Annotated in this window: 51 protein-coding genes, 1 tRNA gene and 1 pseudogene (2 of these 53 cut by a window edge); 36 read left to right on the top strand and 17 right to left on the bottom strand. The window is 72.4% G+C overall.

Annotated features, from left to right (window positions below):
* Positions 1 to 150, bottom strand: the start of a protein-coding gene (locus LUZ64_RS09670) for a DUF1844 domain-containing protein (RefSeq protein WP_087928876.1). 213 nt of this gene lie to the left of the window's left edge; only the first 150 of its 363 coding nucleotides appear in the window; its start codon is at positions 148 to 150; its stop codon lies beyond the left edge, outside the window.
* Between the two features lie 324 nt (positions 151 to 474).
* On the opposite strand from LUZ64_RS09670, the gene infC reads away from it, so the two are divergent.
* The 10 genes from infC (at position 475) to LUZ64_RS09620 (ending at position 11,422) form a co-directional block, all read left to right on the top strand.
* Positions 475 to 1,155 (top strand): translation initiation factor IF-3, encoded by a 681-nt coding sequence (infC, locus tag LUZ64_RS09665; protein WP_087928877.1) that lies wholly within the window; start codon positions 475 to 477, stop codon positions 1,153 to 1,155.
* 123 nt (positions 1,156 to 1,278) lie between these two features.
* Positions 1,279 to 1,473 (top strand): 50S ribosomal protein L35, encoded by a 195-nt coding sequence (rpmI, locus tag LUZ64_RS09660; RefSeq protein ID WP_071964711.1) that lies wholly within the window; start codon positions 1,279 to 1,281, stop codon positions 1,471 to 1,473.
* A 101-nt stretch (positions 1,474 to 1,574) separates the two neighbouring features.
* Positions 1,575 to 1,961 (top strand): 50S ribosomal protein L20, encoded by a 387-nt coding sequence (gene rplT, locus LUZ64_RS09655; protein ID WP_071964710.1) that lies wholly within the window; start codon positions 1,575 to 1,577, stop codon positions 1,959 to 1,961.
* Between the two features lie 201 nt (positions 1,962 to 2,162).
* Entirely contained in the window at positions 2,163 to 2,996 is an 834-nt protein-coding gene (locus LUZ64_RS09650) for a TrmH family RNA methyltransferase (protein WP_095579912.1), read from the top strand.
* Between the two features lie 39 nt (positions 2,997 to 3,035).
* Entirely contained in the window at positions 3,036 to 4,208 is a 1,173-nt protein-coding gene (locus tag LUZ64_RS09645) for a sensor histidine kinase (RefSeq protein WP_095579922.1), read from the top strand.
* A gap of 199 nt (positions 4,209 to 4,407) precedes the next feature.
* Entirely contained in the window at positions 4,408 to 5,529 is a 1,122-nt protein-coding gene (pheS, locus tag LUZ64_RS09640) for a phenylalanine--tRNA ligase subunit alpha (RefSeq protein ID WP_095579914.1), read from the top strand.
* Entirely contained in the window at positions 5,529 to 8,039 is a 2,511-nt protein-coding gene (gene pheT / locus LUZ64_RS09635) for a phenylalanine--tRNA ligase subunit beta (RefSeq protein ID WP_095579916.1), read from the top strand. The genes pheS and pheT overlap by 1 nt, the downstream gene beginning before the upstream one ends.
* 221 nt (positions 8,040 to 8,260) lie before the next feature.
* Complete coding sequence (locus tag LUZ64_RS09630) at positions 8,261 to 9,427, top strand: PP2C family protein-serine/threonine phosphatase (protein ID WP_232398541.1); 1,167 nt, start codon at positions 8,261 to 8,263, stop codon at positions 9,425 to 9,427.
* 80 nt (positions 9,428 to 9,507) lie between these two features.
* On the top strand, positions 9,508 to 10,845 hold the full coding sequence (locus LUZ64_RS09625) for an NsdA family TPR-like regulatory protein (protein ID WP_087928882.1): 1,338 nt from the start codon (positions 9,508 to 9,510) through the stop codon (positions 10,843 to 10,845).
* A 46-nt stretch (positions 10,846 to 10,891) separates the two neighbouring features.
* Positions 10,892 to 11,422, top strand: coding sequence for an NUDIX hydrolase (locus tag LUZ64_RS09620; RefSeq protein ID WP_095581902.1), 531 nt, complete (start codon positions 10,892 to 10,894; stop codon positions 11,420 to 11,422).
* Between the two features lie 52 nt (positions 11,423 to 11,474).
* Here LUZ64_RS09620 and LUZ64_RS09615 read toward each other — a convergent pair whose 3' ends face one another.
* Together LUZ64_RS09615 and LUZ64_RS09610 are read right to left on the bottom strand one after the other, a co-directional pair.
* Positions 11,475 to 11,735 (bottom strand): hypothetical protein, encoded by a 261-nt coding sequence (locus tag LUZ64_RS09615; protein WP_095581903.1) that lies wholly within the window; start codon positions 11,733 to 11,735, stop codon positions 11,475 to 11,477.
* 202 nt (positions 11,736 to 11,937) lie between these two features.
* Positions 11,938 to 12,795 carry a 3-hydroxybutyryl-CoA dehydrogenase gene (locus LUZ64_RS09610; RefSeq protein WP_095581904.1) on the bottom strand — a complete coding sequence of 286 codons (858 nt, stop codon included), beginning with the start codon at positions 12,793 to 12,795 and terminating at the stop codon, positions 11,938 to 11,940.
* Positions 12,796 to 12,998: 203 nt separating this feature from the next.
* Here LUZ64_RS09610 and LUZ64_RS09605 point away from each other — a divergent pair, with 203 nt between their 5' ends.
* Positions 12,999 to 14,264 (top strand): glycoside hydrolase family 10-like protein, encoded by a 1,266-nt coding sequence (locus LUZ64_RS09605; RefSeq protein WP_095581905.1) that lies wholly within the window; start codon positions 12,999 to 13,001, stop codon positions 14,262 to 14,264.
* 15 nt (positions 14,265 to 14,279) lie between these two features.
* Here LUZ64_RS09605 and LUZ64_RS09600 read toward each other — a convergent pair whose 3' ends face one another.
* Together LUZ64_RS09600 and LUZ64_RS09595 are read right to left on the bottom strand one after the other, a co-directional pair.
* The gene (locus LUZ64_RS09600) at positions 14,280 to 14,480 is read right to left on the bottom strand and encodes a DUF1918 domain-containing protein (RefSeq protein ID WP_095581906.1); all 201 of its coding nucleotides are present in this window, start codon (positions 14,478 to 14,480) and stop codon (positions 14,280 to 14,282) included.
* 161 nt (positions 14,481 to 14,641) lie between these two features.
* A complete protein-coding gene (locus LUZ64_RS09595; RefSeq protein WP_095581907.1) occupies positions 14,642 to 15,586 on the bottom strand; it encodes a DMT family transporter in 945 nt (314 codons plus the stop codon).
* Here LUZ64_RS09595 and LUZ64_RS09590 point away from each other — a divergent pair.
* Together LUZ64_RS09590 and LUZ64_RS09585 are read left to right on the top strand one after the other, a co-directional pair.
* Positions 15,585 to 17,051 (top strand): aminotransferase-like domain-containing protein, encoded by a 1,467-nt coding sequence (locus LUZ64_RS09590; RefSeq protein ID WP_095581908.1) that lies wholly within the window; start codon positions 15,585 to 15,587, stop codon positions 17,049 to 17,051. The genes LUZ64_RS09595 and LUZ64_RS09590 overlap by 2 nt on opposite strands.
* 171 nt (positions 17,052 to 17,222) lie before the next feature.
* Complete coding sequence (locus LUZ64_RS09585; RefSeq protein WP_095581909.1) at positions 17,223 to 17,597, top strand: RNA-binding S4 domain-containing protein; 375 nt, start codon at positions 17,223 to 17,225, stop codon at positions 17,595 to 17,597.
* A gap of 29 nt (positions 17,598 to 17,626) precedes the next feature.
* On the opposite strand, the gene LUZ64_RS09580 is transcribed toward LUZ64_RS09585, so the two are convergent.
* Both LUZ64_RS09580 and LUZ64_RS09575 read right to left on the bottom strand, forming a co-directional pair.
* Entirely contained in the window at positions 17,627 to 18,265 is a 639-nt protein-coding gene (locus LUZ64_RS09580; protein ID WP_095581910.1) for an NAD(P)-dependent oxidoreductase, read from the bottom strand.
* Between the two features lie 89 nt (positions 18,266 to 18,354).
* The gene (locus tag LUZ64_RS09575) at positions 18,355 to 19,287 is read right to left on the bottom strand and encodes an EamA family transporter (RefSeq protein ID WP_095581911.1); all 933 of its coding nucleotides are present in this window, start codon (positions 19,285 to 19,287) and stop codon (positions 18,355 to 18,357) included.
* A 106-nt stretch (positions 19,288 to 19,393) separates the two neighbouring features.
* Here LUZ64_RS09575 and LUZ64_RS09570 point away from each other — a divergent pair, with 106 nt between their 5' ends.
* Entirely contained in the window at positions 19,394 to 19,891 is a 498-nt protein-coding gene (locus tag LUZ64_RS09570; protein ID WP_095581943.1) for a MarR family winged helix-turn-helix transcriptional regulator, read from the top strand.
* Positions 19,892 to 20,000: 109 nt separating this feature from the next.
* Here LUZ64_RS09570 and LUZ64_RS09565 read toward each other — a convergent pair whose 3' ends face one another.
* Entirely contained in the window at positions 20,001 to 22,223 is a 2,223-nt protein-coding gene (locus tag LUZ64_RS09565) for an NADP-dependent isocitrate dehydrogenase (RefSeq protein ID WP_095581912.1), read from the bottom strand.
* 153 nt (positions 22,224 to 22,376) lie between these two features.
* Here LUZ64_RS09565 and argC point away from each other — a divergent pair, with 153 nt between their 5' ends.
* The 6 genes from argC (at position 22,377) to LUZ64_RS09535 (ending at position 28,713) form a co-directional block, all read left to right on the top strand.
* Positions 22,377 to 23,405 (top strand): N-acetyl-gamma-glutamyl-phosphate reductase, encoded by a 1,029-nt coding sequence (gene argC, locus LUZ64_RS09560; RefSeq protein ID WP_095581913.1) that lies wholly within the window; start codon positions 22,377 to 22,379, stop codon positions 23,403 to 23,405.
* A 130-nt stretch (positions 23,406 to 23,535) separates the two neighbouring features.
* Positions 23,536 to 24,687: a bifunctional glutamate N-acetyltransferase/amino-acid acetyltransferase ArgJ gene (argJ, locus tag LUZ64_RS09555; protein ID WP_095581914.1), complete on the top strand. Its 1,152-nt coding sequence runs from the start codon at positions 23,536 to 23,538 to the stop codon at positions 24,685 to 24,687.
* The gene (argB, locus tag LUZ64_RS09550) at positions 24,684 to 25,685 is read left to right on the top strand and encodes an acetylglutamate kinase (protein ID WP_232390228.1); all 1,002 of its coding nucleotides are present in this window, start codon (positions 24,684 to 24,686) and stop codon (positions 25,683 to 25,685) included. The genes argJ and argB overlap by 4 nt, the downstream gene beginning before the upstream one ends.
* A 47-nt stretch (positions 25,686 to 25,732) precedes the next feature.
* Positions 25,733 to 26,878 (top strand): acetylornithine transaminase, encoded by a 1,146-nt coding sequence (locus tag LUZ64_RS09545; protein ID WP_095581915.1) that lies wholly within the window; start codon positions 25,733 to 25,735, stop codon positions 26,876 to 26,878.
* Between the two features lie 47 nt (positions 26,879 to 26,925).
* The gene (locus tag LUZ64_RS09540) at positions 26,926 to 27,468 is read left to right on the top strand and encodes an arginine repressor (RefSeq protein ID WP_087928896.1); all 543 of its coding nucleotides are present in this window, start codon (positions 26,926 to 26,928) and stop codon (positions 27,466 to 27,468) included.
* A gap of 75 nt (positions 27,469 to 27,543) precedes the next feature.
* Entirely contained in the window at positions 27,544 to 28,713 is a 1,170-nt protein-coding gene (locus tag LUZ64_RS09535) for a metal-dependent hydrolase family protein (RefSeq protein WP_095581916.1), read from the top strand.
* Between the two features lie 53 nt (positions 28,714 to 28,766).
* Here LUZ64_RS09535 and LUZ64_RS09530 read toward each other — a convergent pair whose 3' ends face one another.
* On the bottom strand, positions 28,767 to 30,200 hold the full coding sequence (locus LUZ64_RS09530; RefSeq protein ID WP_095581917.1) for an amino acid permease: 1,434 nt from the start codon (positions 30,198 to 30,200) through the stop codon (positions 28,767 to 28,769).
* A gap of 459 nt (positions 30,201 to 30,659) precedes the next feature.
* On the opposite strand from LUZ64_RS09530, the gene LUZ64_RS09525 reads away from it, so the two are divergent.
* The 4 genes from LUZ64_RS09525 (at position 30,660) to LUZ64_RS09510 (ending at position 33,670) form a co-directional block, all read left to right on the top strand.
* Positions 30,660 to 31,307: a hypothetical protein gene (locus LUZ64_RS09525; protein ID WP_095581918.1), complete on the top strand. Its 648-nt coding sequence runs from the start codon at positions 30,660 to 30,662 to the stop codon at positions 31,305 to 31,307.
* 64 nt (positions 31,308 to 31,371) lie between these two features.
* A complete protein-coding gene (locus LUZ64_RS09520) occupies positions 31,372 to 32,097 on the top strand; it encodes an iron-containing redox enzyme family protein (RefSeq protein ID WP_087928899.1) in 726 nt (241 codons plus the stop codon).
* Positions 32,098 to 32,240: 143 nt separating this feature from the next.
* Positions 32,241 to 32,834 carry a DUF1326 domain-containing protein gene (locus LUZ64_RS09515; protein ID WP_087928900.1) on the top strand — a complete coding sequence of 198 codons (594 nt, stop codon included), beginning with the start codon at positions 32,241 to 32,243 and terminating at the stop codon, positions 32,832 to 32,834.
* Positions 32,831 to 33,670, top strand: coding sequence for a DUF2182 domain-containing protein (locus LUZ64_RS09510; RefSeq protein WP_095581919.1), 840 nt, complete (start codon positions 32,831 to 32,833; stop codon positions 33,668 to 33,670). Before LUZ64_RS09515 ends, LUZ64_RS09510 begins: the two co-directional genes overlap by 4 nt.
* Before the next feature lie 62 nt (positions 33,671 to 33,732).
* On the opposite strand, the gene LUZ64_RS09505 is transcribed toward LUZ64_RS09510, so the two are convergent.
* On the bottom strand, positions 33,733 to 34,272 hold the full coding sequence (locus tag LUZ64_RS09505) for a universal stress protein (protein ID WP_170116773.1): 540 nt from the start codon (positions 34,270 to 34,272) through the stop codon (positions 33,733 to 33,735).
* Positions 34,273 to 34,479: 207 nt separating this feature from the next.
* On the opposite strand from LUZ64_RS09505, the gene yczR reads away from it, so the two are divergent.
* From yczR to LUZ64_RS09490, 3 genes are all read left to right on the top strand, one after another.
* Positions 34,480 to 35,949 carry a MocR-like transcription factor YczR gene (gene yczR, locus LUZ64_RS09500; protein WP_095581921.1) on the top strand — a complete coding sequence of 490 codons (1,470 nt, stop codon included), beginning with the start codon at positions 34,480 to 34,482 and terminating at the stop codon, positions 35,947 to 35,949.
* A gap of 192 nt (positions 35,950 to 36,141) precedes the next feature.
* The gene (locus tag LUZ64_RS09495; RefSeq protein ID WP_232390227.1) at positions 36,142 to 37,419 is read left to right on the top strand and encodes a cysteine desulfurase; all 1,278 of its coding nucleotides are present in this window, start codon (positions 36,142 to 36,144) and stop codon (positions 37,417 to 37,419) included.
* Between the two features lie 179 nt (positions 37,420 to 37,598).
* Positions 37,599 to 38,168, top strand: a complete 570-nt coding sequence (locus LUZ64_RS09490) for a nitroreductase family protein (protein ID WP_095581945.1) — start codon at positions 37,599 to 37,601, stop codon at positions 38,166 to 38,168.
* 22 nt (positions 38,169 to 38,190) lie between these two features.
* Here LUZ64_RS09490 and LUZ64_RS09485 read toward each other — a convergent pair whose 3' ends face one another.
* From LUZ64_RS09485 to LUZ64_RS09465, 5 genes are all read right to left on the bottom strand, one after another.
* Entirely contained in the window at positions 38,191 to 39,588 is a 1,398-nt protein-coding gene (locus LUZ64_RS09485; protein ID WP_095581923.1) for an MFS transporter, read from the bottom strand.
* Positions 39,575 to 40,843 (bottom strand): amidohydrolase, encoded by a 1,269-nt coding sequence (locus tag LUZ64_RS09480; RefSeq protein ID WP_095581924.1) that lies wholly within the window; start codon positions 40,841 to 40,843, stop codon positions 39,575 to 39,577. Before LUZ64_RS09480 ends, LUZ64_RS09485 begins: the two co-directional genes overlap by 14 nt.
* A 149-nt stretch (positions 40,844 to 40,992) precedes the next feature.
* Complete coding sequence (locus LUZ64_RS09475; protein ID WP_232390226.1) at positions 40,993 to 41,943, bottom strand: DMT family transporter; 951 nt, start codon at positions 41,941 to 41,943, stop codon at positions 40,993 to 40,995.
* 335 nt (positions 41,944 to 42,278) lie between these two features.
* Positions 42,279 to 43,568 (bottom strand): pyridoxal phosphate-dependent aminotransferase, encoded by a 1,290-nt coding sequence (locus LUZ64_RS09470; protein ID WP_095581925.1) that lies wholly within the window; start codon positions 43,566 to 43,568, stop codon positions 42,279 to 42,281.
* 266 nt (positions 43,569 to 43,834) lie between these two features.
* Complete coding sequence (locus LUZ64_RS09465) at positions 43,835 to 45,262, bottom strand: FAD-dependent oxidoreductase (RefSeq protein ID WP_095581926.1); 1,428 nt, start codon at positions 45,260 to 45,262, stop codon at positions 43,835 to 43,837.
* Positions 45,263 to 46,099: 837 nt separating this feature from the next.
* Here LUZ64_RS09465 and LUZ64_RS09460 point away from each other — a divergent pair.
* Positions 46,100 to 46,912, top strand: a complete 813-nt coding sequence (locus LUZ64_RS09460; protein ID WP_232390225.1) for a helix-turn-helix transcriptional regulator — start codon at positions 46,100 to 46,102, stop codon at positions 46,910 to 46,912.
* 201 nt (positions 46,913 to 47,113) lie between these two features.
* Here the strand turns inward: LUZ64_RS09460 and LUZ64_RS09455 are convergent.
* Positions 47,114 to 47,190: transfer RNA gene (locus tag LUZ64_RS09455), tRNA-Pro, on the bottom strand.
* A 214-nt stretch (positions 47,191 to 47,404) separates the two neighbouring features.
* Here LUZ64_RS09455 and LUZ64_RS09450 point away from each other — a divergent pair.
* The 5 genes from LUZ64_RS09450 (at position 47,405) to LUZ64_RS09430 (ending at position 53,367) form a co-directional block, all read left to right on the top strand.
* A complete protein-coding gene (locus LUZ64_RS09450) occupies positions 47,405 to 48,598 on the top strand; it encodes an argininosuccinate synthase (RefSeq protein WP_095581928.1) in 1,194 nt (397 codons plus the stop codon).
* Between the two features lie 107 nt (positions 48,599 to 48,705).
* Positions 48,706 to 50,139 carry an argininosuccinate lyase gene (gene argH / locus LUZ64_RS09445; RefSeq protein WP_095581929.1) on the top strand — a complete coding sequence of 478 codons (1,434 nt, stop codon included), beginning with the start codon at positions 48,706 to 48,708 and terminating at the stop codon, positions 50,137 to 50,139.
* A 105-nt stretch (positions 50,140 to 50,244) separates the two neighbouring features.
* Positions 50,245 to 50,793: a TetR/AcrR family transcriptional regulator gene (locus LUZ64_RS09440; RefSeq protein WP_095581930.1), complete on the top strand. Its 549-nt coding sequence runs from the start codon at positions 50,245 to 50,247 to the stop codon at positions 50,791 to 50,793.
* Entirely contained in the window at positions 50,790 to 52,349 is a 1,560-nt protein-coding gene (locus LUZ64_RS09435) for an MFS transporter (RefSeq protein WP_095581931.1), read from the top strand. The genes LUZ64_RS09440 and LUZ64_RS09435 overlap by 4 nt, the downstream gene beginning before the upstream one ends.
* Before the next feature lie 190 nt (positions 52,350 to 52,539).
* Positions 52,540 to 53,367: an alpha/beta fold hydrolase gene (locus LUZ64_RS09430; RefSeq protein WP_095581932.1), complete on the top strand. Its 828-nt coding sequence runs from the start codon at positions 52,540 to 52,542 to the stop codon at positions 53,365 to 53,367.
* 39 nt (positions 53,368 to 53,406) lie between these two features.
* On the opposite strand, the gene LUZ64_RS09425 is transcribed toward LUZ64_RS09430, so the two are convergent.
* Positions 53,407 to 54,084 carry a lysophospholipid acyltransferase family protein gene (locus LUZ64_RS09425; protein ID WP_095581933.1) on the bottom strand — a complete coding sequence of 226 codons (678 nt, stop codon included), beginning with the start codon at positions 54,082 to 54,084 and terminating at the stop codon, positions 53,407 to 53,409.
* A gap of 227 nt (positions 54,085 to 54,311) precedes the next feature.
* Between LUZ64_RS09425 and LUZ64_RS09420 the strand changes: the two genes are divergently transcribed.
* The 3 genes and pseudogenes from LUZ64_RS09420 to LUZ64_RS09410 form a co-directional block, all read left to right on the top strand.
* Positions 54,312 to 55,484, top strand: a complete 1,173-nt coding sequence (locus LUZ64_RS09420) for a glycerophosphodiester phosphodiesterase (RefSeq protein WP_095581934.1) — start codon at positions 54,312 to 54,314, stop codon at positions 55,482 to 55,484.
* A 116-nt stretch (positions 55,485 to 55,600) separates the two neighbouring features.
* A complete protein-coding gene (locus LUZ64_RS09415) occupies positions 55,601 to 56,125 on the top strand; it encodes a sigma-70 RNA polymerase sigma factor region 4 domain-containing protein (RefSeq protein ID WP_095581935.1) in 525 nt (174 codons plus the stop codon).
* Positions 56,126 to 56,186: 61 nt separating this feature from the next.
* Positions 56,187 to 56,563 (top strand): annotated as a pseudogene (locus LUZ64_RS09410) (GNAT family N-acetyltransferase); its annotated part runs 148 nt beyond the window's last position; the annotation flags it as partial.

Here is a 56,563-nt window from a genome sequence, read left to right as displayed (position 1 = left end):
GCCCTCCTCGGCGAGTCCGAGGTTGACCGCCGCCGAGCTCATCAGGTGCACCGCGACCGTCGTGATCACCTCGACCGCGGGTACGTCCGCGATGTCACGGGTCATGGTGTCGAAGTCCGGCGTCTCGCCGGTGGGGGTCGCGTCGCTCATGGCGCCCACGATACGGCCCGGCGGCGAATCGGTTCGCCACGGGTTGGCACGCCACGTGTCAACGCTGCTAAGGTGAGGACACATGACCGGCTGGACACTCACGTGCCCGGCCCACAAGTGGAGGCTCCGTTCTCCCACCTGGTCGGCTTCAGGCCGGCAGGTCTCCGGTCAGGCGGCGCCCATCGTTCCGTACGGACGATGGAGCTGCCCGATATGCCCCGCGGATCACACCGCGGCGTTCCGGTATTTATGGAGCCCCGCCTGTGTCCCGTCCGGGGCATTTTTTGTGCACCGGCGCGGTTGGTCTGACGAAACAGACGTTACGTGGCTGTCCGCCAGGCGGCCGCGTGGTGCTACCGAGGAGGATCCATCAGCGCCGAGCCCCGCATCAACGACCGGATTCGCGTCCCCGAGGTGCGACTTGTCGGTCCCAGTGGCGAGCAGGTCGGCATTGTGCCGCTTGCCAAGGCCCTGGAGCTTGCGCAGGAGTACGACCTCGACCTCGTCGAGGTGGCCGCGAACGCACGTCCGCCGGTCTGCAAGCTCATGGACTACGGGAAGTTCAAGTACGAGTCGGCCATGAAGGCCCGTGAGGCGCGCAAGAACCAGGCGCACACGGTCATCAAGGAGATGAAGCTCCGGCCGAAGATCGACCCGCACGACTATGACACCAAGAAGGGTCACGTCGTCCGGTTCCTCAAGCAGGGCGACAAGGTCAAGATCACGATCATGTTCCGTGGTCGCGAGCAGTCCCGGCCGGAGCTCGGCTACCGACTGCTGCAGCGTCTGGCGGAGGACGTCCAGGACCTCGGTTTCGTCGAGTCGAACCCGAAGCAGGACGGCCGAAACATGATCATGGTCCTCGGTCCGCACAAGAAGAAGACCGAGGCGATGGCCGAAGCCCGCGAGGCGCAGGCCGCCCGCAAGGCCGAGCGCCAGGGTGTTTCTGCCGCGGACGACTCCGCCGAGCAGGAGCAGTCCGCCGAGGAGCCCGCAGAGGCGTGATCCGAGGGCCTGGCCCCGCGGATCGCCCCCGGGGTTCGCCCCGGAAAGCAACCGAACACAGCTGACGCTTCCATGTGCCCGTCCGCGGGCCGGAGAAGCGCCACCGACGAGGAGATACGGCGCATGCCGAAGAACAAGACGCACTCCGGTGCCAGCAAGCGCTTCAAGATCACTGGCTCCGGCAAGGTCATGCGCGAGCGCGCCGGCAAGCGCCACCTGCTCGAGCACAAGTCGTCCAAGCTGACGCGTCGCCTCACCGGCAACGCCGAGATGGCCCCGGGCGACGCCAAGAAGATCAAGAAGCTTCTCGGCAAGTGACGCTCCGCGCCCCGTATCCACGGGGTGCGCGTCGGACCGGGACCCATTCGAATTCGGGCCGCGTGAGAACGCACCGCGGCCCCGCTACAAGGAGTTAACAAGTGGCACGCGTCAAGCGCGCAGTCAACGCGCACAAGAAGCGTCGGGCGATCCTCGAGGCGGCCAGCGGTTACCGCGGCCAGCGGTCGCGCCTGTACCGCAAGGCCAAGGAGCAGGTCACCCACTCCCTGGTCTACAACTACAACGACCGCAAGAAGCGCAAGGGCGACTTCCGTCAGCTGTGGATCCAGCGCATCAACGCCGCTGCCCGCCAGAACGGCATGACCTACAACCGCCTCATCCAGGGTCTGAAGGCCGCCAACATCGAGGTGGACCGCAAGATCCTGGCCGAGCTCGCGGTCAACGACATGAACGCGTTCGCCGCGCTCGTCGAGGTCGCCCAGAAGGCGCTGCCGGCCGACGTCAACGCCCCGAAGGCCGCCGCCTGATCCCGGCGCCCCTAGGCACCGACCGGACCCGCAGGCCTTCTGGCCTGCGGGTCCGGTCGCGTCCGGCCCCGCACCCCCGGCCCGGCCCGTAGCCTCGGGCGGCCGGTTCAGCCGTGCCGGATACCCATCACGACGGCGTGTACCGGTGGTACCGGGACGACCCGGCACCGCGCGGCACGCCCAGCAACCGAAAGTGAGCCCATGGCGGCCCCCGAGCTGACGTCCCTGCGATCGCCCCGTGTCATCGCGGCCCGCCGTCTTACCAAGCGCAGCTTCCGCAGCAAGGAACGCCGTTTCCTGGCCGAGGGGCCGCAGTCCGTCCGCGAGGCCGTCGAGCACCTGATCGAGGTGTACGTGACGCCGGACGCCGCCGAGCGGCACGCCGACGTGGTGACCGCCGCCCGCGACGCCGGGGTACCTGTGCTGATCGCGACGGACGAGGTCATCGCGGAGATGTCCGACACCGTCACCCCGCAGGGCATCGTGGGCCTCTGCCGCTTCCTGGACACCCCCTTCGACGAGATCCTGGCGGGCCGGCCCCGGCTGGTCGCGGTCCTCGCGCACGTCCGGGACCCCGGGAACGCCGGTACGGTGCTGCGCTGCGCGGACGCCGCCGGCGCGGACGCCGTGGTGCTGACGGACGCCTCGGTGGACCTCTACAACCCCAAGTCCGTCCGGGCCTCCGTCGGCTCCCTCTTCCACCTGCCCGTCGCCGTGGGCGTGCCCGTGGAGCAGGCCGTGCGCGGCCTCCAGGGCGCCGGGGCGCGGATCCTGGCCGCCGACGGCGCGGGCGAGCGCGACCTGGACGCCGAGCTGGACCAGGGCACCATGGGCGGCCCCACCGCCTGGATCTTCGGCAACGAGGCCTGGGGCCTGCCCGCCGAGACCCGGGCGCTGGCCGACGAGGTCGTCCGGGTGCCGATCCACGGAAAGGCCGAGAGCCTGAACCTCGCGACCGCCGCCGCCGTGTGCCTCTACGCCTCCGCCCGTGCGCAGCGTGCACCCGGAGGGTGCCGCTCCGTGACCTTCAGCTAGTAGGGTTGCCCCCCGGGGGCTCGGGAGGGGGTGCGGATGATGAACGTCAGGACTTCCGGAAGCGTGGCGGACGCCTGTCCGGCCGTTTCCCCTGACACCCACGGTGTCAGGGAGGCCCGGGGGGCCCGTGAGGTGCCCCTGCCGGGGTTCGGCGGCCTCGGACTCGACCCCGACGACCTGCCGGACGGCCTGGTCGTGGCCGATGAGAACGGCCGCGTGACCTGCTTCAACGCCGCCGCAGCCCGGATCACCGCCGTGGCGCCGCGCGAGGCGCTCGGCCGGTCCCTGGAGAGCGCCCTGCCCTTCGAGGACCTGGAGGGCCGCCGCTGGTGGCCGCTGACCGACCCGTACGGCGGCCTGACCACCCGGATCGGCCAGCCGGAGCGCAATCTCCTGCTCCCCGGCGGCCGTGAGGTCCTCGTCTCCGCCCGCTACGTCCGCGAGTGCCCCAACGGGCCGGTGCGCCGGCTGGTCGTCCAGCTGCGCGGCACCGAGGCCCGCCGCCGCACCGAGCGCAGCCACGCCGAGCTGATCGCGACCGTCGCCCATGAGCTCCGATCGCCCCTGACGTCCGTCAAGGGCTTCACGGCGACACTGCTCGCGAAGTGGGAGCGGTTCACCGACGACCAGAAGCGCCTGATGCTGGAGACCGTCGACGCCGACGCCGACCGCGTCACCCGGCTGATCGCCGAGCTGCTCGACATCTCCCGGATCGACTCCGGCCGGCTGGAGGTCCGCCGCCAGCCCGTCGACGTCGTCGCCGCCGTCCGCCGGCACATCCAGGCGTACACCGCCGCCGGGCAGCCCGAGGAGCGCTTCCGGGTGGAGGTGGAGGATCCGCTGCCGGATCTCTGGGCCGATCCCGACAAGATCGACCAGGTGCTGGGCAACCTCCTGGAAAACGCCGTGCGCCACGGCGCGGGAACGGTCACCATAGCGGTGTCCCCGGCGCTGACCAAGGCCCGGACCGAGGGCACGGCGGTCACCGTGAGCGATGAGGGGCCCGGCATCCCGGAGGAGTCCATGAGCCGTGTCTTCACCCGCTTCTGGCGGGGCAGCAAGCGCGGCGGCACCGGCCTGGGCCTGTACATCGTCAAGGGCATCGTCGAGGCCCACGGCGGGACGATCACTGTGGAACGGGCGGTCCGCGGCGGCGCCCAGTTCCGGTTTACCCTGCCCGTGGGCGCCCCCGCCTTTCTCACCCAGGGCTGAGAAGGGGCGGGAGCCGAGGGGGAGAGCCACCCCCCGGCGCGGCCCACGGGCCCAGCCCACCACGCACGCCCCTTAGACTCGACCTTTGGCACCTTTGGCACGACCTTTGGCCAATGCTTCGGGCAGGCGCCGCGCAGCTGAGCGAAGCCTGGGGCACCTCCCAGCGGTAGCTGGGGGACAATCGGAAGCACGGGAAGAGATGTCCGCACCCAATAAGTCGTACGACCCTGTCGAGGTCGAGGCACTGAAACCGGAAGAGCTCGAGCGCCTGCGGGACGAGGCGTTCGCCGCCTTCGCCGCTGCCGCCGACCTCGCCGCCCTCCACGAGGCGAAGATCGCCCACACCGGTCCCACGTCGCCGCTGTCGCTGGCGAACCGCGAGATCGGCGCTCTGCCGCCGCAGGCCAAGGCCGAGGCGGGCAAGCGCGTGGGCATGGCCCGCGGTGCGGTCAGCAAGGCCCTCGCGGCCCGCCAGGCCGAGCTGGAGGCGGAGCGCGACGCCCGTGTGCTCGTCGAGGAGGCCGTGGACGTCACGCTCGCGTACGACCGCGCCCCGGCCGGCGCCCGGCACCCGCTGACCACGCTCTCCGAGCGCATCGAGGACGTCTTCGTCGCGATGGGCTACGAGGTGGCCGAGGGCCCCGAGGTCGAGGCCGAGTGGTTCAACTTCGACGCGCTGAACTTCGAGCCGGACCACCCGGCCCGTGCGATGCAGGACACCTTCTTCGTCCAGGACAAGCAGGGCAAGGCCGACTCCGGCGTCGTGCTGCGCACCCACACCTCCCCGGTGCAGGTCCGCACGATGATCGACCGCGAGCCGCCGGTCTATGTGATCTGCCCCGGCCGCGTCTACCGGACGGACGAGCTGGACGCCACCCACACTCCGGTGTTCACCCAGGTCGAGCTCCTCGCCATCGACGAGGGCCTCACCATGGCGGACCTCAAGGGCACCCTGGACCACATGGTCCAGGCGCTCTTCGGTACCGGCATGTCCACCCGGCTGCGCCCGAACTACTTCCCGTTCACCGAGCCGTCCGCCGAGATGGACATGCAGTGCTACGTGTGCCGCGGTGAGTCGGTCGGCAACCCCGACCGCCCCTGCCGCACGTGCTCCAGCGAGGGCTGGATCGAGCTGGGCGGCTGCGGCATGGTCAACCCCCGGGTGCTGATCGCCGCGGGCATCGACCCGGAGAAGTACAGCGGATTCGCCTTCGGGTTCGGCATCGAGCGAATGCTGATGTTCCGCCACAACGTCGAAGACATGCGAGACATGGTCGAGGGTGACGTGCGCTTCACCCGGCCGTTCGGGATGGAGATCTGATGCGGGTCCCGCTTTCTTGGCTGCGGGAATACGTCGACCTGCCGGCCGGTGAGACCGGCCGCGACGTGCAGGCCAAGCTCGTTGCCGCCGGCCTGGAGGTCGAGCGCGTCGAGCAGCTCGGCACGGGCCTGAAGGGCCCCCTGGTCGTCGGCCAGGTCCTCACGATCGAGGAGCTGGAGGGCTTCAAGAAGCCCATCCGCTTCTGCACGGTCGACGTCGGTACCGCCAACGGCACCGGCGAGCCCCAGGAGATCGTCTGCGGCGCCCGCAACTTCTCCGTCGGCGACAAGGTCGTCGTGGTGCTCCCCGGCGCCGTCCTGCCCGGCGACTTCGCGATCGCCGCCCGCAAGACCTACGGCCGCACCTCGCACGGCATGATCTGCTCCGGCGACGAGCTGGGCATGGGCGACGACGGCACGCACGGCATCATCGTGCTCCCGCGGGAGTACGAGCCGGGCACCGACGCGATCGAGCTCCTGGAGCTCGTCGACGAGGTCCTCGACATCGCCGTCACCCCGGACCGCGGCTACTGCCTGTCGATGCGCGGCGTGGCCCGCGAGGCCGCCACCGCCTACGGCCTGCCGCTGCGCGACCCGGCCCTGCTGGACGTCCCGGCGCCCAACAGCTACGGCTACCCGGTCAAGGTCGCCGACCCGGCCGGCTGCTCCCGCTTCACCGCCCGCACCGTCACCGGTGTCGACGCGGAGGCGCGCTCCCCGATCTGGCTCCAGCGCCGCCTCCAGAAGGCGGGCATGCGCCCGATCTCGCTCGCCGTCGACGTCACCAACTACGTGATGCTCGAGCTGGGCCAGCCGCTGCACGCCTACGACCGGTCCCGGATCGACGGGACCATCGGTGTGCGCCGTGCCGAGCGCGGCGAGAAGCTCACCACCCTCGACGGCACCCAGCGCGCGCTGCACCCCGAGGACCTGGTGATCACCGACAACCGCGGCCCGATCGGGCTCGCGGGCGTGATGGGCGGCGCGGAGACCGAGATCGGCGACCACGCCGCCGGCCAGGGCTCCACCGAGATCGTCATCGAGGCCGCGCACTTCGACGCCGTCTCCATCGCCCGTACGGCCCGGCGCCACAAGCTGTCCTCCGAGGCGTCCAAGCGCTTCGAGCGCGGCGTCGACCCGAACGCCGCCTCCGCGGCGGCCCAGCGCACCGTCGACCTGATGGTGCTGCTGGCGGGCGGCACCGCCGAGGCCGGCGTCACCGAGATCGTCGCCCCCAGCGGGCCGCGCACGATCTCCCTCAGCGCCGACCACCCGGACCGCGTCGCCGGTGTCCAGTACGGCCGGGAGACCGTCGTCCGCCGCCTCCAGCAGGTCGGCTGCGACGTCTACGGGCAGGACGAGCTCATCGTCACCGTGCCCAGCTGGCGCCCGGACCTCACCGACCCCAACGACCTCGCCGAAGAGGTCATCCGCCTGGAGGGCTACGAGAACCTGCCCTCCACCCTGCCGCGGCCGCCGGCCGGCCGGGGCCTGACCGAGCGGCAGCGCCTGCACCGCCGCGTCGGCCGCGCCCTCGCCGGCGCCGGCTACGTCGAGGCGCTCAACTACCCCTTCCTCGGGGACGCCGCCCTCGACCAGCTCGGCCTGGCCGCCGACGACCCGCGCCGCACCGTGGTGCGCCTGGTCAACCCGCTCGCCGACACCGAGCCGGCGCTGCGCACCACGCTGCTGCCCGGCCTGTTCGCCGCCCTGCGGCGCAACGACGGCCGCGGTGGGCACGACCTCGCGCTGTTCGAGACCGGTCTGGTCTTCCGGCCGACCGGCGAGGAGCCGGCCGCCGTCCGGCTGCCCGTCGACCGCCGTCCGACCGACGAGGAGATCGCCGGTCTGAACGCCGCGCTGCCCCGGCAGCCGCGCCGGGCCGCCGTCGTCCTCGCCGGCTCCCGCGAGCTGGCCGGCTGGTGGGGCAAGGGCCGCCAGGCCACCTGGGCGGACGCGATCGAGGCCGGCCGCACGGTCGCCCGTGAGGCCGGCGTGGAGCTGATCGTCCGCCAGGACCAGCACGCGCCGTTCCACCCGGGCCGCTGCGCCGCGCTGCTCGCCGTCGTCGACGGCCAGGAGGTGTTCGTCGGCAGCGCCGGTGAGCTCCACCCGCGCGTCACCAAGGCGTTCGGCCTGCCGGAGCGCACCTGCGCCATGGAGATCGAGCTCGACCTCCTGGAGCGCGCGGGCACCGGCCCCGTCCAGGCACCCCGCGTCTCCGCCTTCCCGGTGGCCACCCAGGACGTCGCGCTCGTCGTGGACGCCTCGGTGCCGGCCGCCGACGTCGAGGCCGCGCTGCGGTCCGGCGCCGGCGAGCTCCTGGAGTCGCTGCGCCTGTTCGACGTCTTCGTCGGCGAGCAGCTGGGCGAGGGCAAGAAGTCGCTGGCGTACGCGCTGCGGTTCCGCGCCGCGGACCGCACGCTGACGGCCGACGAGGCATCGGCCGCCCGTGACGCCGCCGTCGCCTCCGCGGTCGCCCGCACGGGCGCGGTACTGCGCGGGGCGTAAGTCTCCCGGCCCTCCGGGGCCCACCGAGGGGCGCATCCGGTTCACCGGGTGCGCCCCTCGCGCGTGCCATCGTCCCTGAGTGTCCGAATATCACTCAATAGGGTGGAATCGAGGGGTCAAGTCGTTACTCGGTGGTGAGTGCTCGCGAGAATCGAGTGCGTCATTGCTGCTAGGGGGCCGACGGCATGATCCGGACAAGGGCGGTGCGCTGGCGGAGGGGGATGGTGTTCGCGCTTCCCGGACTCTGGGTGCTGGCCGTCGTGGCCGCGGAGCTGCTGAGCCCCCGCGGCACCCAGCTCGTCCAGCTGCTCGCCGCCGCGCCCGCCCTCGCCTGCGCCGGCACCGGCCGCCGCCAGTGCGTGCTGCTCGCCGGGGTCTGCGCGCTCCTCGCGCTCGTCCCGCTGGGCTCGGCCGGCCGCCTCGACACCACGGCCCGGCTGGGCACCTGCTGCGCGGTCGTCGCGGTCGTCGGGCTCGCCCACCTCCTCACGGGGGGCCGCCGCCGGCTCCTGCGGGAGCTGGAGCGCGCCCGCGAGATCGCCGCCGCCGCGCAGCGGACGCTGCTGCGCCCCCTGCCGCCCCGGCTCGGCGGGATGACCCTCGCCGGCGGCCATCTCTCCGTCAGCGAGGGCGCGCTCGTCGGCGGCGATCTCTACGAGGCCCTGGCCACCCCGCACGGCGTCCGCGTGGTCATGGGCGACGTCCGCGGCCACGGCCTCGGCGCGATCGGCACCGTCGCCGCCGTCCTGGGCAGCTTCCGCGAGGCCGCGCACGACGAGCCGGAGCTCCCCGGGGTGCTGCGCCGCCTGGAGCGCGCGCTCCAGCGGCAGCTCGGCGAGCGGGCGCTCGGCGAGGAGTTCGTCACCGTCCTGCTCCTGGAGGTGGGCCCCGACGGCCTCGTCAAGGCCCTCAACTGCGGTCACCCATGGCCCTACCGCCTCTCCCGCACCCCCGGGCGCCGGATGCGCGCCACGGCCGTGGGGCGCGGTGACCCGCTGCCCCCGCTCGGCCTGTTCCCGCTGCCGGGCAGGCTGCCGGTCGTCCGCCTGACCCGGCTGGCGCCGGGCGACGCCCTGGTGCTGCACACCGACGGCGCGGAGGACGCCCGGGACGCGCGAGGGGAGTTCTTCCCGCTGGCGAGGGTCCTCGCCGACGCGGCCCCGGTCGCCCCCGTCGTCCCGGCGGCGGTCGTCGAGCGGGTGCGGACGGCCCTGCTGCGCCACACCGGCGGCCGGCTGTCCGACGACATGGCCCTGATGGTGCTCCGCAGGGACCGCTGCCGGCTCCCCGGCCCCGCCCCGCGCCCCGGCGCGCTCACCCCCGGCCACCGCTGGGACGGGCCCCTGGAGTCGCCCCCGCGACGGCTGGAAGACACCGCTCCGCTCTGACGCTCGGCGACGGCCGGTTCACACCCCGTGCGAAGGGATCTCCATTACGCTGACCTCACCGAGCTGCACCGGAGGGCAGGATGGAGCCCAACACACTGCTTGACGCCATCCTCGACGAGGCGGGCATCTCCCACGCCGGACTGGCCGCCCATGTCAACGCGGCGGGCCGGGCGCGGGGTCTGGCGCTGCGTTACGAACACACCGCCGTCGCCCGCTGGCTGCGCGGCCAGCGTCCCCGGGGCCAGGTGCCCGACCTGATCTGCGAGGTCCTCGGCGAGCGGCTGCGCCGCGCGCTGACCCTCGACGACATAGGACTGGGCACCCCGGGCAGCCCCCGGCTGCCCAACACACCGCTCTCCGGCTTCGTCGAGCGCGCCACCGCCCTGTGGCGCTCGGACGAACAGCAGCGCGAGCACATCGTCAGCGCGCCCGCCGTCACCGGGACACCCGCCGTCATCCCGGTCTGGGAATGGGAGAACCCTCCCGAGGACGCCGATGTCTCCCGGCGCGGCCTGACCAGGGTCTCCATGGACGACATCGAGATGCTGCGCGCCGCCCGCGCCCACTACGAGCAGATGTACCGCAAGGCCGGCGGCATCGCCACGCGCGCCCGGGTGGTCGGCTTCCTCAACGCCGAGGCCGCCCCCCTGCTGCGCGGCAGCTACACCGACGAGACGGGCCGTCAGCTCCACCGGGCCACCGGCGGCCTGGTCGCCGTCGCCGGGATCTGCGCCTACGACTCCGACGCCCACGGTCTGGCCCAGCGCTACTTCCACCAGGCGCTGCGGCTGGCGAAGGCCAGCGGGGACCGGGGCCTCGGCGCGTATGTGATCGCCCTGCTGGTCAACCAGTCGCTGTTTATGAGGGAGTACCGGCAGGCCGTCGCGTTCGCCGAGTCCGCGCTGCGGTCCGCGGGTCCGGAGCTCACCCCGGCGCTCGCCGCCGACCTCTACGCGATGCAGGCCAAGGCGTACGCGCGACTGGGCGACGGCGCGGGGGCGCTCGCCTGCATCCGCCGCGCCGAGACCGCCGCCGAGCGCATCCACCGCGGCGCGGAGCCCGCCGAGACCGGCTACGTCCAGCCGGGCCTGGTCAACGTCCAGGTGGCGGAGGCGCTGCTCAGCCTCGGCGACCTCGGACCCGCCCGTGAGCACGCGGACCGCGCCGTCGACACCCCCGCCCACGACCGGGGCCGTGTCCACCGGCTCGCCATGCTCACGCACATCGAGCTGCGTCAAGGAGACGCGGACAAGGCGGTGGCCACCGCCCGGGAGATGACCGAGCAGGCGAGAGGCATGGAATCGCAGCGCTTACGGGACCGGCTCCGGGCGGTGCGCGAGCACCTGATCGAGAGTGGGTGTGCGGCTACCGCCGAGGCCGCCGAGATGATCGACGGGGCGCTGCGCGTGCCCTTGTGAGGACAACGCCCGGGGAGGTGGCCACCTTGGCGGAAGGTGGCAATACGTGCGTTGGAAGAATCTCAAGGAGCGGACGGTCTACTCGAACCGCTGGTTCCGGGTCAATCTCGCGGATGTCGCACTCCCCGACGGCCGCCACCTCGATCACTTCGTCATCAGGCTGCGGCCCGTCGCCGTGGCCACGGTGGTCAACGAGGCCAATGAGGTACTGCTGTTGTGGCGGCACCGCTTCATCACGGACACCTGGGGCTGGGAACTGGCCGCCGGTGTCGTCGAGGACGGCGAGGACCCGGCCTTCGCGGCGGCCCGGGAGATGGAGGAGGAGACCGGCTGGCGGCCCGGCCCCCTGCGGCACCTGATGTCCGTCGAGCCGTCCAACGGCCTGACCGACGCCCGGCACCACATCTACTGGTCGGACGAGGCCGAGTGCGTGGGCGAGCCGGAGGACGCCTTCGAGTCGGACCGCCGGGAATGGGTGCCGCTCAAGCTGGTGCCCGACATGATCGGCCGCGGCGAGGTGCCGGCCGCCAACATGGCGGCGGCGCTGCTGCTCCTGCACCACACGCGGCTCGGCTGAGTCTCTTCTCCCGTGGACGGGGGCCGGGGTGAGGATCAGGCGCGTACCGTGCTCACCGGCCCGCCGCCTGCCAGACGGTCAGTCCCAGGGCGGCGAGCCCGGTGAGCGCGGCGAGCGACGGCAACGGCCACCTGCCGTGTTCGAGGGCCCGTAGCCGCCCCGCCAGCTCGCTGATGTCGCGCTCCGACTGATCGCTGCGCTGGGTGAGGAGGGCGAGGTGGCCGTCGATGCGGACGACGCCGACATCGAGGCTACGACGGAGCTCCGCGAGCTCGGCCGACGACTTGACGGCGTGCTCGGGATGGCTGGTCACGGTACGTACCCCTTCCGGAAGACTCTCCGTGTGTGTGTTCACGTGGCGAGTCAACCGCGCGGACGCACGGGGCGGGAGCGTGTGCGGAGGGTGAGTGCGGGTCACCGCCGCACACCCCGTGCGAACACGGGTGTGCGGCGGTGACGCAGCGCCACATCCGGGTGCCCGCAGGCCCGGTGGGGCGCCGGTCGCGACGCCCGGCTCAGTAGGTGTAGAAGCCCGAACCGGTCTTGCGGCCGAGGCGGCCCGCGTCGACCATGCGCTGGAGCAGCGGGGGAGCGGCGTACAGCGGCTCCTTGTACTCCTGGTACATGCTGTCGGCGACCGAGGCGACCGTGTCCAGGCCGATCAGGTCGGAGAGCTTCAGCGGGCCCATGGGGTGGGCGCAGCCGAGCTCCATGCCGTTGTCGATGTCCTCACGGCTCGCGATGCCCGACTCGAACATCCGGATCGCCGAGAGCAGGTAGGGGATGAGGAGGGCGTTGACGACGAAGCCGGAGCGGTCCTGCGCCCGGATGGCGTGCTTGCCCAGGACCTGGGAGACCAGCGCCTCGGCGCGCTTGATGGTCTCCTCGCCGGTGGTCAGCGCGGGGATGAGCTCGACGAGCTTCTGCACCGGCGCCGGGTTGAAGAAGTGGATGCCGATGACCTGGTCGGGGCGGGAGGTCGCCACGGCCAGCTTCACCAGCGGGATGGAGGAGGTGTTGGAGGCCAGGATGGCGTCGGGGCGGGTGATCACCTGGTCGAGCACCCGGAAGATCTCCGTCTTCACCTGCTCGTTCTCGACGACCGCCTCGATGACGAGGTCGCGGTCCGCGAACTCGCCCAGGTCCGTGGTGAAGCTCAGCCGCGCCAGCGTCGCGTCCCGCTCCTCCTCGGTGATCTTGCCGCGTTCGGCGGCCTTGCCGAGCGAGTTCGTCAGGCGGGTGCGGCCCAGCTCCAGGGCCTCGCCGGTGGTCTCCGCGACCTTGACGTCCAGGCCGGAACGGGCGCAGACCTCCGCGATGCCCGCGCCCATCTGGCCGCAGCCCACCACCCCGACGCGTGCCACGTCTGCCACAGTGTCCGTCACATCGTGCCTTTCGCTGATCTTGGTCGTCCGGCGGGTGGCCGTACCTCTTACCGCTGGTAGCGGTGGGGAGGACCCCCGGCGCGTGCCCGCCTCGTTCCAGACGTTACTCCGCGACAGGCGGTGCCCGGCTGGCCGGGGCGGGCATGCTCCCGCCGTATGGTGTGACCGATCCGACAAGGAGTGGGCCGCATATGGGGCGTATGAGTCGAAGAGGGTTCACCGTGGCCGCCGCGGGAGTGATGTCCGCGATGCTGGCGAGCGAGGAGGCGAGTGCCCGCGACGGCCTGGCGGGCGCCGTCGACGTCCGTAAGCCGGGTGAGCTCCATCGGAAACGTGAATTCCGGGGAATGTGGATCGCGACCGTCGTCAATGTCGACTGGCCCTCCAAGCCGGGGCTGACCCCCGACCGGCAGCGCGCGGAGCTGATCGCCCTCCTCGACGCCGCCGTGGCCCGCCGGCTCAACGCCGTGGTCCTCCAGCTGCGGCCGACCGCCGACGCCTTCTGGCCCTCGCCCCACGAGCCGTGGTCGGAGTACCTGACCGGGGTCCAGGGCCGTCACCCCGGCTGGGACCCGCTGGCCTTCGCCGTGCGCGAGGCCCACAAGCGCCGTCTGGAACTGCACGGTTGGTTCAATCCCTACCGCGTCGCCAACCACACCGACCCCCGCAGGCTGACCGCCACCCACCCCGCGCGGCTCCACCCGGACTGGGTGGTGCGCTACGGCGGCAAGCTCTACTACAACCCCGGCCTGCCCGAGGTCCGCCGCTTCGTCCAGGACGCGATGCTCGACGCCGTCACCCGCTACGACCTGGACGGCGTGCACTTCGACGACTACTTCTACCCCTACCCCGTCGCCGGGCAGCGGTTCGACGACGACGCCGCGTACGCCCGGCACGGCACGGGCTTCCCCGACCGGGCCGCCTGGCGGCGCGACAACATCGACCGCCTCGTACGGGAGATGGGCCGGCGGATCAAGGCGCGCAAGCCGCACGTGCGTTTCGGGATCAGCCCCTTCGCCGTCTGGCGCAACAGATCCACCGACCCCAGGGGCTCGGACACCAAGGCCGGTGTGCAGACCTACGACGACCTGGGCGCGGACACCCGTAGATGGGTGCGCGAGGAGTGGATCGACTACATCGTCCCGCAGGTCTACTGGCACCTGGGCTTCGCCGCCGCCGACTACGCCAAGCTCGTGCCGTGGTGGGCGGAGGCCGTGCGCGGCACGGATGTGCAGCTCTACATCGGCGAGGCGCTCTACCGGGCGGGCGACCCGGGGCAGCCCGCCCCCTGGCAGGACCCGGCCGAGCTCTCCCGGCACCTCTCCTTCGCCCGGGGCTGCCCCGAGGTGCTCGGCCACGTCTGGTTCTCGGCGAAATTCGTGGTCAGCGACCCGATCGGGGCGATGGCGCGCGTGGTCCAGGACCACTACCCGGGCCGCGCGCGCCCGCCCCGCTGAGCCTCGCGGGGAGCGCTACACCTGGTCGGTGGATTTGCGGTGGTCCACCACGGAGTCGGGGCCCGGGGACATGATCGTCTCGTGTCCGTTCTCGGAGCGGACACGGAACGGCGGGGTCCCGTTCGGCCCCAGGACCTCCACGATCTCCACGACGTGGTCCTGCTTCCCGACCACGCGGCCGTGCACCACCAACCGGTCGCCCTTGCTCGCATGCATAGACGTGCCCTCCGTCTCGAGGTCCGACACGTGTGCTGGGACGGTGCCAAGTCTACGGTCGGCCCGCCCGGAAGGCCCGTCCCCGTGCGCATCCGGGCGAGACCCGGCGCGCCTTCGGCGGGTCCCCGGCGAGAACCGCCGCCGTGCGGTGGAAGGCCTGTTCAGGAGCGGGTCCGCTGGGTCACCCCGATGCAGACGAGCACGGCGACGGCCGCGGCGGGCGCGGCCGGGCCCAGCCGCTCGCCGAGCAGCAGCACCGACCAGACCAGGGTGAGCAGTGGCTGGGCCAGCTGGAGCTGGCTGGCCCGGGCGACCCCGATCGCCGCCATGCCGCGGTACCAGACCCACAGCCCCACGAACTGGGAGCCGGCCGCCAGCCACAGCAGCCCCGCGACCGCGTGGCCGGTGAGATGGACGGGTTCGGTGAGGAGGGAGAGGGCCGCCCCGGCGGCGGCCACCGGCAGGCAGAGCACCAGCGCCCAGGAGATCACCTGCCAACCCGGCAGCTCCCGCGCCAGCCTGCCGCCCTCGGAATAGCCCGCCGCGCACACCAGCAGGGCACCGAACAGGAAGAGGTCCCCGGTCGTGGGCCGGCCGCCGCTCTCCCGCACCGCGAAGGCGATCACCACGGCGGCACCGGTCAGCGCGGCCGCCCAGAACGTCCGCGAGTGCCTGGTCCGGGTGCGGACCGCCGAGTACGCGGCCGTGGTCAGCGGCAGCAGGCCCACGACCACGGCGGCGTGCGAGGTCGAGGACGTCCGCAGCGCGAGCGTGGTCAGCAGCGGGAAGCCGACCACGGTGCCACCGGCCACGGCGAGCAGCGGCAGCAGATGCCGGCGCGGGGGCGGCGGCACCCGTCCGGCCAGCAGGCAGGCCCCGGCGAGCAGTCCGGCCAGCACCATCCGGCAGGTGGTCACCGACCACGGCCCGAGCCCCTCCAGGGCCCACGCGGTCGCGGGGAAGGTCAGGGAGAACGCCGCCACCCCGAGCGCGGCGAGGAGGGTGCCACCACCCGTGCGCGGCGACGCGACCCGCGGGGGAGCGGCGCCCGCAGGGCTGTCCACTGCTATCGCGTTCGGGTCGGTAGCGCTATCTTTCACTCTCATGCACGAGCGTAACAGCGTCTCCGACCTGGCAGGAATCCTCAGAGGGGAGCTCAGCCGCTACTCCGTAGGTGAGAAGCTGCCGTCCAGCCGGGCCCTCGTCGACCGCTTCCGGGTCAGCCCGGTCACCGTGTCGCGGGCGCTCGGAACCCTGGCCGCCGAGGGCCTGGTGGTCACCCGCCCCGGCGCGGGCGCCTTCCGGGCCGCGCCGCACAGCGCCCCGGCCCGCCCCGGCGACACGTCCTGGCAGCAGGTCGCCCTCAGCGTCGAGACGCCGGGCGAGGCCGTCCCCCGCGCCGTGGACGCCTCGGGCGTCCTCAGCACGCTCGCCGAGCCGCCGCCCGGCGTCATCGAGCTCAGCGGCGGCTACCTGCACCCCACGCTCCAGCCGGAGCGGGCCCTCGCCGCCGCGCTCGGCCGGGCCGGCCGCAGGCCCGGCGCCTGGGGACGGCCGCCGATCGACGGCGTGGGCGAGCTCCGCGCCTGGTTCGCCCGCGAGATCGGCGGTCCCGCCGGCACCGTGGCCCCCTCGGACGTCCTCGTCACCGCCGGCGGCCAGAGCGCGCTCACGGCCGCGCTGCGGGCCCTCGCCCCGCCCGGCGCACCCGTCCTCGTGGAGTCGCCGGCCTACCCCGGGATCCTCGCCGCCGCGCGCGCCTCCGGGCAGCGGCTGGTGCCCGTGCCCGTCGACGCCGGTGGCGTCCGCACCGATCTGCTGGCCGAGGCGTTCCGGGCGAGCGGCGCCCGCGTCCTCGTCTGCCAGCCGCTCTACCAGAACCCCACGGGCGCGGTCCTGGCGGGCGAGCGGCGGCGGGAGGTCGTGCGGATCGCCCGCGAGGCGGGCGCGTTCGTCGTCGAGGACGACTTCGCGCGCTTCCTCTCCCACGAGGACGCCCCGGCGCCGGCCCCCACGCTCGCCGCGGAGGACCCCGACGGGATCGTCGTCCACGTCTGCTCGCTCACCAAGATCACCTCACCCAGCCTGCGGGTGGGCGCCCTCGCCGCCCGCGGCCCCGTGCTCGAACGCCTGCGGGCCATTCAGGTCGTCGACAGCTTCTTCGTGCCGCGCCCGCTCCAGGAGGCCGCCCTGGAGCTCGTCGGCTCGCCCGCCTGGTCCCGTCACCGGCGCACGGTCGCCGCGGAGCTGCGCACCCGGCGCGAGGTCCTGCTCGCCGCGCTGGAGCGGGAACTGCCGGACCTGCGGGTGGACTTCGCGCCGCCGGGCGGCTTCTACGTCTGGGCCCGGCTCCCGGACGGCACGGACGAGGCGGCCCTCGCGGCCGCGGCCCTGCGCGCCGGTGTCGTCGTCTCCCCGGGCCGCCCCTACTTCGCCGCCGAGGCTCCCGCGCCCTTCCTGCGGATCGGCTTCGCGACCACCGCGGGCACGGCCGAACTGGAGGACGGCGTCCGCGGGTTGCGGACCGCGTGGGAGGAGTGGACCGGGACCGCGGCCGCGAGGAAACCCTGAGGACGCCCCGGGACCCGCCCGCCCGGCGGCCCGGTTCCCGGGGCGTCCGCGGGTTGCGGACCGCGTGGGAGGAGTGGACCGGGACCGCGGCCGCGAGGAAACCCTGAGGACGCCCGGGACCCGCCCGCCCGGCGGCCCGGTTCCCGGCGGCGGGGGGACTAGAGTCGGAGCATGGCTGAAGACGAGGGGCCCGTGCGGGTCGACAGCTGGATCTGGTCCGTGCGGCTCACGAAGACGCGCTCGCTGGCCGCGACGGCCTGCCGCGCCGGCCACGTGCGCGTCAACGGCGAGCGGGCCAAGCCCGCGCAGACCGTACGCCCCGGTGACGAGGTGCGGCTGCGCGCGGCCGGGCACGAGCGGATCGTCGTGGTGTCCCGGCTCGTCCGCAAGCGGGTCGGCGCGCCGGTGGCCGCCGAATGCTACGTCGACAACAGCCCGCCGCCCCCGCCGCGCGAGCAGGTCGCGGTGGCGGCCGTCCGCGACCGTGGCGCGGGACGCCCGACCAAGCGGGACCGGCGCGAGCTGGAGCGGCTCCAGGGCCGCTGAGGCACCGGCCCCGCGGCCGGCCCGCCGGGTCAGTACCCGACGGTGAACCGCGTCCGGCGGTGCCGGGGGTTCTCGGCCTCGTCCAGGAGGGCGACCGCCAGGTCCTCCATGGAGACGGCCGATTCGCCCTTCGCGTCGACGACCAGCTCGTCCGTGCCCAGGCGGTAGCGGCCCGTACGGGTGCCGGGCTCCAGGAGGGCGGCCGGGCTCAGGTACGTCCAGTCCACGTCGTCGGCGGCGCGGCAGGCGGCCAGCTGGTCGTTGCAGGCCAGGGCTATGGGCAGCCACGAGGGCGGGAAGTCCGGGCCGTCGGCCACGGTCGTGCCGCCGGTGCCGGGCAGGATCAGACTGCCCGCGCCGCCGACGACCAGGAGCCGGACACCGGTCCCGGCCAGCCCGGCCAGCAGGCCCTCGGTGGCCTTGACGAGGCCGTACTCGCTGCCGGGCGCCGGGCGGGTCGCCGTGATGACCAGGTCCTGGCCGACGGCGAGCCGGGCCACGTCCCGCGGGTCGGAAGCGTCGCCGGTACGGGCGTGGGCGGCCTCGGGCAGCTCGGGGAAGCGGGCCTTGTCACGGACCACGGCGGTGACCTCGTGGCGCCGGGTGAGGGCCTCGGTGACCACGCGGCTGCCGACGTTGCCCGCCGCTCCGAAGACGGTGATGCGCATTTCTTCTGCTCCTTGGGTGGGTGGTGCGGGTCCGGTGGAAGGCCGCGGGGGATCCCGCGGGTGGTGCGGTGAGACGTCCGGCGGGCGGTTCAGCGCGCGGGGGCCGCGGCGGGCGGCCTCTGGGCCGGGCCCGCCGGAGCGGCGGACCGGGCCGGGGGCTCGGCCCGCCGTGCGGGCCGCCGCTGCGCCACGACGAGCGAGGCGAGGATGACGAGCCCGCCCGCCGCCTGGGCCCAGGTGAGCCCCTGGCCGAGGGCGATCAGGCCCAGGGCCGTGGCCACCAGCGGGCTGAGCAGCCCCAGGAAGGTGACCTGGGTGGGGGACAGCTCGCGTATGCCCCGGAACCACAGCGCGTACGCGAGGGCCGAGCCGACGGCCGTCAGATAGCCGTAGCCGGCCAGGTTGGCGGTGCTCAGCGCGGTCGGCGGCGGGCCCTCGACCAGGAGTGCCACGGGCAGCAGCAGGATCCCGCCCGCGACGAGCTGCCAGCCGGTCGTCGCGAGCAGCGGCGCGGGCGACACCCACCGCTTGCTGAGCACGACGCCCGTGGCCATGACGACCGCGCCGGCCGCCGCGGCGGCCACCCCGAGGGCGTCCAGCCGCGCGTCGGCCCGGAGGACGAGGAGGCTGACGCCCGCCACCCCCGCGACGGCGGTGAGCAGGGTGCGCCGGGTCAGGCGCTCGCCGAGCAGCCCGGCGGCGAGGAGGGCCACGAAGAGGGGCTGGAGGGCGCCGATGGTGGCGGCGACCCCGCCCGGCAGCCGGTAGGCGGCGACGAAGAGCAGGGCGAAGAACGCCCCGATGTTGAGCGCGCCCAGCACCAGCGCCCGCCACCACCAGATCCCGCTCGGCAGTCGTCGGGTCACGGCGACGAGGACCAGCCCGGCGGGCAGGGCCCGCACCACGGCGGCCAGCAGCGGCCGGCCGGGCGGCAGCAGCTCGGTGGTGGCGAGATAGGTCGTGCCCCAGATGGCGGGGGCGAGGGCGGTCAGCGCGACGGTTCCGAATCGATTGCTTAGCACTAAAGCAATGTATCTCACCGCTAAGGTAACCGTCCAGGGTTTACCTCACCGCTAAGGAACTGCTTAGGGTGGAGCCATGACAGACGGAGCCATGACGGGCGGAGACATGACGGATCACGTGGACCGCGTCCTGGAGCAGTGGGCCGAGCGGCGCCCCGACCTCGACGCCTCGCCGATGGCGGTCATCGGCCGCCTCTCGCGGCTCTCCCGCCTGGTCGACGCCGAGCTGCGCCGTACCTTCACCGCGCACGGGCTGGACGCGGCCTCCTTCGACGTCCTCGCCACCCTGCGCCGCAGCAACGCCGAGCACCGCCTGACCCCCGCCGAGCTGATGCGGTCGTCGATGGTCACCTCGGGGGCCATCACCCAGCGCCTCGACCGCCTGGAGGCCCGCGGCCTGGTGACCCGTACGCCCAGTGCCTCGGACGGCCGCAGCATGGTCGTCTCCCTCACCGGCGAGGGCCTCGCCCTCATCGACGCGGTGCTGCCCGACCACATCGCCACCGAGGAGCGGCTGCTGGCCGGCCTCAGCCGCGACGAGCGGGACGCCCTCGCGGACTCGCTCCGGAAGCTGCTGGGGTCCCTCGGCGGGAAGCCGGCCTGACCGGCCGGCGGAACCCCCGGAAAACAGGCCGCCCCCGGCCGGCGCGATGCCGGTCGGGGGCGGTCGTTCAGCGGGTGCGGGCGGCGGGAGACTCTTCCCGCCGGCGCGGTCAGGCGAGGGTCGCGAGGGCCTCGTTGAAGGTCGCGGACGGGCGCATGACGGCCGCGGCCTTCTCGACGGACGGCTGGTAGTAGCCGCCGATGTCGGCCGGCGAGCCCTGGACGGCGATCAGCTCGTCGACGATCGTCCGCTCCTGCTCGGCCAGCGTCTTGGCGAGCGCGGTGAACGCCCCCGCGAGCTGGGTGTCCTCGGTCTGCGCCGCCAGCTCCTGGGCCCAGTAGAGCGCCAGGTAGAAGTGGCTGCCGCGGTTGTCGATGCCACCGAGGCGGCGGCTCGGCGACTTGTCCTCGTTGAGGAACGTGGCCGTGGCGCGGTCGAGGGTGTCGGCGAGCACCTGGGCGCCCGCGTTGCCCGTGGTCTGCGCGAGGTGCTCGAAGCTCGCCGCGAGCGCGAAGAACTCGCCCAGGCTGTCCCAGCGCAGGTAGTTCTCCTTGACCAGCTGCTGGACGTGCTTCGGCGCGGAGCCGCCGGCACCGGTCTCGAACAGACCGCCGCCGTTCATCAGCGGGACGACCGACAGCATCTTGGCGCTCGTGCCGAGCTCCAGGATCGGGAACAGGTCGGTCAGGTAGTCACGCAGGACGTTGCCGGTGACCGAGATGGTGTCCTCGCCGCGGCGGATGCGCTCCAGCGAGAACTTGGTCGCCTCGACGGGCGACATGATCTCGATCTGCAGGCCCTCGGTGTCGTGCTCCGGCAGGTACGCCTTGACCTTCTCGATGAGCCGCGCGTCGTGCGCGCGGTTCTCGTCGAGCCAGAACACGGCCGGGGCGCTGGTCGCGCGGGCGCGGGTGACGGCCAGCTTGACCCAGTCGCGGATCGGCGCGTCCTTGGCCTGGCACATGCGGAAGATGTCGCCGGCGTTCACGGCCTGCTCCAGCACGACGTCGCCCTTGGCGTCGACGACGCGGACGGTGCCCGCGGCGGCGATCTCGAAGGTCTTGTCGTGGCTGCCGTACTCCTCGGCCTTCTGCGCCATCAGGCCGACGTTCGGGACCGAGCCCATCGTCGACGGGTCGAAGGCGCCGTGGGCGCGGCAGTCCTCGATCACGGCCTGGTAGACACCGGCGTAGCTGCTGTCGGGGAGCACCGCGAGGGTGTCCGCCTCCTGGCCGTCCGGGCCCCACATGTGGCCGGAGGTGCGGATCATGGCCGGCATGGAGGCGTCGACGATGACGTCGCTCGGGACGTGCAGGTTGGTGATGCCCTTGTCGGAGTCGACCATCGCCAGGGCCGGGCCCTCGGCGAGCTCGGCCTCGAAGGACGCCGAGATCTCCGTGCCCAGGTGCGGCACGGACTCCAGGCCCTTGAGGATGGTGCCGAGGCCGTCGTTCGGGGACAGGCCGGCCGCGACGAGGGCCTGGCCGTACTTCTCGAAGGTCTTCGGGAAGAAGGCGCGCACCACGTGGCCGAAGACGATCGGGTCGGAGACCTTCATCATCGTGGCCTTCAGGTGCACCGAGAACAGCACGCCCTCGGCCTTGGCGCGGGCGATCTGCGCCGTCAGGAACTCGCGCAGCGCGGCGACGCGCATCACGGAGGCGTCGACGACCTCACCGGCGAGGACGGGCACGGACTCGCGCAGCACCGTGGTGGTGCCGTCCTCGGCCGCCAGCTCGATGCGGAGGGTGCCGGCCTCGGCGACGACGGCGGACTTCTCGGTGGAACGGAAGTCGTCGGCGCCCATGGTCGCGACGTTGGTCTTGGAGTCGGAGCTCCAGGCGCCCATGCGGTGCGGGTGGGTCTTGGCGTAGTTCTTGACCGACGCGGGGGCGCGGCGGTCGGAGTTGCCCTCGCGCAGGACCGGGTTGACGGCGCTGCCCTTGACCTTGTCGTAGCGCGCGCGGACGTCCTTGTCCTGCTCGGTCTTCGGGTCGTCCGGGTAGTCCGGCAGGGCGTAGCCCTGTGCCTGGAGCTCGGCGATCGCGGCCTTCAGCTGCGGGATCGAGGCCGAGATGTTCGGCAGCTTGATGATGTTCGCGCCCGGCGTCTTGGCGAGCTCGCCCAGCTCGGCGAGGGCGTCCTCGATGCGCTGGCTCTCCTCGAGGAACTCGGGGAAGCCGGCGATGATGCGCCCGGCCAGAGAGATGTCACGGGTCTCCACGGTGACGCCGGCCGTCGAGGCGTACGCCTGGATCACGGGCAGGAAGGAATGCGTCGCCAGGGCCGGAGCCTCGTCGGTGTGCGTATAGATGATGGTCGAGTCAGTCACCAGGTGCTCCGCTCCACGTCTCTGCAACATTGCTCGACATCAAGATATCTCGTGGTCCTCCTTCTCTCGACAGGGGTGACCGTCGCATAAATCTCACCATTGCATAAATCTTCAAAGCTTCGTATAGTCATGCCATCGACGAGGAGGGGCCCGATGGCAATCCATGCGGCAGTGGCAGGAGCGAGCGGATACGCGGGCGGTGAAGTGCTGCGCCTGCTGCTCGGTCACCCCGAGGTCCGTATCGGCGCGCTGACCGCGCACTCCAGTGCCGGGCAGCGGCTCGGCCAGGCGCAGCCGCACCTGCCGCGGCTGGCGGGGAGGGTGCTGGCGGAGACCTCCGCCGAGACCCTCGCCGGGCACGACGTCGTCTTCCTCGCCCTGCCCCACGGTCAGTCCGCCGCCGTCGCCGAGCGGCTCGGCGAGGACGTCCTGGTCGTGGACTGCGGCGCCGACTTCCGGCTGGAGGACGCGGCGGAGTGGGAGCGGTTCTACGGGGTGCCGCACGCCGGCACCTGGCCGTACGGCCTGCCCGAGCTGCCCGGCGCCCGCGAGGCCCTGCGCGGCACCAAGCGGATAGCCGTGCCGGGGTGCTACCCCACGGCTGTCTCCCTCGCCCTCCTGCCCGCCTACGCCGCCGGCCTCGCCGAGCCCGAGGCCGTGGTCGTCGCCGCCTCCGGCACCTCCGGCGCCGGCAAGGCCGCCAAGCCGCACCTGCTCGGCAGCGAGGTCATGGGCTCCATGAGCCCGTACGGCGTCGGCGGCGGCCACCGCCACACCCCCGAGATGGTCCAGAACCTCTCGGCCGCCGCCGGTGAGCGCGTCACCGTCTCCTTCACCCCCACCCTCGCGCCGATGCCCCGGGGCATCCTCGCCACCTGCAGCGCCAAGGCCCGCCCGGGCGTCACCGCCGAGAGCCTCCGGTCGGCCTACGACAAGGCCTTCGCGGACGAGCCGTTCGTCCACCTCCTCCCCGAGGGGCAGTGGCCGTCCACCGGCGCCGTCACCGGCTCCAACGCCGCCCTGGTCCAGGTGGCGCTCGACGCGGCCGCCGGCCGGATCGTCGTCGTCGGCGCGATCGACAACCTCACGAAGGGCACCGCCGGCGGCGCGGTGCAGAGCATGAACATCGCCCTCGGCCTCCCCGAGGAGCTGGGGCTGCCCACCTGCGGGGTGGCGCCGTGAGCGTCCGCCGCGCCGTCGCCACCGCACTGGCACGCCTCGTGCCGTGCGGCCCCGCCGCCGGTCCCCAGGATCCACCGAACAGTCCCGCACAGCCGCCCCACGCGGGCAGGGAAGCCAACGAGGAGTCGCAGTGAGCGTGACCGCAGCAAAGGGATTCACGGCGGCCGGCATCGCCGCGGGGATCAAGGAGAGCGGCAACCCCGATCTCGCCCTGGTGGTGAACGAGGGGCCGCGGCTGGCGGCCGCGGGGGTCTTCACCGCCAACCGCGTCAAGGCGGCCCCCGTCCTGTGGTCCGAGCAGGTCGTCAAGGGCGGCGCGATCTCCGCCGTCGTCCTCAACTCCGGCGGGGCCAACGCCTGCACCGGACCGCGGGGCTTCCAGGACACCCATGCCACCGCCGAGAAGGCCGCCGAGGCCCTCGGACACAGCGCGGGGGAGATCGCGGTGGCCTCCACCGGGCTGATCGGCGTGTACCTGCCGATGGAGAAGCTGCTGCCCGGCATCGAGAAGGCCGCCGCCGGACTCTCCCCGCACGGCGGCGAGAAGGCCGCCATCGCCATCAAGACCACCGACACCGTCCACAAGACCGCCGTGGCGGAAGGGGACGGCTGGGTCGTGGGCGGCATGGCCAAGGGCGCCGGCATGCTCGCCCCCGGCCTCGCCACCATGCTCGTCGTGCTCACCACCGACGCCGACGTCGACGCCCCCGCCCTCGACCGGGCCCTGCGCTCGGCCACCCGCACGACCTTCGACCGCGTCGACTCCGACGGCTGCATGTCCACCAACGACACGGTCCTGCTGCTGGCCTCCGGGGCCTCCGGCGTGGAGCCCGCGGCGGACGCCTTCGCCGAGGCGGTGCGCAGCGTCTGCGACGACCTCGCCCGCCAGCTGATCGGGGACGCCGAGGGCGCCTCCAAGGACATCCGCATCGAGGTGATCAACGCCGCGAGCGAGGACGACGCGGTGGAGGTGGGGCGCTCCCTCGCGCGGAACAACCTGCTGAAGTGCGCGATCCATGGTGAGGACCCGAACTGGGGGCGGGTGCTGTCCGCGATCGGCACGACCTCCGCCGTCTTCGACCCCGACAGGCTCAACGTCGCCATCAACGACGTCTGGGTCTGCCGCGACGGCTCCGTCGGCGACGACCGCGACCTCGTCGACATGCGCTACCGCGAGGTGCGCATCACCGCCGACCTGGCCGCCGGCGCCGAGACCGCCGTCATCTGGGCCAACGACCTGACCGCCGACTACGTCCACGAGAACAGCGCGTACTCCTCATGACGATCCCCGACGCCACCACCGACGCCTCCACCGAAGCCCCCGCGGACGCCGCCTCCTCGCGTGCCGCCGCCGGTGCCACCCGTAAGCACACCGCCCTCCCCAAGGCCCGCATCCTCGTCGAGGCGCTGCCCTGGCTGACGCGCCACCACGGCAAGACCGTCGTCATCAAGTTCGGCGGCAACGCCATGGTCGACGAGGAGCTCAAGGCCGCCTTCGCCCAGGACGTCGTCTTCCTGCGGCACGCCGGCCTCAAGCCCGTCGTCGTGCACGGCGGCGGCCCCCAGATCAGCGCGCAGCTGGAGCGGCACGGCCTGGTCAGCGAGTTCAAGGCGGGGCTGCGGGTCACCACCCCCGAGGCCATGGACGTCGTCCGGATGGTCCTCGCCGGACAGGTCCAGCGGGAGCTCGTCGGCCTGCTCAACGCCCACGGCCCGCTCGCCGTCGGCATGACCGGCGAGGACGCCCACACCCTCACCGCCACCAAGCACCTGCCCGAGATCGACGGCGAGCGCGTGGACATCGGCCGGGTCGGCGAGATCTCCGCGATCGACACCGGCGCCCTCCAGGCCCTGCTCGACGACGGCCGGATCCCGGTGGTCTCCTCCATCGCCCGCAGCGCCGACGACGGCCACGTCTACAACGTCAACGCCGACACGGCCGCCGCCGCCCTCGCCGCGGCCCTCGGCGCCGAGACCCTGATGGTCCTCACCGACGTCGAGGGTCTCTACGAGGACTGGCCGCACAGCGACGAGGTCATCAGCAGGCTCACCGCGAGCGAGCTGGAGCGGCTGCTGCCCGAGCTCGCCAGCGGCATGGTCCCCAAGATGGAGGGCTGTCTGCACGCGGTGCGCAACGGCGTCACCACCGCCCGCGTCATAGACGGCCGCGTCCAGCACTCGATCCTGCTGGAGATCTTCACCGACGAGGGCATCGGCACCATGGTCGTCCCGGACGGGCACGACGCACACGACGCACACGAGGGGAAGGGCGCCCAGTGAGCCCCGCGAGCAACGCCGCACTCACCCGGCGGTGGCAGGAAAGCCTCATGGACAACTACGGCACCCCCCGGGTGCCGCTCGTCCGGGGCGCCGGCAGCACCGTCTGGGACGCCGACGGCCGCCCCTACCTCGACCTCGTCGGCGGCATCGCCGTCAACGCCCTCGGCCACGCCCACCCCGCGGTCGTCCGGGCGGTCTCGGAGCAGATCGCCACGCTCGGCCACGTCTCCAACCTCTTCACCGCCGAGCCGACGGTCGCCCTCGCCGAGCGCCTCCTCGCCCTCGACGGCCGCCCCGGCCGGGTCTACTTCGGCAACTCCGGGGCGGAGGCGATCGAGGCGGCCCTCAAGATCGGGCGGCGGACGGGGCGCACGCACATGGTCGCCACGGCCGGCGGTTTCCACGGCCGCACCATGGGCGCCCTCGCCCTCACCGGCCAGCCCGCCAAGCAGGCCCCCTTCCTGCCCCTGCCCGGCGATGTCAGCCACGTCCCCTACGGTGACGCCGACGCCCTCCGCGCCGCCGTCACCACCGACACCGCGCTCGTCGTCCTGGAACCCGTGCAGGGCGAGAGCGGCGTCGTCGTCCCGCCGGACGGCTATCTCGCCGCCGCCCGGGAGATCACCCGGGCCACCGGCACCCTCCTGGTCCTGGACGAGATCCAGACAGGTATCGGCCGCACCGGGCACTGGTTCGCGCACCGGGCGCAGGGCGTCGAGGCCGATGTCGTCACCCTCGCCAAGGGCCTCGGCGGCGGCCTGCCGATCGGCGCGACGCTGGCCTTCGGGCCCGCCGCCGACCTGCTGACACCCGGTCAGCACGGCTCGACGTTCGGCGGCAACCCCGTCGCCTGCGCGGCCGCCCTGGCCGTCCTCGACACCCTGGAGGGCGAGGGGATCCTCGGCCACGTCGGGCGCGTGGGCACGCTGCTGCGTGACGGGATCGAGGCGCTCGGCCACCCCGCGGTCGACCACGTCCGTGGCGCGGGCCTGCTGCTGGGTATTGTCCTTTCCGAGCCCCTCGCACCGAAAGCGCAGCACGCGGCACAGGAGGCGGGATTCCTGGTGAACGCGGTCGCACCCGACGTGGTGCGGCTGGCCCCGCCGCTGATCATCACCGAAGATGAGGTGGAAACGTTCCTCCGGGCGCTGCCCGGCGTCCTGGACGCCGCGACCGCCGGCGAGGGGGCGTAGCGGCCGAAGAGGCCACGGGGAACGACGATGCGGAGACAGACGAGACGATGACCGAGGCGCAGGAGTCCGAGCCGTTCCACGGCGGACAGGCCGTACCGCAGACCCGCACCGCCCGCCACCGCAGGATCGTGGACATCCTCGGCCGGCAACCGGTGCGGTCGCAGAGCCAGCTCGCCAAGCTGCTCGCCGACGACGGGCTCTCCGTCACCCAGGCCACGCTCTCCCGGGACCTCGACGAGCTGGGCGCGGTCAAGATCCGCAACACCAACGGCGAGCTGATCTACGCGGTGCCCTCCGAGGGCGGCGACCGCACCCCCCGGGCCCCGCTGGGGGAGTCGGCGACCGAGGCCCGGATGGGCAGGCTGGCGGGCGAGCTGCTGATCTCGGCGGAGGCGTCCGCGAACCTCGTGGTGCTGCGCACCCCGCCGGGCGCCGCCCAGTTCTTCGCCTCGGCCATCGACCAGGCCGGCGTTCACGAGATCATCGGCACCATCGCGGGCGACGACACCGTCATGCTCATCAGCCGCGACCCCAAGGGCGGCCAGGCCCTGGCCGACCACCTGCTCAGGCTGGCGCAGAAGGAGCGCTGAGCCCGGCGGCCGGGCCCGCCCCGGTTTGGCACCGTGCCACCACGGGGCAGGGTTGCCCGGTGGCAGGGAGGGCCGATGCTGGCATTACGCGCGCGATCGCTGTTCGACGGGGCCTGTCCGGAGCCCGTCGAGCGGCCGTTGGTGACCGTCGAGGGCGGGCGGATCGTCTCCGTCGAACCGCACGGGGCGGCACCGCCCGGTGCCACGGTCGTCGACCTGGGGGACACGACACTGCTGCCCGGCTTCGTGGACACCCATGTCCACCTGGCCTTCGACGCCAGCGACGACGTCGTCGGCCGGGTCCGGCGGGCCGGTGACGCGGAGCTCCTCGACCGGATGCGGGCCGCGGGCCGGGCGGCGCTGGCCGCGGGCGTCACGACCGTCCGCGATCTCGGCGACCGGGGCTATCTCTCCCTGCGGCTGCGCGAGGAGACCGCCGCGGATCCCACGGCGGGGCCGCGCGTCCTGGCGGCGGGGCCCCCGGTCACCACGCCCGGCGGGCACTGCTGGTTCCTCGGCGGCCAGGCCGAGGGCGTCGAGGGGGTGCGCGCGGCCGTCCGGGAACGGGCCGAGCGCGGCGTGGACGTCGTCAAGGTGATGGTGACCGGCGGCGACCTGACCCCCGGTTCCGATCCCTACCGCCCGCAGTACGGGCCCGCCGAGCTGCGCGCCGCCGTGCGCGAGGCGCACCGGCACGAACTGCCCATCACCGCGCACGCCCACGCGGCGAGCGGCATCGCCGACGCCGTCGCCGCCGGCTTCGACTCGATCGAGCACTGCTTCTTCCTCACCGACGACGGCGTCGACTTCGACCGCCGGGTGCTCGACGAGATGGTCCGCGCCGGCGTCGTCGCCTCGCTGACCCTCGGCGCGCTGCCGGGCGGCCCGCCGCCACCGCCGCGCATCGCCCAGCGGATCCCGGGCATGGTGGCCGGGCTCGCGGCCATGCGGCAGGCGGGGGTGACGACCGTGTGCGGCAGCGACTCCGGGGTCTTCCCGGTCAAGCCGCACGGCAGCTATCCGTACAGCGTCGCGGCGATGGTCGAGCGGGGGTACACGCCCGTGGAGGCGCTGCGCGCCGCGACGTCGACGGCGGCCCGGCTGTGCGGGATCGCCGCGCACAAGGGCTGCCTCGCGCCGGGCTACGACGCGGACGTGGTGGCCGTCACCGGCGACCCGCTCACCGACATCGAGGCCGTCCACGCCGTGGCGGCCGTCTTCCGCGGCGGCGCGCGCGTCGTCTGAGCGGGCCGGGCGGCCCGGGGCCTCGCCCGGGCCGCCCGCCGCACGGCCTCCGCTCACCGCCTCCCGTGGGGCTCCGCGGTGCGGCGGGCCCTGGCCTGACGCCTCAGCAGCCCGTACCCGAGGCCCAGCAGGACGAGCCAGCCCGCGATGACGTACAGCGCCACCCGGCTGTCGGACGAGGACGCGATGAGCACCGTCACGAAGGCGAAGAAGGCCAGCGCCAGGTAATTGGTGTACGGCGCGCCGGGGGCCCGGTAGCCGGAGGCCGCGACGCGGCCGGCCCGGACGGCCCGCCGGTAGCGCAGGTGGGTGACCAGGATGACGCTCCAGACGAGGATCGCGCCGCCGGTGGACACCGAGGTGATGTACACGAACGCGTGCTCCGGGTCGACGGCGTTGATGCCCACGCCGATCGCCATCGTCACGGCGGAGACGGTCAGCGCGACGGCCGGGATGTTCCGGTTGGTCAGCCGCCCCAGGACCTTGGGGCCGTGGCCGTTCCGCCCCGCCGTGCGCAGCATGCGGGCCGTGGCGTAGAGACCGCCGGCGTTGCACGAGGACAGGGCGGAGGTGAGCACCACGAAGTTCACGATGCCCGCCGCGGCCGGGATGCCGATCTTCGAGAACGCGGCCACGAACGGGCTGATACCGGGCTGGAATTCCTTCCAGCTGACCACGGAAAGGATGACGATCAGGGCGCCCAGATAGAAGATGCCGAATCTCCAGGGCAGGCTCTTGATGGCCCGGGGGATGTTCTTCTCGGGGTCCTTCGACTCACCGGCGGTCACTCCGACGAGCTCGACGCCCAGATAGGCGAAGAGGACGATCTGAAGGGTCATCGTCGAATCCCACACACCGTGCGGGGCGATTCCGCCGTCGGCCCAGAGATGGGTGACGGAGGCGGTGTCGCCGGCGGCACTGAAGCCGATGGTGAGCACTCCGACGCCGACCAGGATCATCCCGACAATGGCGACGATCTTGATGAGGGCGAACCAGAACTCCAGCTCGCCGAAAACCTTTACGGAAATCAGGTTCAGGGCAAAGAGGACCAGCAGTGAGATAAGAGCGGTCTTCCACTGGGCGAAACCGGGTGCCCAGTAATGAACATACTGTCCGGCGGCGGTGATCTCGGCCATTCCGGTGGTGACCCACATGATCCAGTAGGTCCAGGCCGTGGCATAGCCCCAGAACGGTCCGAGGAACTCGCGGGCGTACTCGGCGAAACTCCCGGAAACGGGACGGTAGACGAGGAGTTCACCGAGCGCGCGCATCACGACGAAGAGGACCGCGCCGGCGACCGCATACCAGAGGATAAGACTCGGGCCGGCCTGCGCGATGGCCGATCCGGCACCCAGGAAAAGGCCGGTGCCGATGGTTCCGCCGATGGCCATCATCTGTATCTGACGGGCACCGAGCCCCCGGTGGTAACCCTCCGCGGATTCGCCCTCCGCGACCTGCGGCGAGCTGTCCGGGCCGGTCTTCACCATGGGGTCGACGGCATCGCCCGGAGAGGGATCGGAGACTTTTCCGATGTGCGCTTCCACAGTATTCAGTGACTTTCTGTGTCCGGAGGACCCCCGGCGGGGCGGCCCTGACCCGCGGTCGGGGGCCCGGGTGCCGGCGGTCGGCGCCCCAGGGCGCGGCCGTGGGACCGCGGATCCGGCCCGGTCGCCGATGGGCCCGTCGGCCCGGCCCGGTGGCCTCCCCCATCCTGGATCATGCCACCGATCCGCCGCGTTCGCGGGTGTGCGCATCAACCGGGCATGACCTGATGCGGACACCCTCCGTGGCCGCATCAGGGCTGGTGGCCGCCCCGGGCCGGACGTCTGCATCCGGGCATGCCCCATTCAGGGCCATGGCTTTTTCTGGCCAGCGGCTATTGGCGGGGCCATGATGAGGAACTTAATGGGAGGGCTGCTCTTTCGCCGTTCGACTCGGGAGGATTCATGGAAGACCTCTACCGATTCTCACTCGCGCAGCACATAGAAGACCTCTCGGAGGCCCACGCCCTGCGTCTGCTCCGTTATGAACCCCGCTTCCCGGAGAGCGAGTTCTGGTGGCTTGACAAGGACCGTGACCTTCAAGGCAAAGTATTCCTGCTCCGCAAGGGCGACCGTGTCCGGGCGACCCTTCGCATCGTGCCGGTCACGGCCTGCACCACCGAGATCGAGGAGCTTGGTCTCCTGCCGGACGAGTTGAAGGGCGACTCGACGGTCTGGGAACTCGGGCGACTGGTCTCCGCGCCCAGCCATGGACGGGATCTGCCCTATTCCCGGCTGTTGTTCGGCTGGGCCTCGCAATGGGCGCTGGCGAATCTGCCCATCAAGAAGGTCGTCTCCTACTGCCGGGGCGGAAAACTCTCCGGCTTCGAGGCGTCGGGAGCGAAGGTGGTGGCCGGACCGTATGCGATTCCGGAGCGCGGCGACGATTACTACACCATCGTCGCCGATGTGGCGGAGGTAGTGCAGCGGCTGTCCGGTTATGGATTCGGGCCCCTGCTCGAAGCCACGGCGGCGGGAAAGATGGATTTCTCGATGGAGGACCTCATCGGAGAGACCCGGGTGCCGTCAGGTTCGGGGTCGGTCGGCCAGTAGCCCTCGCGGCCGGCGGCCGGCCGATCGGCAAGTGAAAATCCAACAGGATCCAGGAGAGACACATATGTCCGACACCGAGATCATCCGCCCGGAGCTGCGCGAGCAGGTCAACGCGAAGCTCGACGCCTACATCGGGCAGTTCTACAAGGAGGTGCCGTACGCCACGCACTTCCTCAGCGACGCCGAGGTCGACATGCCGTACTACAAGCGGCACACCATCGAGACGATCCTGCGGATCCGCCGCAAGCGCACCATCGACGCCCACGCCATCCGCTACTTCACCCTGCACGACCCGGTGGCGGCCAAGGAGTGGGCCGAGTACACCGATGACGAGATGCTGCACGACCGTCTCTTCCTCGCCGACCTGGCCCGGGTGGGCATCGAGCCGGAGGAGGTCTACTCCACCGACCCGTTCCTGGCCACCAAGCTGCTGAACGGCTACTTCCTCTACTGCCTGGAGTTCGAGGGCACCCCGCTGGCCGCCATAGCCAGCAGCTACTTCCTGGAGTACACGACCCGCAAGACCCAGCCGGACTGGCTGGACAACCTGGAGAAGACCCTCGGCAAGGACGAGGTCAAGGGCGCCCGTACGCACGTCAACTACGACATCGAGGAGGACCACACCGGCGACGTGTGGAACACCCTGATGACGCTGGTGAAGACGGACGCCGACGTCGAGCGGCTGCTCGGCCACTTCGCCCACCTGTACAAGCTCTTCACGATGTACTTCGTCGAGGCGTACGAGGCCACCCGTGCCAAGGAGGCCGAGCTGGCGGCCGCCACGGCCTGACCGGCGCGGCCGGGGTGCCGCGGGCCCTCCCCGCGGCACCCCGGCCGGCCTCGCCCGCCGGCGCACGGCCCGGCACCGGCGGGCACCCACGCCCGGACAGCCGGGGACGGCTGTCGGTCAACGATCCTGAAAGGACTCGCGCTATGGAGTGGTCGATCGAGGGCCGCCTGGCGGGCGCGTGCAACTGCGGCACGCCCTGCCCCTGCTGGTTCGCGGAGGCACCGACCCACGGATCCTGCGACGCCATCGGCGTCGGCATCGTCGACAAAGGCCACTACGGTGACGTCGACCTGGCCGGCTGCAAGCTCGGTGTCGCCTACCGGACCGTCAAGCACGTCTGGGACGGCGGTCTGAAGGTCGCCGTGTACATCGGCGAGGAGACGCCCGAGGCGCAGAGCGAGGCCATGGAGCAGATCCTCACCGGCAAGGCCGGCGGGCTGCTCGCCCTGCTGTTCACGCTGGTCGAGGACTTCAAGGGCGTCCGCAGGGTCCCCATCGAGCTCGACGACTCGGGGGACAAGCCCTACTTCCAGCTCGGCCGGGCCAGCACCATCCCGGTCAAGCCGCTGCTGGGCCGCGACGGCGAGACGCCCATCGCGGTGCACAACGCCCTGATGTCCTTCGGCGGCGAGCGGCTGCTGGCCAAGACCGAGAGCCGGTTCGTCGACCCCGACCTCGGCTGGGACTGGCCCCTGGTGCACGCGGACTTCGGACCCATGAAGATGGGGTCGGAGTGACCACTGCGCCTCAGATCGTGATGCGGCGCCTCACCCTCACCACCGCGGTGTGGGTGTGCGCCGTATCGGCCCTCGCCTGGTGGTGGATGTACCTGAGCGGGTCCTCCCACTCGGGCGGGTCCGCGGGGACGGCGGACATGCCGGGGATGTCCGGAGGCGGCCACAGCGGCCACGGGAGCGCCACCGCGGGCACCCTCTCGGCCACCGAGGCGGAGATGTTCCTCGCGATGTGGGCGGGCATGGTGATCGCCATGATGCTGCCCGTGGCCGTGCCGCTGGTCGCCGCCCACCGGTTCGTCACCCGTCCCAAGGGGCGCGCCGGAGCCGTCTCGACCTCGGTGTTCATCGGTGGCTATCTGCTGATCTGGGTGCTCTCCGGACTCGTACCGCTGCTGCTCCTGGCGGGCAAGCGCTGGCTGCTCCCGGTCTCCGAGGGCAGCCCCTGGTCGGTCGCGGGCGCCGGCGTCGTCATCACGGCCGCCGGTCTCTTCCAGTTCACCGGCCTCAAGACGCGCTGCCTCACCGTCTGCCGCAGCCCGCTGTCGTTCGTCCTCACCCATGACTTCAAGGCCGGGACGCTCGGCACCCTGCGGGCCGGTGTCCTCAACGGCCTGTACTGCCTCGGCTGCTGCTGGGCCCTGATGCTGGTCCAGGTCGCCGTGGGCCTGCACAACCTGCTCTGGATGGGCATCCTCACCCTGCTCTTCCTGGCCGAGCGCGCCCTCAAGGCCGGCAAGAGGATCGCCATGGCCACCGGCGGGGTGCTGGCCGGCCTCGGCGTGATCCTCATGTGCGACCCGCTCCTGCACACCCCGCTCGCCGGCCTCGTCGGCTGACCGGCCCGAGCGGGGCGCGCCCGCGCGCCCTCCCCGGGGACCCGTCCGCCGGCCACGGGACGTCACGCCGTCGTCCCGTGGGGGTCGGCGCGCCGCGGGGTGAAGTCCATCGGATCGACCCGGCGCAGGGCGGCGCGGGCCGTCCGCCAGGACACGGCGGGAGCGGGCACCGCCAGCACCGGGCAGCGCGCCTTCGCCAGGACGTAGCGGCGGACCGGGCCCCACCGGAGGCGGCCCGCCAGGCCCTGCCCGCCCGCCCCGACGACCAGCAGGTCGCCCGCCCGGTCGGCGATGTCGCAGAGTGCGAACCCGGGCGCGGCGCGCACCACCTCGAACTCCACGTCCACGTCCTCCGGCACCCCGCCGAGCGCCTCGTGGAAGGCCGTGTCCAGCCGGTCCGCGGCCTTGCCCGCCCACGCCTTCGCCAGTGGCGGGCACGGCGCCCTCCGGTACAGGGTCTCGCCCTCCGGCGGGGCCCAGGCGATCACCGCCACCAGCGTCCGGCCGTCGCGCCGGGCCTCCTCGACCGCCCGGCGGAGCGCCGCCAGGCTGCCCAGCGATCCGCTGACCCCCACGATGACGCGTCCTGATGCGTGGGACACGGCTCTCCTTCCTCCTCGCGCCCCAGGGAGCTGACGGTCCGTCATTCGGGCTGCCGCTCCGGCCACTTCCCCGGCCTCCCCGCGCTCCTCGCGCGGCTCCCGGCCACGGCCGTCCCGGTGCGGCCGGTTCGCGTGGCCGGGCTTGCCACGTGAACGAGTCTGTACATTCATTGGTCTGGAAAACACGACCAATTCAGAGGTAGTGGTATGCCTGACACGTACACCCCGCAGTCCGGAGGCAGGTCGATCGGGGCCCGGAGGCTGGGCGCACTGCTCTCTGACGTGACGATGGCCCGTCCCGTCTACCGCCACCTCGCCGCGGCCATCCGCGCCCTGATCCTCGACGGGCGGATCGCGCTCCATGTGAAACTGCCCGCCGAGCGCGAACTCGCCCCGACACTCAGGATGAGCCGGGCCACCGTCACCGCCGCCTACGACCTGCTGCGCGAGAGCGGTTACGCCCTCAGCCGCCGGGGGTCGGGCACCTGGACGGCCGTGCCCGACGGCGGCGAGACCGCGGGCGTCAGCCGGCTCCAGCCCGCCCCCGACGCCTTCATCAACCTCACGGCCGCGGCCCTCGCGCTGCCCGAGGAGGTCCTCACCCACGCCCTGGCCAAGGTCGCCCCGCGGCTGACGGAGCGGGCGCGGACGGCCGGCTACAACCCCTTCGGGCTCATCGAATTACGCGCCGCCGTCGCCGACCGCTACACCCGGCGCGGCCTGCCGACCCGCCCCGAGCAGATCATCATCACCTCCGGCGCCCAGCAGGCCCTGATGCTGACGATCGGGCTGCTGTGCGGGCCCGGCGACCGGGTCATGGTCGAGAACCCCTCCTATCCCAACGCCCTGGAGGCGATCCGGCGGGCCCGGCTGCGGATGGCCCCGGTGCCCGTCACCGAGAACGGCTGGGACCTGGAGATCATGGAGTCCACCCTGCGCCAGGTGGTGCCCCGGCTGGCCTATCTGATCCCCGACTTCCAGAACCCGGTCGGCTGCCTCATGCCCGTCGCCCAGCGCGCCCAGGTCGTCCGCGCCACCCGTAAGTCGGGCACCTGGCTGGTGATCGACGAGACCCTCGCCGACATCGCCCTCGACGTTCCCGTCCCGGCGCCCTACGCCTCGCACGCCGCGCCCGGCGAGGGCGACCACGTGATCACGATCGGCTCCCTGAGCAAGACCCTCTGGGGCGGCATGCGCATCGGCTGGCTGCGGGCGGCACCCCGGCTGATCAACGAACTCGCCGGGCTCCGGGTGACCGTGGACATGGCCGGCTCCGTGCTGGACCAGCTCCTCGCCGTCGCCCTCATGGAGTCCACCGGTGACTGGCTCACCACCCGCATCGAGCAGGTGCGCGCGCAGCGGGACGCGCTCGCCGGGGCGCTGGGGCGGCACGCGCCGCGGTGGGACTGGCGGCTGCCGGCCGGCGGGCTCTCGCTCTGGGTCGACCTGGGGCGGCCGGTGGCCTCGGCGCTGGCCGACCGGGCGCTCGGCCACGGTGTGCGCATCGAGAGCGGCGCCCGCTTCGGCGCCGACCCCGGGACGTTCGAACACCGCCTGCGCATCCCCTACACCCTGCCCGCCGACACCCTGGACGAGGCGGTCCGCCGCCTCGCCGCCTCGCTCGACGAGGGGATGCCCCTGGAGTCCGCGGTCGAGCGCCCGCACTGGGTGGTCTGAACTCCCTCGCCCCATGCGGGACATGACCACCGCGCCCGCCCTGAACCGGGCGTGGCCGGTTCAGGGCGGTCCGGGGAACGGCCCCCGGACGGGTGAATGCCGGTGCCCCCTACGATGGTTGAGGAAAAGACACCGACTGAAATATGTCAGCGATATGTCAGCAGTATGAAGCGCCAAGGGAGACGATTCTCGGTGACAGCCAGCCTGGACAATGCGGCATTCGACCCCGACGTCATCAAGAAGGACTTCCCCATCCTGGGCAGGCGCATCCGGGACGACCAGCGCCTCGTCTATCTGGATTCCGCCGCCACCTCCCAGAAGCCCCTCCAGGTGCTCGACGCGGAGCGGGACTTCTACCTCCACCACAACGCCGCCGCGCACCGCGGCGCGCACCAGCTGGCCGAGGAGGCGACGGAGGGTTACGAATCGGCCCGCGAGACCGTCGCCGGATTCATCGGGGCCCGGGCCGACGAGATCGTCTTCACCCGCAGCGCGACGGAGTCCGTCAACCTCGTCGCCTACGCGATGAACAACGCGAGCCAGGCGGGGGAGGAGTACGCCGGCTTCCGCCTCGGCCCCGGCGACGAGATCCTGGTGACCGAGATGGAGCACCACGCCAACCTCGTGCCCTGGCAGCAGCTGGCCGGACGGACCGGCGCCACCCTGCGCTGGGTGCCCCTCACCGACGACGGCCGCCTCGACGCCACCACCTTCGACGAGCTCGTCGGCGAGCGCACCCGGCTCGTCGCCGTGACCCACCAGTCCAACGTGCTCGGGACCGTCAACCCCGTCCGCGCCCTCGCCGACCGCGCCCACGCCGTCGGCGCGATGCTGCTGGTCGACGGCGCGCAGTCGGTGGCACACCAGCCCATCGACGTCATGGAACTGGGCGCCGACTTCTTCGCCTTCTCCGCCCACAAGATGCTCGGCCCCAACGGCATCGGCGTGCTCTGGGGACGCCGGGACCTCCTTGAGCGGATGCCCCCCTTCCTCACCGGCGGCTCCATGATCGAAGAGGTGCGCATGGACCGCACCACCTTCCTCGCGCCCCCGCAGCGGTTCGAGGCCGGCGTGCCCATGGCCCCCCAGGCGGTCGGCCTCGCCGCCGCCGTCCGCTACCTCGAGGCACTCGGCATGAAGCACGTCGAGGCACACGAGAACACCCTCACCCGGCTCGCCCTCGAAGCGCTCGGGGACATCGACGGCGTGACCGTCATCGGCCCCCGGACGACCCGGGACCGGGGCGCCACGATCGCCTTCACCGTCGACGGGATCCACCCGCACGACGTCGGCCAGGTCCTGGACGACCGGGGCGTCGCCGTCCGCGTCGGCCATCACTGCGCACGGCCCATCTGCGACCGCTACGGCATTCCCGCGACGGCCCGCGCCAGCTTCTATCTCTACAATTCCGCGGACGACGTGAAGGCCCTCGCCGAAGGCGTACGCGCGGCACAGCGCTACTTCTTGTGACACCTTTCCGGCGCCCCCGCACCCCGGTGCCCGCCCGGCCCTCCCGTGTGGTCGGATCCGGTCATGACCGCTAAGGGGCGCCGCGCGTCCCTGTCCCGGCGGCATTTTCTCCCTTCACCATGGGCGCAGGAATTATCGAGCGCCCTGGTGAAAACCGGGTGGAGAAGGTGCAGGGGAAGATGAACGTCGAACAGACCGTGCTCGCCCGGCGCAGCGCCACCCGCCTGACCGGCCCCGGCCCGGACGACCGGGAGCTGGCGGAGCTCGTCGAGCTGGCGATGACGGCGCCCGACCACGGGCGGCTCTCGCCCTGGCGGCTGGTCGTCCTCCGGGGCGACGAACGGCGCCTGCTGGGCGAGGCGATGGCGGAGGCGGCCGGCGGCGCCCCCGCCGACCGCGAGCGGACCGCCGCCAAGGCCCTGCGGGCACCCCTGCTGATCTCCGTGGTGCTCTGCCCCCGGGACCACCCCAAGGTCCCCCGCTGGGAGCAGCTCGCGGCCACCGTGTGCGCGGTCCACACCCTGGTCCTGCTGCTCCAGGAGCGCGGCTGGGGCTCCATCTGGCGGACCGGAGCCCTCGCCGACGCCCCACCGGTGCGACGCGTGCTCGGCCTCGCCGGCACCGAGCAGTCGCTCGGCTGGCTGTACGTCGGGACCCCCGACGCCCGGCGCCCGCTCGCGCCCCGCCCGCCCGGGGACGCGCGGGCCAAGCTGTCGTCGCTCCTCGCCCCGGTGGGCCCCGGGGCGTGACCCGGGGCCCACCGGGGCCGGCTCAGCGGCCGGGCCGGTCCCCGCGGTCGCGCGCCAGCCGCCCGGCGCACACGACCGCGGGCACCAGGACCAGCGCCGGCAGCAGCGACACCCCCAGCAGTACGGCCGTCAGGGCCGCCCCCGGCTGCGCCGCCCGGTGCTCCGCGTCCGACGACACGAAGCCGGTGACCGCCAGCAGCCCGGAGAACAGCGCGGGCCCCGCACCGGCCCCGATCACCTCCGCCGCCGTCCACAGCCCGGTGAACGCGCCCCCGCGGCTGTGGCCCGCGCCCCGCTCCCGCGCGTCGTCGGCGATGACGTCGCTCAGCATGGCCACGGCGAAGGTCTGCATCCCCGCGTACCCGACGCCGCACACGGCGACGAACCCGTACACGAGGAGCCTCGGCACCACCGGGGTGGCCAGGAGCAGCGCCGCGCCCGCGATGAACAGGCAGACGGCGGCCAGCAGACCGCGCGCCGGGCCCAGCCGCCGCCCCGCCGTGTGCCAGACCGGCGCCGCCAGCAGCAGCGGGAGGATCAGACAGCCGAACAGCGCGGTCGTCGCCCGCGAGTCGTGCAGCCGGTACGTCGCGAAGTACTGCGCGGACCCGAGCATGATCCCGGTCGCCAGCGTCTGCGCGAGATGGACGCCGAGCAGCCGGCGGAACGGCCGGGACGCCCCCGCCACGGTCACCTGCTGACGGAACGTCATGGGCACCGGCCGGGGCCGGGCGCCCGCCGTGCGCGGCGCGTTCGACGCCGCCGCGAGGGTCCCCGCCAGCAGCACCAGCCCCAGGACCCCGCCCATCAGCGCGTAGCCGACGCGCTCGCCGTCCGCCGCGTGCACCAGCAGCGGGGCCGCCCCGCCGGCCAGCAGGATCGCCGTGCCGTAGAAGACGGTGCGCCACGTCGCGAGCCGGGTCCGGATCGCCGGGTCGTCCGCGAGCTCGGCGAGCACCGCCGTGTACGGCACCTGGAACGCCGCGTAGGCGGAGGCGCAGCAGAAGAAGGCCACCCCCACCCAGACCGCCGACGGCAGCCCCTTGGGCGTCGGCGCCGCGAACAGCAGCACGAAGCCGGCCGACAGGGCGACGCCACCGCCCGCCATCCACGGCAGCCGGGGGCCGAAGCGCCCGCGCGTACGGTCGGAGCGGCGGCCGACCCACGGGTTGAGGAAGACGTCCCACGCCTTGGGCAGGAAGACCACGACCGAGGCCACCGCGGCCGGCACGGCCAGGGTGTCCGTCAGGTAGTAGAGCAGCAGCAGACCCGGCACGGTGCCGAAGGTGCCGGTGGCGAAGGCCCCCACGGCGTAGCGGAGGGCCGACGGCCCGCCGCCCGCCGGGGCGGCCGCGGCGGGCCCGGGCCCGGGAGACGCTTCCGGCGCCGGCCCCGCCACCGCCCGGTCAGGCGCGGACACCGGGCTCCCGGGGCGCGAGGTAGGCCAGCGCCGCGGCGGTCATGGCCCGTACCCCCACGGAGAGGGTCGGCTGGACGACCGGGGCGTACTTCGGGGAGTGGTTCTGCGGGATGTCCTCGGCCAGGCGGTCGGCGAGGAACGCGGCCTCGAACTCCTTGGGGTCGTTCCCGCCGAAGAACCACAGCACCGACGGCACCCCGGCCTCCGTGCCGAGCACCCCGAAGTCCTCGCTCGCGGTGTTCGGGCCCAGCTCGACGACGGTTCCCGGGCCGAACAGCGCGCCGTGCGCGGCGGCCACCCGCTCCGTGGCGGCCGGCTCGTTCACCGTGGCGGGCAGCTCGCAGCGCGAGACGATCTCGGGCTCGCGCGGGGCCCCCGCCGCGAGCGACTCCGCCTTCGCGAACCGCTCGATCGCCGCCATGACCCGCTCCCGGGCCGCGGGCGAGAACGTCCGCACGTTGATGCCCAGCTCCGCCTCGGCGGGGATGACCGCGGCGGCGGTACCCGCGTGCAGCGACCCCACGGTCACCACCACGGAATCCTGTGCCGCGGTCTCCCGGGAGACGACGCTCTGGAGCCGCGTCACCAGATGGGCGGCCATCAGGACCGGGTCCACCGCCGACTCGGGCTTGGAACCGTGCCCGCCGCGCCCGAACAGCCGCACGCTGAGGTTGTCGGTGGCCCCCATGGCGAGCCCGGGCACCTTGGCCAGCAGTCCCGCCGGGCCCGGCCCGACGTGCTGGCCCAGTACGACCTCGGGCTTCGGGAACCGCTCGAAGAGCCCGTCGGCCACCATGGCCCGGGCCCCCAGACCGCTCTCCTCGGCGGGCTGGAAGACGGCGACCACCGTCCCCCGCCACTCCTCGCGCCGCGCCGCGAACAGGGCGCACGCGCCCAGCAGACAGGTGACGTGCACATCGTGCCCGCAGGCGTGCATCACCGGGACCCGTACGCCCTGGTCGTCCAGGGCCGTGACCTGACTGGCGTACGGCAGGCCGGTCTCCTCCCGCACCGGGAGGGCGTCCATGTCCGCGCGGAGCATCACCACGGGCCCGTCGCCGTTGCGCAGCACGCCCACGACCCCGGTGCCGCCGACACCGGTGGTCACCTCCCAGCCCTGCCCCGTCAGCCGGCCGGCGACGACGGAGGCCGTGCGCTTCTCCTGGAAGGCGAGTTCGGGATGCGCGTGCAGGTCCTTGTACACGTACTCCAGGTCCGGAAGCAGACTGTCCAGGTCATCGAAGATCGCAGGCATGGATCATCCCCCTACTGTCGAAGGCGCACTGTCGAAGGCGTCGGTGGCACGGCGGTTCGCGGCGGGGCTGCGGCGGGCTGAGGCGATGGGGAACGGACCGGGCGGGCCCGGCGGCGGGGACCGCGGCCGGGCCCGCCCGGAGGAGCGGGTCAGGTGCGCTCGGCGCGCACCGGTGTCCGCTCGGGCGGCGCCGGGAGGGCGACGGCGGGCGTGGAGAGCCGTGCCCACTGCGCGAGCCCCACGCACACGAGCACGAGCACCGCGGCGCCGAGGGTCCACGAGTCGATCGACTCGCCCAGCAGCCACGCGGCCCAGCCCACCGTCAGCAGCGGCTGGAGCAGCTGCATCTGGCTGCCCCGGGTGACACCGACCCGGGCCAGGCCCGGGTACCAGGCGCAGAACCCCAGGAACATCGAGAACAGCGACACATAGCCGAGCCCCAGCAGCGACTGCGCGCCGATGTCGTGCGGCGGCGACACCACGACGGACACCACGGTGATCGGCAGCGTGAGCGGCAGTGACAGCACCAGGCCCCAGGAGATCACCTGCCAGCCCGGCATGGACTTCGACAGCTTCCCGCCCTCCGCGTAGCCGAGGCCACCGGTGACGAGCGAGCCGATCAGGAAGAGGTCCGCGAGGCCGAAGCCGCCGACCCCGTGCCGCAGCGAGTAGGCCACGATGACGGCCGCGCCGGCGGCCGAGGCCCACCAGAACAGCGCGCTCGGCCGCTCGTTGCCGAGCAGCCGGCCGCACGCGGCGGTGGCCAGCGGCAGGAGCCCGGTCACGACCGCGGCGTGCGCCGAGGTCACGTGCTCCAGGGCCAGCGCGGTGAAGATGGGGTAGCCCGCCACGACGCCCACGCCGACGAGGACCAGCGACGTCATGTGCCGGCGCTCGGGCAGCTTGACGCCCTTGATCATCAGACAGGCGCCCGCGACGGCCGCGGCGATGACGGCCCGTCCGATGCCGATCGTCCACGCGTTGAACGAGGGCAGGGCCTTCTGGGTCGCCGGGAACGTCAGCGAGAAGGCCAGCACCCCGATCCCCGCGAGCACGAGTCCTACGCCGTTACTGGACTTGGAAGTGGTGACGGGTTGCATGCGTTTTCCTATCGCTCTCGCAGGACTGCCCTCAGCCCAGGTGATCGCCCCGCGCACCCATCATGGGAGGGAAGTCCGCACGGGCGGGGGCCCGGCCGGGGCCATGATCAGGGCGTGCCCGGTGTCGGCCAGATCCGTGGTCGGCGCTCCGCGACGGGCCACCTCCCCGCGCGGAGCGCCCCTCCCACGGCGGGGCCCCGCCGGCACCGGGGGTGTATGCCGGAGGGGCTCCCGGGAACCACGGTAGGCAGGTCGGACCGGCCGGAACCCTAGCCAATGCGGGGGAGGTGGTCTGGTTTCGGCGGCGGGTTCCGGCCGGTACGGGCCGCGCGCCGTCAGTTCTGCCGGTAGGTGGCCAGGAACGAGCCGATGCGCGTGACCGCGTCCGTCAGCTCCTCGGCACCGGGCAGCGTCACCAGGCGGAAGTGGTCCGGTGTCGGGAGGTTGAAGCCGGTCCCCTGGACCACCAGGATCTGCTCCTGCCGCAGCAGGTCGAGGACGAACTGCCGGTCGTCCTCGATCCGGTGCACCGACCGGTCCAGTTTCGGGAACGCGTAGAGCGCTCCCTTCGGTTTGACGCAGCTGACGCCCGGGATGTCGGACAGGGCCCGCCAGGCCGCGTCGCGCTGCGCGAGCAGCCGACCGCCGGGCAGCACCAGGTCCTCGACGGACTGCCGGCCGCCCAGGGCCGTGGCGATGGCGTGCTGCGAGGGCATGTTGGGACACAGCCGCATGTTGGCCAGGATGGTCAGGCCCTCCAGGTACTCCCGGGCATGGGCCTTTGGGCCGCTGACCGCCATCCAGCCGGCCCGGTAGCCGCACACCCGGTAGGCCTTCGACAGCCCGTTGAACGTCAGGCACAGCAGATCGGGCGCGAGGCTCGCGAGCGGGGTGTGGCCGGCGCCGTCGTAGAGGATCTTGTCGTAGATCTCGTCGGCGCAGAGCACCAGTTGGTGCCGGGCGGCGATGTCGACGATCCCGCGCAGCAGCTCCTCGTCGTAGACCGCGCCGGTGGGGTTGTTCGGGTTGATCAGCACGATGGCCTTGGTGCGGTCGCTCACCTTGGCCTCGATGTCCGCGAGGTCCGGGAACCAGTCGGCGCCCTCGTCGCAGCGGTAGTGCACCGGACGTCCGCCCGACAGGCTGACGGAGGCGGTCCACAAGGGGTAGTCGGGTGCCGGGACGAGCACCTCGTCGCCGTCGTCCAGCAGCGCCTGCATGGACATCTGGATGAGCTCGGAGACGCCGTTGCCCAGGTAGACGTCCTCGATGTCCATCCCGCCGACGCCCCGCGTCTCGTAGTGCTGCACCACGGCGCGCCGGGCGGCGGGAAGTCCCTGGGCGTCACCGTAGCCGTGCGCGGAGGCCAGGGCCTCCTGGATGTCCCGCACGATCTCGGGGGGCGCCTCGAAGCCGAACGCGGCGGGGTTCCCGGTGTTCAGCTTCAGGATCCGCCGGCCCGTCCGCTCCAGCCGCATCGCCTCCTGGAGCACCGGGCCGCGGATGTCGTAGCAGACGTCGGCCAGCTTGGCGGACTGGCCGAGGCGGCGCAGGGGGGTGGGCCGGCGTTCGCGCGTGTCGTCGGTGACGACGCTGATCAGACGGTTGGCGCTGTGCGTGGTCATTACGGGTGTGCTCCCACGGGGTGTGACGGGCGGGGCGCTGACGAGTGCGCGAGGCTAGCGGAGAACGGGGGTGCGGTGAGCGGAATTTCGCCGTGGGTGCGGGTGCGGGTATGCGTGCGGGTACGGGTGCCGCTGCGCGGGGCTTCTTCCCCTACCCGCCCCTTCCCGTAACCGGGGGCTTCGCCCCCGGGCCCCCTTTTCCGCGCTGACGCGCGGTGTCCTCAAACGCCGGACGGGCTGACATCAGCCCGTCCGGCAGTCGGGGGCTACGCCTCCGCCGACGCCGACTCGATCAGCGCCTTCACCTTGCTCCGGCAGATCCCGCAGCCCGTGGACGCCTTCGTCCGCCGGGCCACCGCGCCCACCGTCACCGCCCCCCGCGACACCGCTTCGAGGATCTTCTTCCGCGGCACGTTGTTGCAGTAGCAGACCGTGGCGTCGGGGTCGGGTCCGGCCGTCCGGCCGGGTTCCGCGGCCGTGCCGGGCCGGACCAGGGCGGGCCGCTCGGCCTCCGGGACGACGGCCCCGGCCGCGAACAGCCCGATGATCCGGTCGGCCTCCGCCTCCGCGCCGCCCAGCAGCACCGCGCCCACGATCCGGCCGTCCCGCAGCGCGACCCGCCGGTACACGCCGCCGTCGCGGTCCACGGACGTGAGGACCTCCGGCCCCTCGCCCGCCGGGCCGGCGGGCACGTTGGACTCGCCCACCACCGTCAGCTCGATCCCGTCGGCCTTGAGCCGGGTGGTCGCGGCGGGGGCCACCGCCGGCGGCTCGTCGAGCGGGCCCGCTATGGCGTCCGCCGCCACGCGGGCGTGCTCCCACGCCTCCGCGACCAGCCCGTGCAGCACGCCGTCCCGCTCGGCGCAGTCGCCGATGGCGTAGACGGCCGGGTCCGCCGTCCGCATCCGCCCGTCCACGAGTACGCCCCTGCCGACCGGCAGCCCCGCGGCCTCGGCCACCGCGGTCTCGGGCTTGGCACCGCACGACACGACCAGGAGGTCGCACGGGACGACCTCACCGTCGTCGAGCTGCACCCCGGTGAGCCGTCCGGCGCCCACCGTCCTCGTCACGGCGCAACCCGTCCGGACGGCCACACCCAGCCGGGCCAGCCGTTCGATCAGCATCGACGACGCCTCGGCGTCCAGGTGGCGTTCCATCACCGTGTCCACGGCGTGCAGCACCTCGACCTCCACGCCCCGCAGGGCGAGGGCACGGGCGGTCTCCAGGCCGAGCAGCCCACCGCCCAGCACCACCGCGCGGGAACAGTCCCGGGCGAGCCGCAGAATGCGCCGGCAGTCGTCGAGCGTGTGGAACACGGCGATTCCCGGGGCCAGGCCTCCGTCGTCCGAAATCAGTCCCTTCACCGGGGGCAGCCGGGGGGTGCTCCCGGTCGCCAGCACCAGGACGTCGTAACCATAGGTCCGGCCGTCGCCGGCGGACACGGTCGCGCTTTTCCGGTCGATACGCAGGGCGCGCACACCACGGTGGATCTCCGCGGCGCTCCGCTCGTCGGTGAGGCCCAGTTCGCTCTCGTCCGTCGTGCCGGCCAGCACGTCCGTCAGCAGAATGCGGTTGTAAGGCTCCTGCGGCTCCTCCCCGAGGATCGTGACGGAGAGTTCCGGATCCCGCCGGGAGAGCTCGCTGGCGAGGCGGGCGCCGGCCATTCCATGTCCGATGACGAGAACTCGTTCCATGAATTACGTCCCCTCGGTTCCGCCGATGAATCAGATGCCTCATTTATTTCGGTTGCAGCATGGCCCTCATCATGGACCAGCCACGGCTCGCGGAGATCTCCGCGCGGTGGCCTGATCCGGCTATGTCCGGTAGCGGAGGCCCGGGGCCGGGTGAAAGGAAAGCGGTGGAGTGGTGATAGGTTGCGGGTGCGCATTGAACACCGGACCGGGATCCCGGCCGGTACTTCCGGAGGCCGGGGAATATTGCCCGGCCGCACCCGTGGGCCGCTCCCGCAGGAATGCCGGGTTATTCATCGGCGAAGTGCACAGTCGGTGACGGTCGCTGTGTGTATTGGGCAAACGCCGCAGACAGATCAAACCGATACATTTATCCGACATCGGATATGGCGGCTCTCTGCTCTTTTATCGAGAAAAGCAGAGCAATCGGTGGGTCGGCTTTGGCCCACAATTATCCCTTGCCTTCCAGGTGGCGATCATCTAACTTGTTGATCAATCGATCCCTGGAGATTGGATTGGGGACCTCTCTTCATGTCTGAAAAAAACAGTTCGGCCGGGGATCAATGCGGAGACCGGCAACGCGCCCGCGCCCTCTACGAACTCGCCCTCGAGGATATTTCCTGGCATCCGGAGACCGCCCTCAAGAGGTTCAAATGGACGAAGGCAGCCCTATGGAAAACGGCATCGGACCTTGAAGGGATAGGTCTCTTCTCGCGGAGTTCCGAGACGCCGAGCGGCTGGATCGCATTACCCCCGCAGGCCGCCGCGGACAATCTCCTGGACACCGCGCGAAGCCGAATGCTCGATTTCTACGAGGACATGACACGGACCGGCGTGGTCATGACCGATGTGCTCACCCAGTTCAAGACGATCTACATGCGGCAGCTGGAGGACCACCGGCTGAAGGTCCTCGACAAGCAGCCGGAGATTCTGGCGACCCTCGAAAGGGAACTGCTCGGCGCCCACTCCGAGGTGGTCCTCCAGGGGTCGGGGCACATCTACACCGAGGCCCTGGCGCCGGTCTGCCTCTCCCTGCTGCGGCGCGGCATCGCGGTCCGCATCGTCGTCCGCTCGTCCACGGCCACGCTGCCCCAGCCGGCGGCGAAGCTCCGCGACCTCACGGCGGCCGGCGCGGAGATCCGCATCTCCCCGACGCTGCCCATCAGCTTCGCGCTCGTCGACGACTCCACGGCGATGTTCTACGCGCCCCCGAGCCGGCTCACGGAGGACGACGCCGCCGGCCCGCGGATGGTCGTGGCCCACAGCCCCCTCGTCAACGAGGTCCTCCGCCCCGTCTTCGACCACTACTGGAACCACTCGGCCTCCGTGGTCTTCCAGGGGCAGAAGGCGGCCGGCCGGCGGGGGAGCGGTGAGCCGGAGCCGCAGGAGAGCGGACCGCCGGCCGGCGCGGCCGCCCCCGCCGTCAGCCCGGCCGGCAGGCCGCGCGACAAGCGGCAGCTCGCCCTGCTGCGGATGCTCGCCAGCGGGCTCACGGATCAGACGATCTCCCGGCACCTCGGGATGCACGAGCGGACGGTGCGCCGCAAGGTCGCCGAGCTGGCGGCCAGCCTGCACGCGGCGAGCCGCTTCCAGGCCGGGGTCAACGCGGCGAAGGCCGGCTGGCTCGACGAGGACCTGGACGTCGCGGGCTGAGGAAGCGCGCCCGCCCGGCGCGCACGCCACGGAAGGGCGCGGAAGGGCGCCCCACGCCAAGGAAAGACGCGGAAGGGCGTCGCGCGGCACGGCATGCGCGGAACGTACGCACGGAACGCACGGACAACACGGAGCGTACGGAAAAACACGGAAGGCCGTCCCCGCATCTCTGCGAAAACGGCCTCCGACCTGCGAAAACGCTGGTCGGGACGGCGGGATTTGAACCCACGACCCCTTGACCCCCAGTCAAGTGCGCTACCAAGCTGCGCCACGTCCCGGCGCCCGCTTCCTCCCGGGTCTTCCCCGGTCGGGCGTGCAAGAAGAAAATAACCTGTTTGGCGGCGTGATCCAAATCCGGGCCCCGGACCGCCCTCCGTCCGGGCCGCCGCCGCTCCCGCACGCGTCACGGAACCCCTCCGTCACCTCATTGACGAAACATACGGTGGAGTGCATACTTATGCCCATCAGCGTATGCACCGTAAGGAGAAACCCGTGACCGAGCGCGTCGTACTCGCCTACTCAGGCGGCCTGGACACCTCCGTCGCCATCGGCTGGATCGCCGAGGAGACGGGCGCCGAGGTCATCGCCGTCGCCGTGGATGTCGGCCAGGGCGGCGAGGACCTGGACGTCATCCGCAAGCGCGCGCTCGCCTGCGGTGCGGTGGAGGCGGAGGTCGCCGACGCCAAGGACGAGTTCGCCGAGGAGTACTGCCTCCCGGCGATCAAGGCCAATGCCCTCTACATGGACCGGTACCCGCTGGTCTCCGCCCTCTCGCGGCCGACGATCGTCAAGCACCTGGTCGCCGCCGCCAAGAAGCACGGCGCGACCACCGTCGCCCACGGCTGCACCGGCAAGGGCAACGACCAGGTCCGGTTCGAGGCGGGCATCTCCTCCCTCGCCCCGGAGCTCACCTGCATCGCCCCGGTCCGTGACTACGCCATGACCCGGGACAAGGCCATCGCCTTCTGCGAGGCCAAGAGCCTGCCGATCGCGACCACCAAGAAGTCCCCGTACTCCATCGACCAGAACGTCTTCGGGCGGGCCGTGGAGACGGGCTTCCTGGAGGACATCTGGAACGCCCCGATCGAGGACGTCTACGACTACACCGCCAACCCGGCCACCCCCCGGGAGGCCGACGAGGTCGTCATCACCTTCGAGCAGGGCGTCCCCGTCGCCATCGACGGCGAGTCCGTCACGGTGCTCCAGGCCATCCAGCAGCTCAACGACCGGGCCGGTGCCCAGGGCGTCGGCCGGCTCGACATGGTCGAGGACCGGCTGGTCGGCATCAAGTCCCGGGAGATCTACGAGGCGCCCGGCGCGATCGCGCTGATCACCGCCCACCAGGAGCTGGAGGCCGTCACCGTCGAGCGCGAGCTCGCCCGGTACAAGCGGCAGGTCGAGCAGCGGTGGACCGAGCTGGTCTACGACGGCCTGTGGTTCTCCCCGCTCAAGCGGGCGCTCGACGGCTTCATCGCCGAGGCCAACGAGCACGTCACCGGCGACATCCGGATGACGCTGCACGGCGGCCGGGCCGTCGTCACGGGCCGGAAGTCCGAGAAGTCGCTCTACGACTTCAACCTCGCCACCTACGACACCGGCGACACCTTCGACCAGTCCATGTCGAAGGGCTTCATCGAGATCTTCGGCCTGTCCTCGAAGATCGCCGCCAAGCGCGACCTGGCCTGATCGCCGGCCGCCGTGCCCATCCGCGCCGCGAAGGGCGGCGTGGGTGGGCACGGCGGCACCCGTCCACGGCAGCCGGCCGTCCCCCACCACCCACGAGGAGCACGCAAGTGAGCAACGGCACCACCGACGACGTCCGGCTCTGGGGCGGCCGTTTCGCGGACGGACCGGCCGAGGCGCTGGCCAAGCTCTCCGCCTCCGTCCACTTCGACTGGCGGCTCGCGCCGTACGACATCGCGGGCTCCCGCGCCCACGCCCGCGTCCTGCACAAGGCCGGGCTGCTGACGGACGACGAGCTCCAGCGCATGATGGACGGCCTCGGACTGCTGGAGGCCGACGTCGCGGCGGGCACCTTCACCGGCACCATCGCCGACGAGGACGTCCACACCGCGCTGGAGCGCGGGCTGCTGGAGCGGCTCGGCCCCGACCTCGGTGGCAAGCTGCGCGCCGGCCGGTCCCGCAACGACCAGGTCGCCACGCTCTTCCGGATGTACCTGCGGGACCACGCCCGGATCATCGGCGGGCTGCTCACCGACCTCCAGGAGGCCCTGGTCGGGCTGGCCGAGGCGCACGCGGACGTCGCCATGCCGGGCCGTACGCACCTCCAGCACGCCCAGCCGGTGCTCTTCGCCCACCACGTCCTCGCCCATGTCCAGGCGCTCGGCCGGGACGCGGAGCGGCTGCGGCAGTGGGACGACCGCACGGCCGTCTCGCCCTACGGCTCCGGGGCGCTCGCGGGCTCCTCCCTCGGGCTGGACCCGGAGGCGGTCGCCGCCGACCTCGGCTTCGAGCGCGGCTCGGTGGGCAATTCCATCGACGGGACGGCCTCCCGGGACTTCGTCGCCGAGTTCGCCTTCATCACGGCGATGATCGGCATCGACCTCTCCCGGATCGCCGAGGAGATCATCATCTGGAACACGAAGGAGTTCTCCTTCGTCACCCTCCACGACGCCTTCTCCACCGGCTCCTCGATCATGCCGCAGAAGAAGAACCCGGACATCGCCGAGCTGGCGCGGGGCAAGTCCGGGCGGCTCATCGGCAATCTGACGGGGCTGCTCGCCACCCTGAAGGCCCTGCCGCTCGCCTACAACCGCGACCTCCAGGAGGACAAGGAGCCCGTCTTCGACTCCTGCGACCAGCTGGAGGTCCTGCTGCCCGCCTTCACCGGGATGATGGCGACCCTCACGGTCAACCGCGCCCGGATGGAGGAGCTGGCCCCCGCCGGTTTCTCGCTCGCCACGGACATCGCGGAGTGGCTGGTCCGGCAGGGTGTGCCGTTCCGTGTGGCGCACGAGGTCGCGGGGGAGTGCGTCAAGGAGTGCGAGGCGCGCGGTATCGAGCTGGACCAGCTCACGGACGAGCAGTTCGCGGCCATCTCGCCGCATCTGACGCCCGAGGTCCGCGGTGTCCTCGACGTGCCCGGCGCGCTCGCCTCGCGGAACGGCCGGGGCGGTACGGCGCCCTCGGCGGTCGCGGTCCAGCTGGGTGAGGTCAAGGCCGACCTAGCGGTCCAGCGGAAGTGGGCGGACGCCGGCCGGAGCTGAGTCCCGGCCCCCGGCGGTTCCGCGCGTACGGCTCCGTCGGGTCCGCACCGATACAGCGACAACCCGAATGAGACATCATCGTCTCATTCGGGTTATCGTCGTCTCATGAGTGTCGATCGTGACCATGTACTGAAGGAAGCCGCCGCCCTGCTCACCCGCAAGGCGACCGCTTCCATGGACGAGATCGCCAGAGCCGCCGGCATCGGCCGGGCCACCCTCCACCGCCACTTCTCCGGCCGGGACGCGCTCGTCCGCGCCCTGGAGGACCTCGGCATCCGCCAGCTGGAGCAGGCCCTGGACGAGGCCCGGATCGAGGAGGGCGACGCGGCCGACGCCGTCCGCCGCCTGATCGCCTCCACCGAGCCGGTGGCCGGGATCATGGCCTTCCTCTTCACCGAGAACCAGCTCTACGAGGCCGGCCTCAACGAGGGCTGGAACCGCCTGGACGCCCGGGTCAACGCCCTCTTCCGGCGTGGCCAGGAGGAGGGCGCCTTCCGGCTCGACCTGACGTCCGCCTGGCTCACCGAGGCCCTCTACGGGCTGATCGGCTCCGGAGCCTGGGCCGTGCAGGACGGCCGGCTGGCCGCCAAGGACCGCACCCGCATGGTCGCCGAGCTGCTGCTCGGCGGCGCCGAGCGGAGGATGAAACAGTGACTTCCCCGGTCGACACCCCCGCCGGCGCCCCGGCCGCCGAGACGCCCCGCCCCGGGCGCTGGCTCGCCCTGGCCGTCCTCGTCCTGGCCGTCCTCCTCGTCGCCGTCGACGCGACCGTCCTCGGCCTCGCCACGCCCTTCCTCAGCGAGGACCTGCGCCCCTCGGGCACCCAGCTGCTGTGGATCGGCGACGTCTACTCCTTCGTCATCGCCGGCCTCCTGGTGTCCATGGGCAGCCTCGGCGACCGGATCGGCCGCAAGAAGCTGCTGCTCTGCGGCGCGGTCGCGTTCGGCGCGGTGTCCGTGCTCAACGCCTACGCCACCAGCCCCGAGATGATGATCGCCGCCCGGGCCCTGCTCGGCGTGGCGGGCGCGACCCTGATGCCGTCCACCCTCGCGCTCATCCGCAACCTCTTCCACGACCCCAAGGAGCGCAGTCTCGCCATCGGCATCTGGGGCGCCATGGCCTCCGCCGGCGCGGCCGTCGGCCCGGTCGTGGGCGGCGTCCTGCTCCAGAACTTCTGGTGGGGATCGGTCTTCCTGATCAACCTGCCCGTGATGGCCGTGCTCGTGCTCGTCGGCATCAAGCTGCTGCCCGAGTCCCGCGACCCCGCGCCCGGCCCCTGGGACATGCCCAGCGTCCTGCTGTCGATGGTCGGCATCGTGGCGATCGTCTACGCGATCAAGGAAGCGGCCGCGTACGGCTTCCGCTGGCACTTCCTGCTCGCGGGCGTCCTCGGCGTGCTGGCCCTGGCCTGGTTCGTACGGCGCCAGCTCAAGCTGCCCAAGCCCCTCCTGGACATGCGGCTCTTCCATCACCGGGGCTTCTCCGGGGCGGTCCTCGCCGACCTGCTGACCGTGCTCGGACTGTCCGGACTGGTCTTCTTCCTGTCCCAGTTCCTCCAGCTGGTCCAGGGCCGCAACCCGCTGGAGGCGGGGCTCGCCGAACTGCCGGCCGCCGTGGGCGCCGTGACGGCGGGCCTGCTCGCCGGGAAGGCGGCGCGCCGCTGGTCCGTGCGGTCGGTGGTGGCCGGCGGGCTCGGCGCGATCGGCGTTGCGCTCGCGGTGCTCGTCCTGCTCCACGCGGACACCGCGTACCCGGTCCTCGGCGCGGCCCTGCTGCTCGTCGGGGTCGGCGCGGGCTTCTCCTTCACCGTCACCGCGGACGTGATCCTCTCCAGCGTGCCCAAGGAGCAGGCGGGCTCCGCATCGGCGGTCTCGGAGACGGCCTACGAGCTCGGCGCGGCGCTCGGCATCGCGCTCCTGGGCTCGATCGTCACCGGCGTCTACCGCGGCTTCGACACTCCCGCCGGGGTGCCGGCGAAGGCCGCCGCGGACGCCCACGACTCCCTCGGCGGCGCGGTCGAGGCGGCCGCGGAACTGCCGGGCGGTACGGGCGGGGCCCTGCTCTCCTCCGCCCAGGACGCGTTCGTCGAGGGCCTGCGGATCGCCGCCGGCGCCGGTGCGCTGGTGCTGCTGGGCACGGCCGTGGCGGCTTGGTTCCTGCTGCGCGGCCAGGAGCTCGAGGAGGGCGCCGGAGGCCCCACGGGGCACTGAGCGGACTGTAGCTCAAACGAGCAGCAAACCGCATCACAGGCCGGGGCGGCAAGCCCCGGCCTGTGTGACATACGCCGGAAACATATTCCCTTGACGCGATCCTTATGTGCGCGCAACGATCTCGACCACTGGTCGACATTGTCGAACACGGGTCGGACGACGAAGTCCGCGTTCAAAGGAATCCCCCACCATGCGTATGCGCAAGACCGTCAGGTTCCTGCTCGCCGCCGCGGCCACCGCCGCCCTGGGCCTCACCGGCTTCGCGGCCCCCGCCTCCGCCTCGGTCCTCGACATCCCGCCGCGCGGGGCCAACGACTGGTCCTGCAAGCCGGACTCGGCCCACCCGCAGCCCGTCGTGCTGGTCAACGGCACCTTCAAGCTGATGGCCGAGAACTGGGCGAAGCTCTCGCCCAAGCTCAAGGAGGCGGGCTACTGCGTCTTCGCCTTCAACTACGGGAACATGGAGACCGCGCCGATACCGCAGGCCGCGGCCGAGCTCAGCGACTTCGTCGAGGCCGTGCGGGGCGCGACCGGCGCCGCGAAGGTCGATCTCGTCGGCCACAGCCAGGGCGGCATGCTGCCGCGCTACTACGTGAAGTTCCTCGGCGGCGCGGACAAGGTGGACGACCTCGTCGGCATCGTCCCGTCCAACCACGGCACCAAGAACCCGCTCGCCATCCCCGCCGGCTGGACCATCTGCCCCTCCTGCGTCGACCAGCAGTGGGACTCGCCGCTGATGCGCAAGCTCAACGCCGGTGAGGAGACCCCGGCCGGACCCGACTACACGGTCATCACCACCCGCTACGACGAGGTCGTGATCCCGTACACCAGCGCGCTGCTCACCGGCCCGAAGGAGCACCTCACCAACATCGTGCTCCAGGACAAGTGCCCGCTGGACCTCTACATGCACGACCAGGCCACCAAGGACCCGGTCGTCGCCCAGTGGGTGCTCGACGCCCTGGCGCACGAAGGCCCGGCCGACCCGGGCTTCCAGCCCCAGTGCGTCGGCCGGGCCTGAGAACCCGGGGGAGTGCGGAGGTGAGGGAGGCGCCGGCCGTCAGGCGGCCTTCTCCTCCCGCGCCTTGGTGGCGTACATGTCCACGTACTCCTGACCCGACAGGCTCATGACCTCGCTCATCACCTCGTCGGTGACGGCGCGCAGCACATAGCGGTCGCGGTCCATGCCCTCGTAGCGGGCGAAGTCCAGCGGCTCGCCGAAGCGCACCGTCACCGGGGCGAGCCGCAGCCGGCCCTTGCCGCCCGGCTGGACCTTGTCCATGCCGAGCATCGCGAACGGGACCACCGGGGCGCCGGTCATCAGCGTCAGCCGGGCGATGCCGGTCCGGCCGCGGTAGAGACGGCCGTCGGGGGAGCGGGTGCCCTCGGGGTAGATCCCGAAGACATTGCCCTCGTCCAGCACCCGGCGGCCGGTCATCAGCGCCGCGACACCGCCGCGGCCGCCGTCACGGTCCACCGGGATCATGCCGGAGCTGGTGAAGAACCAGGCCATCAGCCGGCCCTTGAGGCCCTTGCCCGTGACGTACTCGTCCTTGCCGATGAAGAACACCTGACGCTTGACGACCAGCGCGAGGAACAGCGAGTCGACGAACGTCACATGGCTGCCGGCCAGGATCACCGGCCCCGTGCCCGGGATGCGCTCCGCGCCCTCGACCTTCGGGCGGTACAGGACGCGCATGAGCAATCCGAGGAACGCCTTGAGCAAGATGCGGGACAACGGGCCCTCCGGTCGTGGTGGTCGTGCGGCGCATGCCTGCGCAGGGGGAGACCATACTCGCCGGTACCCATGGCGCGCACACCAGGTTTATGCAGCGATACGGAGTGTTGACGTGAGTTTGCACCCCGTTTGACCTTCGTCTCCCCATCCGAAAGTCGCACGTGTCTACGATCGGCGCGGCGGAAAGGTGCCGTACGGGCACCGCACACGCAGAACGAGGAGTTTTTATGGAGCAGGGACAGCGGCCGGGCAGGCGCAGCCTTCTGGGGGCCGCGGCGGCCCTCGGCGCGGGGGCGGTCGTCCTCGGCGGCGGCGCGGGCCAGGCCTCGGCCGCCTCGCGCGGGCAGGGGCACGGCGGCCACGGTGACTCGGGCTCGTACAAGGACCTGCCGGTCCCGACCGTCGTCGGTCACCGCGGCGGCAGCGGCTACCGCCCCGAGCACACCCTCGGCTCCTACCAGTTCGCCCTCGACAACGGCGCGGACGTCATCGAGCAGGACCTCGTGCCCACCAAGGACGGCCACCTCGTCTGCCGTCACGAGAACGACATCACCGGCACCACCGATGTCGCCTCGCACCCGGAGTTCGCCTCCCGCAAGACCACCAAGACCGTCGACGGCGAGGCCCACACCGGCTGGTTCACCGAGGACTTCACCCTGGCCGAGCTGCGGACGCTCCGTGCCAAGGAGCGCATCCCCGGCACCCGCGGCCACAACACCCTCTACGACGGCCGCTGGCAGGTGCCCACCTTCGAAGAGGTCCTGAAGTGGGCCGACGAACAGGGCCGCAAGCGCGGCCGCCGGGTCTGGCTGCACATCGAGACCAAGCACCCCACGTACTTCCGCAAGGCGGGCCTCGGCCTGGAGGAACGTCTCGCCAAGCTGCTGCGCCGCTACGGCCGCTCGGGCCGGAACGCCCACACCTTCCTCCAGTCCTTCGAGCCCAGCAGCCTCCAGCGGCTGAACAAGCTCGGTGTGGACTGCCCCAAGGTGCTCCTGCTCGACGACCTCACCACCCGGCCCTGGGACTTCGTCGAGGCCAAGGACCCGCGCACGGTCGCCGACCTCATCACCCCCAAGGGCCTGCGGTGGGTCGCGGGCTTCGCCCAGGGCATCGGCCCGTGGCTGAACCTGGTCATCCCCCGGGACAAGAACGACCGGCTCACCAAGCCCACCACGCTGGTGCGGGACTCCCACGCCGCCGGGCTGATCGTGCACCCGTACACCATGCGCAACGAGAACAGCTTCCTGCCGGCGGACTTCCGGCGCGGCACCGACCCCAACGCCTACGGTGACGTCTTCGGTGCGTTCAAGACGTACTTCGCCACCGGCATCGACGGGATCTTCTCCGACAACTGCGACACGGCGGCGCTGGCCCGCGCCGACTTCGTCAAGCGCTGACGACTCCGGGGCGGTGCGGGAAACCGCCGCGCCGCCCCCACCGGTCACCTCACCCGTAGGGGTGGTTACCCGGTGTCGCCGAAACCGGCCGCGCCGGGACGCACGTCCCGACCCGCATGACACCGAACGATCTTCTGACCTCGCTCCGGCCCCTGCTGGCCGCCGAGTGCGCGGCGGAGGCACCGGCCGCGGGCGTCGAGGCCGCTGACCTCGAACAGGCTGTCTGGGTGCGGGTGCTGAGCGACAGCCGCCCGCAGTGCGGCCGCCCGGCCGCCTCCCGCTTACGCGCGGCGGTACGGGCCGAGGCCCGCTCCGCCCGCCGCCGGGCCCGCCGCGAGGTGCTCTACGACCCGACCCGTTCCGAGCCGTCCGGCGGCCCGGAGTCGGGCGTCGAGCACGCGGTACTGGCCGCCGAGGAGGGCCGGGTGCTGCGCGCGGCCGTGCGCCGGCTGCCCGGCCGGTGCCCCCGGCTGCTGGGCGCGCTGCTTTCCCGCCACGACCCGACCTACCGGGAAATCGCAGGCGAGTTGGGAATGTCACAAGGATCTTTGGGGCCGGTGCGTTCCCGTTGCCTTGGTTGCTTGCGCAGAATGCTCACGGCGGAGGTTGCGGCTCCTGGACGTTGGGGAAAGGAGCGGTAGGCGACCGGCGCCATGGAGGCGACGCGCATCCGCGCCGGCTCCTGTCAGGGCGGACCGAACCGAAAAGGGGAGGCGTGCGCACATGGGCATGAGCGTGACCCTCGCTACGGCGACCGAGGACGACGCCGAGCGGATCCTCAAACTCCAGTACCTCTGCTTCCAGGAAGAGGCCGAGCTCTACGGCGACTACTCCCTCGAACCCCTCACCCAGAGCCTCGCCGCGCTCCGCGCGGAGCTGGCCGCCGGCCTGGTGCTCGTCGCCCGGCTCGGCGAAGAGGTCGTCGGCTCGGCGCGCGGCACGGTCGACGAGGACGGCACGGCCCTGATCTCCGGGCTGATGGTGCACCCGCGGATGCGGCGGCACGGCCTGGGCGGGCGCCTGCTCGCGGCCATCGAGGAACGCCTGGCCGCGGAGCGGTCGGCGGACCGCTACCGGCT

It is taken from the genome of Streptomyces albireticuli, assembly GCF_021228125.1.
In the GTDB taxonomy this organism is placed as follows: Bacteria; Actinomycetota; Actinomycetes; order Streptomycetales; family Streptomycetaceae; genus Streptomyces; species Streptomyces albireticuli.
Note: the sequence above shows the minus strand (reverse complement) of the source record. Positions and strands in the feature narration are given on the sequence as shown.

Bases quoted from the DNA above. Each gene is read 5' to 3' on its own strand.
- rpmI (WP_071964711.1), top strand. From the start codon at position 1,279: ATGCCGAAGAACAAGACGCACTCCGGTGCCAGCAAGCGCTTCAAGATC.
- LUZ64_RS09650 (WP_095579912.1), top strand. From the start codon at position 2,163: ATGGCGGCCCCCGAGCTGACGTCCCTGCGATCGCCCCGTGTCATCGCG.
- LUZ64_RS09645 (WP_095579922.1), top strand. From the start codon at position 3,036: ATGAACGTCAGGACTTCCGGAAGCGTGGCGGACGCCTGTCCGGCCGTT.
- pheS (WP_095579914.1), top strand. From the start codon at position 4,408: ATGTCCGCACCCAATAAGTCGTACGACCCTGTCGAGGTCGAGGCACTG.
- pheT (WP_095579916.1), top strand. From the start codon at position 5,529: ATGCGGGTCCCGCTTTCTTGGCTGCGGGAATACGTCGACCTGCCGGCC.
- LUZ64_RS09630 (WP_232398541.1), top strand. From the start codon at position 8,261: ATGGTGTTCGCGCTTCCCGGACTCTGGGTGCTGGCCGTCGTGGCCGCG.
- LUZ64_RS09625 (WP_087928882.1), top strand. From the start codon at position 9,508: ATGGAGCCCAACACACTGCTTGACGCCATCCTCGACGAGGCGGGCATC.
- LUZ64_RS09605 (WP_095581905.1), top strand. From the start codon at position 12,999: ATGGGGCGTATGAGTCGAAGAGGGTTCACCGTGGCCGCCGCGGGAGTG.
- LUZ64_RS09600 (WP_095581906.1), bottom strand. From the start codon at position 14,480: ATGCATGCGAGCAAGGGCGACCGGTTGGTGGTGCACGGCCGCGTGGTC.
- LUZ64_RS09590 (WP_095581908.1), top strand. From the start codon at position 15,585: ATGCACGAGCGTAACAGCGTCTCCGACCTGGCAGGAATCCTCAGAGGG.
- LUZ64_RS09595 (WP_095581907.1), bottom strand. From the start codon at position 15,586: ATGAGAGTGAAAGATAGCGCTACCGACCCGAACGCGATAGCAGTGGAC.
- LUZ64_RS09585 (WP_095581909.1), top strand. From the start codon at position 17,223: ATGGCTGAAGACGAGGGGCCCGTGCGGGTCGACAGCTGGATCTGGTCC.
- LUZ64_RS09580 (WP_095581910.1), bottom strand. From the start codon at position 18,265: ATGCGCATCACCGTCTTCGGAGCGGCGGGCAACGTCGGCAGCCGCGTG.
- LUZ64_RS09570 (WP_095581943.1), top strand. From the start codon at position 19,394: ATGACGGATCACGTGGACCGCGTCCTGGAGCAGTGGGCCGAGCGGCGC.
- argC (WP_095581913.1), top strand. From the start codon at position 22,377: ATGGCAATCCATGCGGCAGTGGCAGGAGCGAGCGGATACGCGGGCGGT.
- argB (WP_232390228.1), top strand. From the start codon at position 24,684: ATGACGATCCCCGACGCCACCACCGACGCCTCCACCGAAGCCCCCGCG.
- LUZ64_RS09545 (WP_095581915.1), top strand. From the start codon at position 25,733: ATGGACAACTACGGCACCCCCCGGGTGCCGCTCGTCCGGGGCGCCGGC.
- LUZ64_RS09540 (WP_087928896.1), top strand. From the start codon at position 26,926: ATGACCGAGGCGCAGGAGTCCGAGCCGTTCCACGGCGGACAGGCCGTA.
- LUZ64_RS09535 (WP_095581916.1), top strand. From the start codon at position 27,544: ATGCTGGCATTACGCGCGCGATCGCTGTTCGACGGGGCCTGTCCGGAG.
- LUZ64_RS09530 (WP_095581917.1), bottom strand. From the start codon at position 30,200: ATGGTGAAGACCGGCCCGGACAGCTCGCCGCAGGTCGCGGAGGGCGAA.
- LUZ64_RS09525 (WP_095581918.1), top strand. From the start codon at position 30,660: ATGGAAGACCTCTACCGATTCTCACTCGCGCAGCACATAGAAGACCTC.
- LUZ64_RS09520 (WP_087928899.1), top strand. From the start codon at position 31,372: ATGTCCGACACCGAGATCATCCGCCCGGAGCTGCGCGAGCAGGTCAAC.
- LUZ64_RS09515 (WP_087928900.1), top strand. From the start codon at position 32,241: ATGGAGTGGTCGATCGAGGGCCGCCTGGCGGGCGCGTGCAACTGCGGC.
- yczR (WP_095581921.1), top strand. From the start codon at position 34,480: ATGCCTGACACGTACACCCCGCAGTCCGGAGGCAGGTCGATCGGGGCC.
- LUZ64_RS09490 (WP_095581945.1), top strand. From the start codon at position 37,599: ATGAACGTCGAACAGACCGTGCTCGCCCGGCGCAGCGCCACCCGCCTG.
- LUZ64_RS09480 (WP_095581924.1), bottom strand. From the start codon at position 40,843: ATGCCTGCGATCTTCGATGACCTGGACAGTCTGCTTCCGGACCTGGAG.
- LUZ64_RS09475 (WP_232390226.1), bottom strand. From the start codon at position 41,943: ATGCAACCCGTCACCACTTCCAAGTCCAGTAACGGCGTAGGACTCGTG.
- LUZ64_RS09470 (WP_095581925.1), bottom strand. From the start codon at position 43,568: ATGACCACGCACAGCGCCAACCGTCTGATCAGCGTCGTCACCGACGAC.
- LUZ64_RS09465 (WP_095581926.1), bottom strand. From the start codon at position 45,262: ATGGAACGAGTTCTCGTCATCGGACATGGAATGGCCGGCGCCCGCCTC.
- LUZ64_RS09460 (WP_232390225.1), top strand. From the start codon at position 46,100: ATGACCGATGTGCTCACCCAGTTCAAGACGATCTACATGCGGCAGCTG.
- LUZ64_RS09440 (WP_095581930.1), top strand. From the start codon at position 50,245: ATGAGTGTCGATCGTGACCATGTACTGAAGGAAGCCGCCGCCCTGCTC.
- LUZ64_RS09430 (WP_095581932.1), top strand. From the start codon at position 52,540: ATGCGTATGCGCAAGACCGTCAGGTTCCTGCTCGCCGCCGCGGCCACC.
- LUZ64_RS09420 (WP_095581934.1), top strand. From the start codon at position 54,312: ATGGAGCAGGGACAGCGGCCGGGCAGGCGCAGCCTTCTGGGGGCCGCG.
- LUZ64_RS09415 (WP_095581935.1), top strand. From the start codon at position 55,601: ATGACACCGAACGATCTTCTGACCTCGCTCCGGCCCCTGCTGGCCGCC.